This window comes from Actinomadura opuntiae, assembly GCF_030283205.1.
Taxonomy (GTDB): domain Bacteria; phylum Actinomycetota; class Actinomycetes; order Streptosporangiales; family Streptosporangiaceae; genus Spirillospora.
In genome coordinates this window covers 57,672-115,342 of record NZ_JASNWF010000027.1, presented here as the reverse complement: position 1 = coordinate 115,342, position 57,671 = coordinate 57,672, and the positions used below count along the sequence as shown (strand labels likewise).

Here is a 57,671-nt window from a genome sequence, read left to right as displayed (position 1 = left end):
GGCCGCACGACGCGGGCGCTGGTGGGCGCCGCCGCCGGGCTCGTCCTGCTGGGCGGGGCGCTCGGCACCGGGTACACCGTCGGCGCCGACAAGGACCCGGCCCCGGCGCGCGCGGCGAGCGGCGCCGACGGGGCGGCGGCGCTGCTGCGCGACGGGCACCGGACGACCGCCTCCGACGCGGGGACCGGCGCGTCCGGGACCGTCGCGACGCAGGGCACCCCGTGGGGCAGCCGCGTCGCGCTGCAGCTGACCAAGGTGCGCGGGCCGCTGGAGTGCGAGCTGGTCGCGGTGGACGGCGCGGGCCGCGCCCACACGGTCGCCGGCTGGTCCGTCCCGGACAAGGGGTACGGGCTGCCTGGATCACCGCAGCCGCGGCTGACCGTGCAGGGCGGCGCGGCGGTCAAGCCCGCCGACATCAAGCGGTTCGAGGTCCGCACCCTCGGGGCCGGCGCGCGGACGCTGCTGACCGTCCCCGCCTGACGGGGTGACGGGGGTCACGAGGCCGCGTCCCATAGGCTGGTCGGATGAGCAGGACCCGACCGTCCCCCGGCCCCCGGCTGATGCTGCCGGGCCTCCGCGAGGCCTACGCGGCGTTCGTCCGGGAGGCGGACGCGCTGCCCGCGCTGCCCGGCGCGCTGCAGGCCGAGGTGTGGACGTCCGCGCAGCTCGGCACGCTGGAGGCCGCGGCCCCGCACGAGGCCGGCCGGCGCGCCGCGCTCGGCGACCTGATCATGTCGCTGCGGGCCGCCGCGACGCCCGGCGCCCGCGCGTTCCTGCGCGCGCTCGCCGCGATCGGCCCGCAGGTGGGGCGCACCGCCGCAGGCAAGGCCGCCGACGCGCTGCGCGACCGGCCCGCGGCGCCATGGGAGGGCATGCTCGGCCGCGTCGTCCCCGGCCAGGCGTGGCTGATCCAGGAGGGTCCGCTGGACGGCGACCGCCTGGTCTGCGAGTTCCGCTACGAGGACGCGGGCACGGCGGGCATGCACGCGCTGGCGGTGCGGCTGTCCTACGGCGACTCCCCCGCCGAGGTCGTGATCGTCGGTGACGTCCCGGCGCTGATGACGGCGGCGCGGCAGGCGATGCAGGCCGAGCTGTGCGTCGTCCAGCCCTATGACGCGGCCGCCGTGGGCGAGCGGCTCCGCACCGCGCTGAACGGCGCGGAACCGCTGCCCGAGGCGTGCTATCCGGCGCTGGCGCTCGCCCGCCACCGCGCCGGGCTGCTGCCCTAGCGGCCGAGGGCGCGGTAGCGCCGGACGGCCAGCGGGAAGAACACCGCCGTGATCGCCAGCGGCCACGCGACCGCGAGCAGCACGCTGTGCTCGGCGGCCCACGAGCCGCTCGACAGGGCGTCGCGGGACGGGTCGCCGAACAGGCCGCGGCAGGCGGTGACGGTCGCCGACATCGGGTTCCACTCGGCGACCGCGCCGAGCCAGCCCGGCATCGTGCTCGGCGCGGCGAGCGCGCTGGACAGGAACCCGACCGGCCACACCAGCATCTGGATCATGGTGACGGACTCGGGCCCGCGGGCGACCAGGCCGAGGTAGACCCCCACCCAGATCAGCGCGAACCGCAGGAACAGCAGCAGGCCGAGGCCCGCGAGCGCGGCGGCGATCCCGTCGTGGACGCGCCAGCCGATCGCCAGCCCGCACAGCGCCATGACCGCGAGGGACGCGAGCGCCTCCGCCATGTCGGCGGCGCCGCGCCCGACGACCACGGCCGACGGCGCCATCGGCATCGACCGGAACCGGTCGGAGACGCCCCGCGCGGCGTCGACGGCGATCGCGGTGAAGGTGCTCTCCACGCCGAACACCATCGTCATCGCGAACATGCCGGGGATGATGAACGCGCGGTACTCCCCGCCCGGCACGTCCATCTGGCCGCCGAACAGGTAGCCCATCATCAGGACGACGACCACCGGGAACAGCAGGCTGACGGCGAGCTGGTCGGGGCGCTTGACCCGGTGGGCGAGAGCCCGCACGGTGAGCGTCCAGCCGTCGGCGGCGGCCCAGTGCAGCCGCCCGAGCAAGGTCGGCGGGGTGTGCGGTAGCGCGGTCACGCGGGCACCTCCTGGTCGTCGTGCGCGGTCTGGTCGTGCGCGGTGGCGGGGCCGCCGGTGAGGTGCAGGAACACCTCGTCGAGCGTGGGGCGGCGGACGCCGATGTCGGCGACCCGCACGCCCGCCTCGTCCAGTGCCCGGACGGCGCCGGTGAGCGCGCCGACCCGGTCGGGGACGGGCGCGGTGACCGCCAGCGCGTCGGCGTCCACCTCCGGTTCGGCGCCGGCGACGCGGTGCGCGATCTCGGCGGCGGCGGCGAGCGCGCCGGGGTCCTCGACGACGATCCGCAGGTGGTCGCCGCCGAGCCGGGACTTCAGCCGGTCCGGGCTGCCCTCGGCGATGACCCGGCCGCGGTCGATCACCGAGATCGCGTCGGCCAGCCGGTCGGCCTCCTCCAGGTACTGGGTGGTGAGCACGACGGTCGTGCCGCCGCCCGCGAGCGCGCGGACCGCGTCCCACACCTCGATGCGGCTGCGCGGGTCGAGGCCGGTGGTGGGCTCGTCCAGGAACAGCACGGCCGGCGCGAGGATCATCCCGGCGGCCAGGTCGAGGCGGCGCCGCATGCCGCCGGAGTAGCCGCCGGCGGGACGGTCGGCGGCGCCGGCGAGCCGGAACCGCTCCAGCAGCTCGTCCGCCCGCCGCCGCGCCCGGCGCGCGCCGAGGTGGTGGAGGCGGCCGAACATGACGAGGTTCTGCCGGCCGGTGAGCAGCTCGTCGACCGCGGCGTGCTGCCCGACCAGGCCGATCCGGGCCCTGACCCGGTCGGGGGCGCGGACGGCGTCGTGCCCGGCGACGACGGCGCGGCCGCCGTCCGGGCGGGCGAGCGTGGCGAGCACGCGCACGCAGGTGGTCTTGCCCGCGCCGTTGGGGCCGAGCAGGCCGTGCACGGTGCCGGCGGGCACCCGCAGGTCCAGCCCGTCCAGGGCCGCGGTGCGGCCGTAGGTCTTGCGCAGCCCGGCCGCGTCGACCGCGAGGTGTGGCTCTGTCATGGGTCTCCCAAACTCCGTACGCCATACGGATTAAGCGTCCGGGAGACTATAACGTACGTCGTACAGAGTTTCATCCCTGGGAGGATGCACGGGTGACGACCGAGTACAGCGGGGGCGGCGACCCGCGGCGCAGCCTGGAACTCCTGTGGGGCGTGCCCGGACGGCCGAAGCGCGGGCCGAAGCCGAAGCTCACCGCCGAGCGGATCGTCCGCACCGCGATCGCCGTCGCCGACTCCGACGGGCTGGACGCGCTGTCGATGCGGCGCATCGCCGACGAGCTCGGCGTCGCCCCGATGTCGATCTACACCTACGTCCCCGGCAAGGCCGAGCTGATCGACGTCATGCTCGACCGCGCGTTCGCCGAACTCACCCCCGCCGACGGCGTCCCGGGCGGCTGGCGCGCCAAGCTGGAGCACATCGCGCGCGACAACTGGGACCTGTACCACCGCCATCCCTGGCTGCTGCACGTCGCCGCCGTCCGCCCGCCCATGGGCCCCGCCGTGTTCGACAAGTACGAGTTCGAGCTGCGCGCCGTCGACGGCATCGGCCTCACCGACCTGGAGATGGACTCGGTCGTCGCGCTCGTCACCGGCTTCGCCGAGAGCTCGGCGCGCGTGTCGGTCAACGCCGCCGAGGCCGAGCGGCGCAGCGGCATGACCGACGCGCAGTGGTGGGAGGCGCTCGTGCCGCTGCTGCACCAGATCGACACCGGCGGCAAGGACTACCCGCTCAGCTCCCGCGTCGGCGAGGTCGCCGGGCGCGAGCACAACGCCGCCGTCGGCCCCGCGCACGCCTTCGAGTTCGGCCTGGCCCGCATCCTCGACGGCATCCAGGCCCTCGTCGACTCCCGCGCCTGACGCCGTTCACTTGCGGCGAGTCGCGGTTATGGCGCGCCGCATAACGACGACTCGCCGCAACTCGACGGACTAGCGGCGCGGTTTCGTCCTGCGGGTGGGCGCCGCCGTGGTCGGGTCCTCCGGCCACGGGTGCTTGGGGTAGCGGCCCCGCAGCTCGGCCCGGACGGCCTTGTAGCCCTCCCGCCAGAACGTCGCGAGGTCCGCCGTGACGGCCGCCGGACGTCCCGCCGGCGACAGCAGGTGCACCACCAGCGGCACCCGCCCGCCCGCGAGCCGGGGCGCCGCGTCCCAGCCGAACAGCTCCTGCAGCTTCACCGCCAGCACCGGCCGGCCCTGACCGTAGTCGACCCGGATCCGCGACCCCGACGGCACCTCGATCCGCTCCGGCGCGTACTCCTCCAGCCGCGACGCCGCCTCCCACGGCAGCAGCCCCCGCAGCAGGCCCGCGACGTCGACCCGGCCCAGGTCCGAGCGCCGCCGCGCCCCGGCCAGCCACTGCGGCGCCCGCTCCAGCAGCGCCGCGTCGCCGACGTCCGGCCACGGCTCCCCCAGCGCGCCGTGCAGGAACGCCAGCCGCTCGCGCAGCGCTACGGCCCCCGGCGTCCAGTTCAGCAGGCCGAGCCCCTCGGCGCGCAGGCCGTCCAGCAGCGCCGCCCGCACCAGGTCGGGGTCGGGGTCCCGCAAGGGCCGCGCGTCCAGCTCGATCGCCCCGAGCCGCTCGACCCGCCGCGCCACCACGTCACCGTCCCGCCAGGCCACCTCCTCGGCGGTCTGCAGCAGCGGCGCCGCGGCGGCCCGCGCCACGTCCTCGTCGATCACGACGGCCTGCCGCACCCGCGCCGACGCCGACCCGGCCGGACGGTCCGCGGCCGCCACCGCCAGCCACCGCGGCCGCGCGGCCGCCAGCGCCGACCCGTCCGCGAGCACCGCGCCCGTCCCGGACGCCATCAGGTACCCGCCGCCGCCCGCCCGGGCCCGCGCGACCCGCTCCGGGAACGCCAGCGCCACCACGGTCCCCGCCACCAGATCATCGCTCCGGCCGGCCGAGGCCCTGGCCGGGGGCGCGTCGGCGAGGGCCTTGCGGAGGCGGCGGGCCTCGTCGTGCCAGCGGGCGGCGTGGGCGTCGGCCGGACGGGCCCGGCCGCGCAGGGCGCGCCAGGCGGCGGTGAGGTCGTCCCCGGCGGCGCGCGGCGGGGGCTCCGACAGCAGGGCGACGATCTGGGCGGCGTTGCGGGCGCCGACCTCGCGGGCGCCGTCGAGGAGGGCGCGGGCGAGGCGCGGGTGCAGGCCGACGCCCGCCAGCCGCCGGCCGCGCGGGGTCACCTGGCCCTCGCGGACGGCGCCGAGCGCGTGCAGGACGTCGCGGGCGGCGTCCATCGCGGCGGGCGGCGGCGGGTCGGGCAGGGCGAGGCCGCCCGCGCCGGGATCGCCCCAGCAGGCGGCCTGGAGCGCGAAGCCGGTGAGGTCGGCGAGCTCGATCTCCGGTCGGGGGCGCGCGGGCAGCCGGTCGTGCTCGGCCTGCGTCCAGCAGCGGTAGACGGTGCCGGGCGCCTCGCGTCCGGCGCGTCCGGCGCGCTGGTCGGCGGTGGCGCGGGACGCGCGGACGGTGGTGAGCGCGCCGAGCCCGCGGGCGTGGTCGGTGCGGGGCTCGCGGGCCAGCCCGGCGTCCACGACGACGCGCACGCCGGGCACGGTGAGGCTGGACTCGGCGACGGAGGTCGCCAGCACGACGCGCCGGCCGGTGCCGGGCGCAAGCACGGCGTCCTGCACCGCCGGCGGTGCCTGCCCGTGGACCTGGAGGACGTCGGCGGGGACGCCGGCGAGCCGCCCGGCGACGCGGCCGATCTCACCGACGCCGGGCAGGAAGCACAGCACGTCGCCGTCGCGCTCGGCGAGGGCGCGGCGGACGGTGTCGGCGACGTGGGCGAGCAGCGCCGGGTCGACGCGCATGCCGTGCGGCGGCGGGACGGGGCGCGGCGGCGGGGCCCAGACCACCTCGACCGGGTGCAGCGCGGCCTCGGTCTCGACCACGGGCGCGGGGCCGCCGTCGCCGCCGAGGAGCCGGGCCCACGGGCCGGTGTCGGCGGTGGCGGACGCGGCGACCAGCCGCAGGTCGGGACGCAGCGTCGCGCGGACGTCCAGCAGGAACGCCAGCGCGGTGTCGGCGTCCAGGTGCCGTTCGTGGCACTCGTCGAGGATGACCGTGCCGACGCCGGCGAGTTCGGGGTCGTCCTGGAGGCGCTGCAGCAGCACCCCGGTGGTGACGACGTCGACGCGGGAGCCGGGACGCGACTCGCCGCGGACGGTGACGCCGACGCTACCGCCGACGTGCTCGCCGAGCAGCCAGGCCATGCGGCGGGCGGCGGCGCGCGCGGCCAGCCGGCGGGGCTCCAGCACCACGACCCTGCCGCCGGAGTCCGGGGCCGGGGCGCCGTCGGCGAGGGCGAGGCCGGACAGCGCGAGCGGGACGAGGGTGGTCTTGCCGGTGCCGGGCGGCGCGGCGAGGACCGCGGCGCCGCGGGCGGCCAGCGCGGCGCGCAGCCCGGGGACGGCGCGGCGGACGGGCAGGTCCTCGGCGGCGCTGAGGTGCATCCGTCCAGTGTGGCGGCAGTCGAACCTACCGGTGGCCGCGGGTGACCGTCCATGTGAGAAATGCCACCGCGATGAAAGGCCGCGCGCGGGTTACGGTGATAGTTGCATCGCGCATTTCATTACCAGCCCAGAATGGTCTAAAGTTCTCGCCAGGAATCGGCGGCCCAACCCCCGCGAAAGACCAGGTAAGCAATGCTACGGGTTCGCGTGGTTGCTTTGCCGTTTGGTTTCCCTCACCGTGCCACGTGTGGCGACAATCGGCGGGCTATCGCCATAATGAGGTCGTCGTCGCAGGTGCTGGAGGTTGGCTGATGCTCGGCGAGTCCATCTATATCCGCGGCCGCGAGGCGTTCACCGGCGGTTCGCCCCAGGCGGTTTACGAGGAGCTGTGGCAGCGTGGCCGAAAGGCCCGGTTGCGGACGCGCGCATTTCTGGCCGTCGCGACGCTGCTGCTGTGCGGGATGCTGGTGAACCCCGTTTTCGGAGTCGTGATGGCCGTGCTGGTGGCGTCCGCGGACGCGCTGGTGCATTGGCGCCTGTACAACGCCTCCCGGGTGTGGCGGCGCGGCCGGCGCGGCGTCGAGCGGATGGACCGGACGCTGCGGCTGACGCTGGAGCGGCGCGGCCACCGGGTGCTGCACGGCCGGGTCGTGCCCGGGCACGAGGCCGCCGACGAGCTGGTCGTCGGGCCCGGCGGGGTGTGGCTGGTGCACAACGAGGCGTGGGCGCCGGACGCCGAGATCGACCGGCACGGCGGGCGGCTGTTCGTCAACGGCCGCACCCAGTCCAGGCTGGTGGGCGGGCTGACGGCGCGGGCCGACGCGGCCGGCCGGCTGATCTCCGAGCGGTACGGCGCGCCGGTCACGGTGACGCCGGTGCTGGCCGTGCACGGCGGCAAGCTGGCCCGGGCGCCGTTCACCGCCGACGGGATCGTGTTCGCGCCGCCGCTGCGGCTGATCCGCTGGATGCGCCGCAACCCGTCCGCCGACCGCTCCCCCGAGGAGGTCGAGGCGATCGCGCGGGCCGCCGTCCACGCCCTGCCGATCGGGGGCCGCACCATGACCGACCCACCCCCGGCGCCGGCCCCGGTCGTCAAGAAGCCGGCGCCGGTCGCCGAGGAGCCGGCGGCCTCCGCCCCGCTGACGGCCGACCCGTCCCCCGGCCTGATCGCCGAGGAGAGCGGCGCGCGGGAGGCCGAGGCCGGCGAGGGCGGTGCGGTCACCACGGCGGCGTGATGGCGCGCCCCCGAAGACCGATGGTCGTCATGGAGACGGGTGAGCGCCGCGCGCCCGCCGGGACCGGCGCGGGACCGGCGGGCGTGTGGTCAACCCCGTCCGCGCGGGACGGATCAGCCGTCCGCCGGGCGTGCGCGGCGGGCGGTGCGGCGCAGCCACAGCAGCCCGATCACCGGCAGCACCAGCGGGACGAACCCGTACCCTTCGCCGTATCCGGACCAGACCGTGGCGTCCGGGAACGCCGCGCGGTCGACCAGGCTCAGCGTGCCGATCGCCAGGACGCCGGCCAGCTCCACCGAGCAGGCCGCGACGGCGACCCGGAACGAGGTCCGGCCGCCGCGGGCCAGCGCGACCGTCGCCAGGACGTAGACGGCGGCGGCGAACGCCGACAGCGTGTAGGCCAGCGGCGCGTCGGAGAACTTGGTGCCGATCTGCACGCCCGCGCGCGCACCGGCCGCGAGCGCGAAGATCGCGTAGACGGCGACCAGCAGCCGGCCGGGACCGCTGCCGGTCCCCGTGCGGACGCGCTCGCCGCGGCCGGGGCGGCCGGGGCGGGCGGCGGCCGGTTCGCCGGTGACGCCGGTGTCGGGCTCAGGCACTGCCGCTCCACAGCTGGTTCATTCGGACGATCATGACGGCGACGGCGACGCCGGCGACCACGAGCACCGCCGACCCCCAGCGGGTCCGCTCCAGCAGCCCCCAGCCGGCGCCCGCCGGCGGGATCAGCAGGACGGCCAGCAGGTAGCCGATGAACGTGGCGGGGTGCTTCGGCCCCTCGTCGCCCGACAGCTTGACGAACCCGACCACCGCCTGCGCGATCAGCAGCACCTCCAGGACCCCGAGACCGATCAGGTCGGGCAGGCCCATCGCGCGCCCGCGCAGCGCCGTCACCAGCGCGTACCCGGCGATGATCAGCGCCACCACGATGATCGCGGTGGCCAGGGCGGTCGTCACGCACACGAGAGTACTACCGGCTGTAGAGCAACCGCGATCCGGTCGCCCGGGGCCGTCGGGGGGCGGGGCGCGGTCAGGCCGGGGCGCTGGTCGAGAAGTGCCGCCGGTAGCGCTCCGGGGTGGTGGACAGGTGGCGGGAGAAGACCCGGTGCAGCGTCTCGCCGTGCTTGTAGCCGACCATCCTGGCGATGGCGCCGACGGTCAGGTCCGAGGTCTCCAGCAGGCGCCGGGCGGCCTCGACGCGCAGGCCCTCCACGAAGGCGGCGGGCGTGCCGCCGGTCTCCGCGCGGAAGGCGCGGGCGAAGCTCCGCTCGCTCATGCCGGCCCGCCGGGCGAGCTCGGCCACGCTCAGGTCCTCGGTGAGATGGTCGGGCAGCCACTGCTGCACGGCGCGGATAGCCGGGGTCCGCGCGGGCTGGGCGCGCAGCTGCGCGCTGAACTGCGCCTGGCCGCCGCCGCGCCGGGTGAAGACGACGAACCAGCGGGCGATCGTCTGCGCCACCTCGCTGCCGTGGTCGTCCTCGACGAGGGCCAGGGCCAGGTCGATGCCGGCGGTGACCCCGGCCGAGGTCCACCGGTCGCGGTCGCGCACGTAGATGCGGTCGGGTTCGACGAGCACGCGCGGGTAGCGCTCGGCGAGCAGCCGGGTCGCGTCCCAGTGCGTCGTCGCGCGGTGGCCGTCGAGCAGCCCCGCCGCGGCGAGCAGCAGCGAGCCGGCGCAGACCGCGGCCACGCGGCGCGAGCGCCGGGCGAGCGCCGGCAGCTCCCGGACGACCTCGGCGGACACCGCCGGCTCGAAGACCCCCCTGCCGCCGACCACGATCATCGTGTCGATCTCCTCGCCGCCGGACGCGATCTCCCGCAGCGAGTGCCCGACCTGGACGGGCAGGCCCCCGTCGGTGGTGACGACGCCGCCGCGCGGCGACGCCGTCAGCAGGCGGTAGGCGGTGGTCCCGGTCGCGGCGTTGGCCGCGCCGATGACGTCCATGGGACCGGCCAGCTCGATCAGCTGGATGCCGTCGTAGACGACGAGGACGACGGTGCGAGGCGCGGACACGCCTCCATCATGACCGCGACCGGGTGGCGTTCCGACCGTGAAGGGCCCGCTCCGGCGTGCTGCCGGGCCGTTCATCCGGCCTGGCGCAGCGGCCTGCCGGCGTGCTCGCGCAGGAACGGGACGATCAGCTCGGCGACCCGGCCGGCGGACTGCGCGTGCGGGTAGTGCCCGCCGCCGACGACGGCGGCCTCGCCGATGCCGTCAGGCATGGCGGCGGCGACCGCCTCGCCCTCGGCGCGCGGGTCCGCGAAGTCCGGGTCCTCCGCGCCCATGATCACCAGTGCGGGGCACCGCACTCCGGGCAGGTGCGCCTCGGCGTCGGCCGGGGTGGTCGTGCCGGCCTTCATGAACTCCCGCCAGCGGCCGGGCCGCCGCAGCGCCGCCATCAGGGCCTCGATGTGGCGGCGGTCGTCGTCGGTCGCGCCGGGATGGGCGACGTTCAGGTAGCTGCGCCACATCCGCGGGGACCTCAGCACCAGCGTCCCCATCAGCCGCGCCATGCCCCGGCGGTAGAGCCGGACGGTGAAGAGCGCGCCGGCGTCGAGCCGCTGTTTCCTGGTGAAGGGGTTGATCTCGACGACGGCGGCGACCAGCTCCGGTGCCCGTGCGGCGGCGATGGTGGCGGCGCCGCCGGACAGGGAGTGCCCGACGATGACGGCGGGTCCGCCGAAGTGCCGGACGACCCCGAGCAGGTCCTCGGCCACGTCCGTCCGGCTGATGGCCGCTTTGCCGGTGACCGACGGCCAGTCGACGCTGGACTCGCCGTGCCCGCGCATGTCCATGTTCACCACCCGGTAGCCGGCGCCGGCCAGCAACGGCGCGAGGTGGCGGTAGTCGCCGCGTCCGGTGCCCATGCCGTGCGAGAGCACCACCAGCGGTCCCTCACCGATCACGTCGCAGGCGATCCGCCCGCCGTCGAGAGTCACGAATTCCGTCATCTGCGTGCCTTCCGTGCGTTCCGTCCCCGGTCAGGGTCGATTGAACGCCGGACGACCGGCCGCGCGGGGCCGCTAGGCAGGACCGGTCAGACGACCAGCCGATCCGGTCAGAGCCTGACCCGGCCGGCACCGGCGGCGCGGTCCGCGCAGCGGGCGGGCCATGGCAGCATGGCGATCGTGAATTCGCTGCAGTGGCTCAACCTGACCCGGCACGGTGAGAGCACCGGCAACCTCGCCTACCAGGCGGTGCAGGGCACCGACGCCGAGGAGACGGGGATCCGCGAACGCGACGCGGACACCCCGCTGTCGGAGCTCGGCCGGGCCCAGGCGGCGGCGCTGGGCCGCTGGCTGGCCGCCCTGCCCGAGGACGAGCGGCCGACGCTGGTCGCGGTCTCCCCCTACCTGCGGACCCTCGACACCGCCCGCATCGCGCTCGCCCAGACCTCCTACGCCCACCCGCAGGACCCGAACGGGCTGCGGATGAAGGTGGACGAGCGGATCCGCGACCGCGAGCAGGGCATCCTGCAGGGCCTGACCTGGATCGGGGTGCAGCGCCGGTACCCCGACGAGGCCGCCCGGCTGCAGCGCCTCGGCAAGTTCTACTACCGGCCGCCCGGCGGGGAGTCGTGGGCGGACCTGGCGCTGCGGCTGCGCAGCTTCTACCGCGACCTGGAGGCCGACGCCCCCGGCGGCCGCGCCCTGGTGGTGACGCACGACGCGATCGTGGTGATGACCCGCTACCTGGTGGAGGACCTGTCGGAGAAGCAGGTCCTGGAGGTGGAGAAGGAGCCGGTCGCGAACGCGTCGATGACGCGCTGGCGGCACGACGGCGGCGGGCTGCGCGCCGTCTGCTACAACGAGTGCGGGCACCTGATCAACGCCGGCGTCGGCTCCCCCTGACCGGCAGAAGTACTGATCAGGCGTCGCCGTTCAGCAGGCGGGCGCGGCGGGTGGCGACGGCGGGCAGGCGCGGGTCGTCCTGCGGCAGCACGTCGGCGAGCCGTTCCAGCGCCTCCAGGTCGGTGCGGCCCTGCTCGGTCTGGGCGTAGGTCCACAGCGCGTCGGCGCCGCCCCGGTCGAGCGCGGACCGGCGGATCCGCACCGCCAGCTCGTCGCGTTCGGCGCGCACCGCGGGCGCGTCGGAGCGGGGCAGCAGCTCGCCGTCGTAGAGCCGGACGGCGGCGGCGACGTCGCCCTCGTCCAGCAGCCGCCGGACGGTGAGGAAGTCGGCGTCGATCGCGCAGTCCAGCCGGTACGGCTTGGCGCGCACGAGCCCGCCGAGCTGGGCGCGCAGCCGGTGGATCTCGGCGCGGACGGTCACCGGGCTGCCCTCGTCGCCGTACAGGTGCCACGACAGCCGGTCGCCGCTGAGCCCCTCGGGGTGCAGCGCGAGCAGCGCGAGGATCTCCGCGTGCCGCAGCGTCAGCGGCAGGTGCGCGCCGTCGAGCCGCGCGGACGGCTGGTCGGTGCCGAGCAGCGACAGGGTGAGCAGCGGCCGCCCGTCCCCGCCGGACCGCCCGCCGGCGCCGGGTCCCGCCCCGGGCGCGGCGCCCGAGGGCGGGCGCAGCAGGTACACCTCGCCGAGCGGTTCGGCGACCGCGAGGCGGCCGTCGGGCAGCGTGACGGCGCCGCCCTCGGAGGGGACGACGAGCCGCCGGCCGCGCCAGTCCTCGCGTCCGGCGGCCAGGATCCGGCCGGTCGCGGTGACCAGCACCCCGGCGCCGCGCAGGTGCCGCAGGAACCGCTCGCGCAGCCGCTCGTCGCGCCGCCGCATGTCGACCTCCAGCCGGGACTCGGCGAGCCGGGCGGCGGCGGCGACCAGCGCGACGGTCGCGGGGTGCAGCTTCTCCACGGTGGCGCTGACGTCGATGCAGCCGATGACCCGGCCGCTGTCGGGGTCGGTGATCGGCGCGCCGGCGCAGGACCAGCGGTGCAGGACGTGCGCGACGTGCTCGGTGGCGTAGACGTACTCGGCGCGGCCGGTGGCGAGGGCGGTGCCGATGCCGTTGGTGCCGACGGCGCCCTCCGCCCAGCAGAAGCCCTCCATCAGCCCGATCCGCTCGGCCTCGCGGCGGATGGCGGGCGGCCCCTGCGTCCACAGCGCGTGCCCCGCCTCGTCGGTGATCACCATCAGGTGCTCGGTCTCGTCGGCGACGCCGTGCAGCAGGTCGCGCAGCAGCGGCAGGTGCGGGTCGAGCGGATGGGCGCCGCGGGCGTCGGCGACGGTGTCGCGGTCGAACACCAGCGGCGCCGCCGCAACGGCGGCGTCCACCCCGGCGTCGCGGGAGCGGCGCCACGACTCGGCGATCGGCGGGCGTGCGGCGACCGCCGGGTTCTGCACCACCATCAGCGCCTTTCCCCTGGGAGAACAACCTCGACGGCTTTGAGGATCGGCCCATCGGGCGGGCCTTGCAACCGGTTCGCGGGAACCGGGGCGGGCCGCTTCCGGCACGGTGCGTGATCAGCCGGTCGCAACGTGCATGCAACGTCGGGGCGCCTAACGTTCCGAGCGCTGGGAGCCAGGGCCATCCTGTGGGCCCCGCCGTCCCGAGCGCGTCCGGGGGGAATGCGCACGGGACGGCAGGGGCTGGGCCCGTGCGCGCGGCTCCCGCGCATGAGGGGGGAATGGAGACCAATGCTCTGCCTGACGTGTCACCGCGTCCGCCCGGCGCTCGACCGGGCGGACTACACCGCCGACCGCGCCCTGCTCATCGTCCGCCGCGGGCTGTGCGCGTGCGGTGCCCCGCCGGCGCGCGCGGGCCGCCGCCGCCGGCCCGCGAACGCGCCCGGCACCCCGTCCGGCGCTCCACCCGGCAGCGCGTCCGGCAGCGCATCCGGGAGCGCGTCCGGGAGCGCGTCCGGCGCCGCGTCCGCCGCGCCGCCGGGAAAACCGTCCGGTACCGGCCCCGATCCGGCCAACAACCCGGACGGTTCACCACCCGTTTCCCGGCGGTTCGCCTAGAGTTGAGGGGAATCCATTCGACAGCCCCTGGGGGGAGCCATGACCGTGATCCCGGGTCTCGTCCGCCGCGCCGCCGCCGAGGCGGAGCACCGGCTGCGCGCCGGTGCGGGTCTGCTCGTCAGACTGGGCCGGGACCTGGAACGGTCGGCGGAACTGGAACGGTTCCTGCCCTCCTACGGGGAGCGGGTGCGCCGCCTGGAGGACACCGTCCAGGCACAGGACACGGCGCTGCGCACCCGCGACGCGGAGCTGACCGGGCTGCGCGCCGAGCTGGACTCGCTGGTCGCGCAGCTGAACGACCGGCTGCTGCCGCGCATCGACGAGCGGATGGACGACACCGAGCGCGACCTGGCCGCCGTCGCCACCAGCCTGGTCCGCACCGGCCGCGACACCGCCGGGCACCGCTCCCGGCTGGAGGCGGCCGAGCGGCGGATCGGCGACCTGCGCGCCAAGCTCGCGCAGCTGGAGCAGCAGGCGGCCCTGTGGCGGGACCTGCAGGCGACGATGGCGCGGCTCGGCGAGGACGTCGACGCGCTGCGCGCCCGGACGGCGCTGCGCGCGGCGGCCGAGCCGGCCGCCGCCGAACCCGCCGTCGCCCCTGCGGTCGCTCCCGCGGTCGCGCCCGTGACGCCGGTCGTCACCGAACGCATCACCGACCGTCCCGCCTGACCCGGCCGGTCGCCGGGCCGTCCCCGGTGGGCGGGTCGGAAGCGTTCCGGGCCTTCGGGACAATGGGGGCATGACCTTCGCCATTCCCGACCCCAAGCGCGGCTTCGCGAGCGACAACCAGGCCGGCATCCACCCGGAGATCCTCGCGGCGCTCGCCGCGGTGAACGAGGGCCATCAGCCCGCCTACGGAGACGACGCCGTGACGGCGCGGCTGCGCGAGGTCGTCCGGGGGCACTTCGGCGCGGCGGCGGAGGTGTTCCCGGTGTTCAACGGCACGGGCGCGAACGTGGTGTCGCTGCAGGCGATGTCGCAGCCGTGGAGCGCGGTCGTGTGCCCGGAGTCGGCGCACATCAACACCGACGAGTGCGGCGCGGCGGAGAAGATCGCCGGGCTCAAGCTGATCACGGTGCCGGCGCCGGACGGGAAGCTCACGCCCGAGCTGGTCGAGCGGTACGCGACCGGGTTCGGCAACATCCAGCGCCGCCAGCCGTCGGCGGTGTCGATCACGCAGAGCACCGAGCTCGGCACCGTCTACACCCCCGAGGAGGTCGCGGCGGTGGCCGCCGCGGCGCACGAGCGGGGCCTCGGCGTGCACATGGACGGCGCCCGGATCGCCAACGCCGCCGCCGCGCTCGGCGTGCCGATGCGCGCGTTCACCACCGACGCGGGCGTGGACGTCCTGTCGTTCGGCGGCACCAAGAACGGGCTGCTGCTGGGCGAGGCCGTCGTCGTGCTGAACCCGGACGCGGTGAACGGACTGGTGTACCTGCGCAAGTCGAGCATGCAGCTGGCGTCGAAGATGCGGTACGTGTCGGCCCAGCTCGTCGCGCTGCTGGACGGGGACCTGTGGCTGCGCAACGCCGCCCACGCCAACGCGATGGCCCGCCGGCTCGCGGACGCGGCGGGCGCGCTGCCCGGCGTGCGGATCACCCAGGACGTGCAGGCCAACACGGTGTTCGCGATCGTCCCGAAGGACGCGGCGGAGCGGTTGCGCAAGCGGTTCGCCTTCTACACCTGGGACGAGCGGACGGGCGAGGTCCGCTGGGTGTGCTCGTTCGATACGACCGAGCAGGACGTGGACGCGTTCGCCGCGGCTCTCGCCGAGGAGCTGTCCGGCTGACCTGCGGGGCGTACCGCGGGCGGACCGCAGGCGTCCCGATCATCGGGAGCCAAGCGAACGCTTCGTCGGCCGCCGGCGTTATCGTGGATCCGAACAGGATTCGGTATCAGGAGGCGAGCCCGAAGATGACCAATCGCACCTTCGTCGTGGGCGTGGGCATGACCAAGTTCGAGAAGCCGGGCTCCCGCGACTGGGACTACCCCGACATGGCCAAGGAGGCCGTCGGCAACGCGCTGCAGGACGCGGGCGTCTCCTACGACACGATCGAGATGGCCTACGCCGGCTCGATGTACGGGTCGATGGGCCAGCGCGCCCTCTACGAGACCGGCATGACCGGCATCCCGGTGATGACGGTCATGAACGCCTGCGCCACCGGGTCCAGCGCCCTGTTCCTCGCCCGCCAGGCCGTCCGCGGCGGGCTCGCCGACTGCGCGCTCGCGCTCGGCATGGAGAAGATGAAGAAGGGCTCGCTCGGCGCGGGCGTCGGCGAGTCCAAGGTCACCATCATCGACCACCACCTGCGCTCGATGACCGCGGGCCGCGAGTGGGAGCTGGACAAGGCGCCGATGCCGCAGATGTTCGGCAACGCCGGCCGCGAGCACATGGAGAAGTACGGCTCCACCCCCGAGCACTACGCGTGGATCGGCTGGAAGAACCACAAGCACTCGGCGAACAACCCGTACGCGCAGTTCCAGACCGAGTACTCCCTCGACGACGTCAAGAACGCGCCGATGATCTTCGACCCGCTGACGAAGCTGCAGTGCTCCCCGACCTCCGACGGCGCCGCCGCCGCGGTCGTGGTCAGCGAGCGGTTCGTCGACGAGCACGGCCTGTGGGACCAGGCGGTCGAGATCGCCGGCCACCACATCGCCACCGACACCCCCGAGAGCTTCGCCGACAACTCCTCCATCCAGGTCGTCGGCTTCGGCGTCTCCCAGCGCGCGGCGAAGAAGGCGATGGACGAGGCGCAGGTGTCCATCGAGGACGTCGACGTCATCGAGCTGCACGACTGCTTCAGCGCCAACGAGCTGATCACCTACGAGGCGCTCGGCATGGCCGGGGTCGGCGAGGGCCACAAGCTCGTCGACGACCAGGCCACCACCTACGGCGGCAAGTGGGTCGTCAACCCGTCCGGCGGCCTGATCTCCAAGGGCCACCCGCTGGGCGCGACGGGCCTCGCCCAGTGCGCCGAGCTGACCTGGCAGCTGCGCGGCAAGGCCGGCAACCGGCAGGTCGAGGGCGCCCGCGTCGCGCTCCAGCACAACATCGGCCTCGGCAGCGCCTGCGCCGTCGCCGTCTACAAGCCCGCCTCCGCCTGACGCCCCACGTTCGGTTGCGTCGAGTCGTCGTTATGGGAGGTCTCGTAACGACGACTCGACGCGGGGTCAGGCGTCCGGGGCGGTGTGGACGCGGGTCCCGTCCACGTAGGTGAGGTGGACGCGGGTGTCGGCGATGGCCGCGGCGGGACCGGCGAACGGGTCGCGGTCCAGCACGACGAGGTCGGCGCGGTTGCCGGGACGCAGGCAGCCGGTGTCGTCCAGGTGGTTCACGTAGGCGGAGCCGGCGGTGTAGGCGGCCAGCGCGGTGGCCAGGTCGAGGGCCTGCTCCGGCAGGAACGGCTTGCCGTCGCCGCCGGGCAGGACGCGGTTGACGGCGACGTGAATCCCCTCGATCGGGTCGGCGCTGCTGACCGGCCAGTCGCTGCCGGCCGCGAGGGTCGTCCCGGCGCGCAGCAGGTCGCCGAACGGGTACTGCCAGGCGGCGCGCTCCAGGCCGAGGAACGGGATGGTCAGCTCGTCCATCTGCGGTTCGTGCGCGGCCCACAGCGGCTGCATGTTCGCGGTCGCGCCGAGCGCGCGGAACCGTCCGATGTCGTCGGGGTGGACGACCTGGAGGTGCGCCAGGTGCGGCCGGGTGTCGCGCCACCCGTTGGCGGCGCGGGCGGCCTCGACGGCGTCGAGCGCCTCGCGGACGGCGCGGTCGCCGAGGGAGTGGAAGTGGACCTGGAAGCCGTGCGCGTCCAGGGCGGTGACGTATCCGGGCAGCGCCTCGGGGTCGACGAAGCTGAGGCCGCTGTTGGCGGTGGCGCAGCCGCACGCGTCGAGGTAGGGGGCGGTCATCGCGGCGGTGAAGTTCTCCGCGACCCCGTCCTGCATGATCTTCACGCTGGTGCAGCGCAGCCGCCCGCAGGTGAGCCGCTCCCGCTTGTCCAGCAGGTCGGGGATCTGCTCGGCGCCCCGGGCCCGCGACCACCACAGCGCGCCGACCACGGTCGCGGTCAGCGACCCGTCCGCGGCGGCCGCCGCGTAGGCGTCGGAGACGTCGGGGTAGCCGTCGGAGCCGGCCACCAACGCGTCCTGCCAGGCGGTGATGCCGAGGCCGTGCAGCAGTTCCTGGGCGCGCAGCAGCCCGGCGATTCGGTCCTCGCGAGTGCGGGCGGGCAGCAGCCGGCCGACGAGGATCATCGCGCCTTCCTGCAGCATGCCGGTGGGGCGTCCCTCGCCGTCGCGCTCGACGCGCCCGTCGGACGGGTCGGGGGTTTCGGCGGTGACCCCGGCGAGCTCCAGCGCCCGGCTGTTGACCCACGCGCCGTGGTGGTCGCGGTTGACCAGGTAGACGGGACGGTCGGGCACGGCCGCATCGAGCGCCTCGCGCGTGGGCGTGCCGCCCTCGAAGCTCTCCATGGACCAGCCGCCCCCGGTGATCCATTCCCGGTCCGGGTGCGCGTCGGCGTAGGCGCGGACGCGCTGCAGGTACTCCTCCGGGTCCACGGTTCCGGTCAGGTCGCACTCGCCGAGTTCGATCCCGCCCATGACGGCGTGCACGTGCGCGTCCTGGAAGCCGGGCAGCAGGAGCCGGCCGCGCAGGTCCACCACCTCGGTACCGGGCCCGGCGAGGTCCTTCACCTCGTCGTGGCCGACGGCGGTGATCCGGCCTCCGGTGACGGCGAGCGAGGTGGCGCGGCTGCGGGCCGGGTCCATGGTCAGGACCGGTCCGCCGGTGAACAGCAGGTCGGCGGGCTGGCGGGTCATGAAGGCGGTCTCCCTCGGACGAGGCGGATCCGGCGCGACGATGCGGCGGGCGGGGCGGGGCTGCGGGACGGCGGTGGCGACAGGACGGGCATTTGCGGCCCGCGACGGCTAACCCGGTTCGCCCAGGTGGGCGGCCGGTGGTCCCATATGAAATAGCGCGTGCGCTTCTGTGGTCAATGGCGTTGTCATAAGGTGGCGGCCGTCCCGCCCGCGCCTCCAGGAGCCCCATGGACCGCACACCCCGGCAGCCCGAGCGCGTCATCGCGGGCAAGCGCCGCCGCCGTCCCACCAAGTCGGGCGTCGTGCTCTCCCACGAGCTGATCGTCGACACCGCGATCCGGCTGCTCAACCAGGGCGGCGACGACGCGCTGACCGTCCGGCGGCTCGGCACCGCGCTCGGCGCCGACCCGTCCTCGATCTACCGCTACTTCCGCGGCACCGACGACCTGGTGCTCGCCGTCGCCGACGAGCTGATCGGCCGCACCCTCGCCGGCACCCGGCCGGGCGGCGGCTGGCGCGAGCGGCTGCGGCTCATCGGCGAGCACCTGCACGCCACCTACGTCGCGCACCCGCGGGTCGCGCTGCTCGCCGCGTCCCGCGTCACCCGCCGGCCCAACGAGATCCGCGCCGTCGAGCGGGGCCTCGGCATCTTCCGCGAGGCCGGGTTCCCGCCCGACCACGCGGCCCGCCACTACCACCAGTTCGTCGACCTGACCCTCGGCTTCGCGGCCCTGGACGCAGCCGCGAACGCCCTGCCGCCCGAGGCCGCAGCCGCCGACCGCGCCGCGTGGACCGCCACCTACGCCCGGCTGGACCCGCGCACCCACCCGCACATCAGCGCGTGCGCCGGCCCGCTCGCGAAGACGATGGTGACCAGCGCCTATCCCGGTGCGCTCGCCCTGTTCCTGGACGGCCTCGAAGCCCGCCTGGCCGAGGTCACGGCGCCTGGCAGAGATCGATGAACGTCGTGCACAGGTTGAGATTGAAGGTGTCCACGCCCCGGCCCAGCAGCGTGCCCTCCGGCCCGGGGACGCGGATCAGCCCGCCGAGCCCGCGGAACAGCCGGTCCAGCACGTCCATCAGCACGGGCAGGTTCCGGTCCTGCCACGCCACCACCTGCACGACGTTCGCGGTCCCGTCGATCAGGTGGCCGATGTTGGCGCCGTGGGCGCGCAGCGTGCCGCCCACCCGGTCCGACAACTCCCCGGCGGCGGCCAGCAGCTGCGACACCTTGTCGGGACGCTGGTAGATCACCGGTGCGAGCCGGTCGAAGTCGCCGGCCGCGCCCGTGATGGCGCCGCCCCGGGCGGCGAGGATCCCCGACACCCCGGTGACGTCGCCGATCAGCCGGCGGATCTCCGGCTCCCGCGCGTGGACGGCGTCGGTGACCGCCGTCCCGTTGACGATCGTCCGGTGCAGCGCGGCCCCCTCGCCGCCCAGGCCGGCCGACAGCGTCCGGACGATGGTGGCGACGTCGGACGGGTCGATCGCGCGGGTGAGGTCGTAGGCGCTGTCGGTGATGCCGGTCAGCTCGCGCGGATCCGACGTCCGGGTGATCTGCGCCCCGTCGGGCAACGCCGGACCGGTGCCGAGGTCGAGGACCAGGTCCTTCGGCCCGAAGACCGAGACGGGCTCGATCGCCGCCCGCGTCGTGGCGGGCACGGCGACGCCGGCATCCACCCGCAGCCCGACGGCGACCCGGCCGTCCCGCCGCAGCCGGACGGTCTCCACGCGCCCGACCGCGATCCCCCGCACCTTGACGTCCGACCTGCCGGGATCCAGGCCCTCCCCGGCGGTGGAGAACACCGCGGTGAACCGGTGCACGCGCCCCGCCGAGGGGCTCCCCGCCACCACCATGGCGGCCGCCGCGACCGCCAGCGCCGCGAACCCGGCCACCGTGTACAGGAAACGGCTGCGCGCGGACAGGTGCTGATCGCTCATGGCGGGGTCCCTTCGTGAGGCCGCCATTGCACCCGCGCGGGCCCCGGACGGGCTATGCGCCGGGCGACGAAGCTTCGCCGGGCGCCTGTGACCCGGCCCACAAAAGTACGCTCACGGAGTATTTGAACATGCGACAAAACTTGACTCTTGTCTCATCGCGCGTACGCTGGCAGTAAGCGTTCACTGGCAGGAGGTGCGATGCCCGCCGCCCCAGCATCCCGCCCCACCGCCCACACCCCCACTCCCCCGCGTCCCCGCGCCGCCACCACCGCCGCCCCGCTCGGCCCCGGCACCCTGCTCTGGCGGCACGCCGCCGACCTGCGCTCCCTGCTCCCCGGCGCCGCCGCGGGCCTGATGCAGCTCCTGCACCCCGCCATCGGCGCCGGCGTCACCGAGCACTCCGCCTTCTTCGACGCCCCCTTCGACCGCATCCACCGGTCCGTCCCGCAGATCTGGGCGACGATCCTCGCCCCCGACGCCGCCGCCCGCGCCCGCGCCGTCCGCGACCTGCACCGCGGCATCGGCGGCGCCGACGAGCGCGCCCGCCGCTACCACGCCCTCGAACCCGAGACGTTCTGGTGGGCGCACGCCACCTTCACCTGGGAGATCTTCAAGGCCGCCGAGCTGTTCCACCCCGGCGCCCTCACCGCCGAGGACCGCGAGCGCATGTACGCCGAGACCGTCACCTGGTACGCCCGCTACGGCGTCAGCATGCGCCCCGTCCCCGCCGACTACGCCGCCTTCCAGTCCGCGTTCTGGCACGTCTGCGCCGAACGCCTCGAACTCACCCCGGCCGCCGCCCGCGCCCTGGAGATCGCCAGGCACGGCTCCGACACCGTCACGCTGCTGCCGGTCGGCGGCCCCCGCCTCGACCGCGCCGGACGCCGCGTCGCCGAACGCCCGCTGCGCCTGATCACCTTCGGCTGCCTGCCCGCCATCGTCCGCGACCGCTTCGACATCCCCTGGACCGCCCTCGACCAGGCGCAGTTCACCGCGCTCGCCATCGCCAACCGGCAGGGCTACCGGATGGTCCCCACCGGCATCAACCACTGGGCCCTGCGCACCATGCTCCGCTACATCGGCGCCCAGACCCGCGCCGACCGCTACCGGCCCGCCGCCTAGGGAGCGGCGAGCGGCGTCCGGACCTGGTCGCCCAGCTCCGCGCAGGCGCCGAGGACCCGCTCCACGTCGTCGTCGGTGAGCCCGGCGTGCACGGCGAGCCGCAGCAGCGTGCGCGCCGCGGGCGCCGGCGAGAACAGCGCGGCGCTGAAGATGTCCCGGCCGGCCAGCCCGTCGCGCAGCCGCACCGCGTCCGCCTCCGCGGCGGTCTCCACCGCGATGATCTGCGTGTCGGCGTCGACCGCGCCGAACCCGAGCGCCGCGAGCCCGCCGCGCAGCCGGCCGGTCGCCGCGCGCACCCGCTCGCGCCGCCAGCCGTCCGCGCGGACGACCTCCAGCGCCGCCCCGAGCCCCGCCACCTCGTGCGGCGGCAGCGCCGGGCCGGACGCCGCCGCGGACGCCCCGGCGAACGCGGGATGGTCGCCGGCGATCAGGCCGGCGCGCGCGCAGAACGCCCTGCCGAGCCCGGCGGTGCGGAAGGCGACCCGGCCCGCCAGGCCCAGCTCGCCCACCAGCCCCTCGCCGCGCGGCCCCCGCACCCCGATCGCGTGCGACTCGTCGACCACCAGCAGGCAGCCGTGCTCCTCGGCGATCTCCACCAGCCCGTTCAGCGGGCACACCGACCCGTCGGTGCCGTAGACGGCGTCGGCGCAGATCACGCCGGGACCGCCCGCCTCGACCCGGCGGCGCAGGTCCGCCAGGTCGTTGTGGCGGAAGCAGACGGTCTCCGCCCCCGCCGCCCGCGCGCCCTCCCACAGCCACAGGTGCGCCAGCTCGTCCAGGTAGACGGGCGTGCCGGGCCCGGCGGCCAGCTGCAGCACGCCGACCCCGGCGTCCCGCCCGGACGGGCACAGCACGCCGTCGCGCGCCCCCAGATGGCGGGCGAACTCCGCGCCGAGCCGGACCTGCGGGTGGTCGGCGGGAAGGCCGCCGCCGCTGCGGGAGCGCTCCCGCACGGCGCGCAGCCCGCCGACCATCGCCTCGGTGACCCGCGGGTGCTCGCCGATGGCCAGGTAGTCGCCGCAGGTCAGCACGATGGCCCGGGTGCCCGGCGGGATCCGGGCCGCCGCCGCGGGCCGGCGCGCCCGGCGGCCTCCGGCGGCACCGCGCAGATGCCTGATGCGCTCGCCCAGTCGCTGGTGGGCGCTGGTCATGGTCGTCACTCTCCCCGGTAGCGGGACGGTCACACATTGTAGTTCTCCCTAATCATAAGGTGAAAACAATCTCTGCCGTGGACCAATCCGGCGGCGGGACGGGAAAATCCCAGACTGGAACAGATCATTCCGTTCTGCTATACTCGTCTCATGAACGCGACCACGATCTCCGGCTGGAACCTCCTCGACACCGCCCACGAGGCCCTGCGCTCCACCGTCCGCGGCATCTCCGCCGCCGACCTCGACCGCCCCACCCCCTGCTCGGAATGGACCGTCGCCCAGGTCCTCCAGCACGCCACCGGAGACCAGCTCGCCTACGCCGCCGCCATCACGGGCGGACCCGGGCCCGACTTCAACCCCTTCGCCCCGTCCGGCACCCTCGACGGCGAGCCGCTCGCCCTCCTCGAACCGGCACTGACCGCCTGCACCGCCGCATGGGCCACGGTGGACCGCGACGCCGCCGAGGCACCCGTCCCCGTCCCGCCCGGCTCCCTCGCCCCATGGCTCGGCGCCGGCGCCGCGGCCCTCGACGCCGCCGTCCACGCCTGGGACATCGCCGCCGCGACCGGCCAGGACTCCCCGCTCACCCCCGGCCTCGCAGGGGAACTGCACAAGGTCGCCACCGAGATCGTCGAGCCGCTGCGCCAGTTCGGCGCGTTCGCCGCCGCGATCGAGGCGCCCGGCGACGAGGTCGCCGACCTGCTGCACTACCTCGGCCGCGACCCCGCCTGGACGGCCTGACCCGCCGGATGCTGGCCGCACGCTCGCAACGTCCGGCCAGCATTCCCTTGCCGGGCGGACGGCCGTCGTACTGCGGCCAACTCGGTGACCGACAACGGACGGTGTGGAGAGCATCGCCGCCGGCGCCCGGCGCGGACCGTCCGCCGACGCCCTCGCGCTGCGACGTACGCGCCGGACGATCCTCGTCGTCTCACTGATCGTCCTCGCCGCCGCCGCGTTCGCACTCCTGCGGCCCGTACCGCTCCGTCCCCTCGCCACCGCCGTCGCCCACGTGCGCTGGGAGTTCCTGCCGGTGCTGCTGATGCTGGCGCTCCTGCACTACGTGTGCGCGGCGGTGGCGCTGCGCAGCGCGTCCGGTCGCCGCCTTCCCTTGGCCCGGACGACGCTGGCGCAGTTCGCCGCGGCCGCCGCCAACCGGGTCACGCTCGGCGGGCTCGGCGCCGCCGCGGTCAACACCCGCTACCTCGTCCGCCACGGCGTCCCGCTGCCGCGCGCGGCGGTCGGAGTGGCGGTCCTGCACGTCAGCGGGACGCCCACCGATCTGCTGCTGGTCGCCGCGGTGCTCGCGCTCGGCGACGGGGACGAGCGGATGATGGACGCACTGGCCGGTCATGCCGTCCGCGTCCTCGACCTCGTCACCTCACTCCCGCTGCTTCTTCTCGCCGGTGCCATGGTCCCGGTCGCCGTGGTGTGGGGGCGCCGGGCCGTCCGTTCCGCCGCGATGAGACGGGCGGCGGAGGGGTTCACCGATCTGTGCCGCCGCCCCCGCGACCTGGCGGTCATGCTCACCGCATCCGCCGCGACCACGTTCGTCCTCGGCATCGCCTTCACCGTCAGCGCGCTGGCGGTGCCCGGCACGGGCGCGGCGCCCGGCGACGCCGTCGCGCTGGTCACGGCCTACCTGCTCGGGGCCTTCGCCGGCGCGGCGGTCCCGGCGCCCGGAGGCATCGGCTCGACGGAGGCCGCACTGGTCGCCACGCTCACCGCCCTGGGCGTCCCCGGCGGCCCGGCGTTGCAGACCGTGCTGGTGTTCCGCGCGACGACCTTCTGGGCGCCGGTTCCGGTCGGACTACTCGCCTGCCGGACGCTGTGCAGGTGAGCGCCTTTACATTGTAGATTTCTCGACGACCGGATCATCCGTCGCGGCGGCCGGACGGTGCTGGTAGCCTCGCGTCCATGTCCGGCCCGGAGGCGAACAGACGCTGACCCCCGGCGCGCCCGGCCCCTCGACGGCCGCCGCGCCGCGGTGCGGGCCGCCCTCCGACGCGATCGCGTCGCCGTGAGGGCCTCCTTTCTCTGCCGCTGCCGTCGTTGACGGCCCTGTCCGCGGCACTGCCCCCACCGATTCAGCGCACCCCTGTTCGCCGTCTCGGGAGTTCCGCCTTGCCTCTCGCCGTCTACGTCCTCGGGCTCGCCGTCTTCGCCCAGGGCACCTCCGAGTTCATGCTGTCGGGCCTGCTGCCCGGCATCGCCGCCGGCCTGCACGTGTCCGTGCCCGCCGCCGGGCTGCTCACCTCCGCCTTCGCCGTGGGCATGGCGGCGGGCGCGCCGTCCATGGCGCTGCTCGCGCGCCGGTGGCCGCGACGCCACGCGCTGCTGGGCTTCCTGTGCGCCTTCGTCGCCGCCCACGTGGTCGGCGCCGTCACCACCAGCTACGCCGTCCTGCTCGCGACCCGCGTCGCCGCGGCCCTCGCCAACGCCGGGTTCTGGGCGGTCGCGCTCGCCGCCGCCGTCGCGCTCGCCCCGCCGGAGGCCCGGGCCCGCGCGACGTCCGTCGTGGTCGGCGGCGTCACCGTCGCCTGCGTCGCAGGCGTCCCCGCCGGCGCGCTGCTCGGCGAGCACTTCGGCTGGCGCTCGGCGTTCTGGGCGGTGGCGCTGGTGTCGCTGCCCGCGGTCGCCGCCATCGCCCGGACGATCCCGGACGACCGCTCCCCCGCGACGAGCGCCGCGGGCGAACTGCGCGTCCTGGCCTCCCGGCCGCTCCTGCTCACCCTGGCGATGAACGCGCTGTTCCAGGGCGCGACGTTCTGCACCTTCACCTATCTCGCGCCGCTGGCGACGCACGTCACCGGTCTCGGCACAGCCTGGGTGCCCGCGCTGCTGGCGCTGTTCGGGCTCGGCTCCTTCGCCGGGGTCACGCTCGGAGGCCGGATCGCCGACGCCCACCCGCGCGTCCTGACCATCGCCGGGATGGCCGCCCTGGGCGCCGGCTGGACGGCCCTCGCGCTCACCGCCGGATCCCCCGCCGCCGCGGTGCCGCTGGTGTTCGTCCAGGGCATGCTCGCGTTCGGCACCGGCCCCGCGCTGATCGCCCGCGTCCTGCACCTGGCCGCGGACGCGCCGACGCTCGCCGGCGGCCTCACCACCGCCGCGTTCAACGTCGGCGCCACGGTCGGCCCGTGGCTCGGCGGCCTGGCGATCGGCGCGGACCTCGGCTACCGCTCCCCCGCCTGGGTGAGCGCCCTGCTCATGGCGGCCGCACTCGCCACCGCGGCGTTCGCGCTGCGGGTCAGGTCTGGGCCTGCAGCGACGCCTTCGCCGACCCGGTGAGCGCGGGCAGGTAGCCCAGCCGGTGCCCCCTGGCGGTCGGGTGGTAGCTGGAGCCGATCGGGATCGTCACCGCGTGCAGCCAGTCGTCGCCGGAGCACAGCTCGTGCCCGGCGAACTCGTCGCGGACGTCCGACCAGGCGAACCCGGCCTGCCCGGCCGCCGCCTTCACGGTGCCGTCGAGGACGTCGGCGGCACCGTTCAGGGCCGTCCGCTTGGCGTTGCTCAGCCCCACGCACACGTTGACGATCTTGTAGAGGTGCGGGTACCCGAGCACCACCACCCTTGCCCCCGGCGCCTTGGCCCGCACCTTGGCGTACAGCGCGTCCAACCGTCCCGGCAGCGTGTTCTTCATGAAGCTCTCCGCGGACGCCACCGCGCTCTGGCACGTCGACGCCGAGTGCAGCACGCACGTCTGCATCACGTCGCTGAACCCCGCGTCGTTCCCCCCGACCGTCATGCTGACCAGCGTCGTCGACGAACTCAACGCGCCGAGCTGCCCCGACGCCACCGTCGCGGTCGTCGCCCCGGAACACGCGGCGAACTTGAACGAGCTCGTCTCATGGGCCGCGGCCCACAGTTCGGGATAGGCGTTCCTGCTGCGGTTGCACGCTCCGCTGGCGGGGTCGTAGTCACCCGCCCCCGTGCCGGACGAGTAGGAATCGCCGAGCGCGACGTAGTTCGCTCCGGCCGCGGACGCGGTACCGGTCCAGGTGATCGTGCCGGCGGCGAAGGCCACCGCACCGAAAGCGGCCAGACAGGGGCGGAAGAGACGCATCTGCCCTCCGGGGGCGCCGAACCGAATTGTGTCCCCCACCACATACCCGCCCACCCATTCCCCCAAGCCCCGACCTGATCAACTTTCTTTTGGCAGAATCCGCCCTTGAAAAGCCAGAGCGACACCATTCGCCCACCCTCACAAAACCGACCCTCGAACCATCGAATCCCACGACTCCCAGACGTCACATCAAACCCACAAGTCTCCATCTGACGCCGTTCCCTGAGATACCGCATATCGGCGGCCATCAAGGCGGAGACCCCCTCCCCCCGGCCACACACCCCTCGCCTGTCAGCCGAACCGAGACAACATCGCCGAACCGAAGCCGCCCGGCCGTACGCTGACTCGAATGACGAGCATCGACCACCTGGCGAAGCGCCTCCGAGCGTTCGCGACCGAACGCGAATGGGGCAGGTTCCACACGCCCAAGAACCTGGCGATGGCACTGGCGGGAGAGGCCGGGGAGCTACTGGCCGAGTTCCAGTGGCTGACCCCCGAGGAGTCTTCGAGGGTCATGGACGACCGCGACACAGGCGCGCGGGTGCGCTCCGAGCTCGCGGACGTCTTCCTCTACACGATCCAGCTGGCCGACAGCCTCGGCGTCGACCTGGTCCAGGCGGCTCACGACAAGATGGAGGAGAACGAGAGCCGCTACGACGTCACCACTTACCGAGGATCTGCCCGAAAAGCGCCTCCACTCCCGTGAATCCCTCACCCCGCGGACACTAGTCGGCCGTTGCGGCGACAGATCAGTCGCATGTCGACGGTATCGAGCACAGATCTGCCACATCCCGGCCCCCACCTCCTGCCCGCGACAGCAGTCCGGAGATTCACGTTTTCGGCAACATATCCGGCGTTATATCGACATCCCGACAGAGAATCTGACATCCTCTCATTCGCGCAGACGACACTGCCGCACGTACTGCTGAAGACGCGGGGAGATCCGTGACGTCACCACTGGAACCGGCATACCGTTCATCCGCCGACAGCCTGTTCAAGGCTCTCAACAACCCGGAATCGGCAGCCGGCAAGGCGTTCGATGACCGCCTCGCGACAGCCCTCCTCAGGGGGCCGGGGCGCAAGGCCACCCCGGCGCAGAAACGTGCGTGGCGCAACAGCCTGAGCGCTCTGGCCGGAGACGTCGTCGATGCCGGGCTCGGTCAAGTCGAGATGCTGGTCGAATACCCCATGCCGCACAAGCCCAGTTCCCAGGCGGACGTCGTCCTGGCCGGCGTCGACAGATATACCGGCGGCGACCTCTTCATCGTCGTCGAACTCAAGCAGTGGAGCCGGGTCGACTTCTTCGAGAACAACGAGAACCGGGTCGTGTGGGACCCTAAATACAAGCCGAAGGAGCACCCCGCTCTGCAGGTGAGCGGCTATTGCGACCAGATCGCGGCCTTCTGCTCGGCGGTCAAGGACCACCCGGACTCGGTTCGCGGAATCGTCTACCTCCACAACATGCCCGGACACGAGGCCGACAAGCTGATCGGGCTCGCGGACGAGAAGAAGATCGGCATCTTCACCCAGTCGGACCGCGGCGACCTGCTCCGCTTCCTCCGGGGCCGCTTCGAGGCCGCATCGGGGGCGAAGGCCGCCGACCGCCTCCTCACCAGCCGCATCGAACCCCGCCGCGACCTGCTCGAGCAGGCGCGCGAGGCGCTGAAGGGCCGCACCGGCTTCAACCTCCTCGACCGTCAGATCGACGCCTACCGGACCGTCCTGCACGCCGTCGACACGGCCTTCCGCGCGAACTCCAAGCGGGTCGTCGTCATCTCGGGCGGCCCCGGAAGCGGCAAGAGCGCCATCGCCCTGGAACTGCTCGCGACGCTGATCCGCCAGGGCCGCCGGGTACGGCACGCGACGGGATCGAGCGCCTTCACCCACACGCTCCGCGCCCACGTCGCCAAGGGGCGCGACCAGGCGAAGCTCTTCACCTTCACCCTCGACTACGCGCAGGCGGCGCAGAACGACATCGACGTGCTGATCGTCGACGAGGCGCACCGGTCGCGCAGCAAGTCCTTCAGCCGCTACGACCCGCGGAAGCGGAGCGACAGGCCGCAGATCGAATCGATGATCAACGCCGCGCGCGTCCCCGTCTTCCTCCTGGACGAGAACCAGACCGTCGCCCCCGAGGAACTCGGGACCCTGACCGCGATCAAGTCGATCGCCCAGGGACTCTCGGTCCCGTTCCAGCACGTCACCCTGAGCGGCCAGTGGCGCTGCGGCGGAAGCGACGAGTACGACCGGTGGGTCCGCGGGCTCCTCGGGCTCGGAGACGAGGAGGGCGAGTGGAACAAGGACGAACTCCCCGAGCCCTGGCCCGGCGACCCGAGCTTCGCCGTCCACCTGGCGGACTCCCCCATGGAAATGGAGGACTTCCTCCGAGCGAGAATGGCGGAGGGCTGGTCGGCGAGGATGACCGCCGGTTTCTGCTGGCCGTGGAGCGAGGCGCAGAGCGACAAGACCCTCGTCCCCGACGTCCGCATCGGGGACTGGGCACGCCCGTGGAATGCGAAATCAACGGCCCGCGTCGGAGAAGCGCCTCCCAAGCAATTGTGGGGCACCGCGAAGGGCGGCTTCGGCCAGATCGGCTGCATCTACACTGCGCAGGGGCTGGAGTTCGACTGGGCAGGCGTCATCATCGGTCCCGATCTCGTGGCGAGGAATGGCAGGTTCGTCACCGAACGGTCCGGCAACCAGGACCCCGCACTCGGCAAGGCGTCGCCCAGAACCCTCACTGACGACAAGTTCGACCAACTCGTCCGCAACATCTACAAGGTGCTTCTCACCCGCGGCCTCCACGGAATCGTCCTCTACGCGGTGGACGCGGAGACCCGGGAGTTCCTCAGGAAACTGATCCCCACCCCCTGAGCGGAGCCGCTCCCCGGTAGGCCGGCGGCGCACGAAGATCACACCAGGGTGGAAAACCGGTGGGGCTCGGTGAGCGCGAGCGCGGCATGCTCAAGGTCGGCGAGCCGTTCGGAGAGGGTTGCTTCTGCGAGGTGGCGGGGCAGCGCAGCAGAGAACTTCAGCCCGTGCAGCGCACGGTCGTCGACCTCGGGGAGCACAAGGTGGTCCGCGAGTGAGGCGGCGACCTTGCGCCAACTCTCGGGGCGCAGGTCGTCGCGCAACCGCAGGTGGCTCTCGCCGACCCGCTGGGTGGGGTCGGCGAGCTCTCCGAGGGTCGCCTTCAGAGTCGCGTTGGCGCGGTCGCCGGCCCATGTCCACCAGCGCAGATCCCCGGACGGGCTGCGGCAGATGACCGTGCCGCCGGGGTGGACGGCGAAGTCCAGCTCATCGCGAACGCGTCCCAGCGCGGCTCGGGCGCGGCGGGTCAGGGCGACGGGCGGGTCTTCTCCGAGCAGGACGTCCCGGGCGGCGCGAGCGAGTTCGAAGGAGACGGTCCCGGTACCGGTCCCGATCCAGCCCGCCTTGCCGCCGCCTTCGGCGGGTTCGACGTGACAGCGGCGCCGTTTCCAGTCGATCCAGGTGACGCGCCAGCTGTAGCCGCCGAGGAGGAGCAGCCGGGGACCGGTGACACGCTCGGTCAGCAGCATGGGATCGGTCCGGCCGACTTCGGTGCGGCCGCTCAGCACCGTGAACTGCGGGGCGGCGGTGAAGACGGCGGTGAGGTCGCGGAAATGGATGCGGCCGAACCGTTTCTCGGCCTCCGGGCCGATGAACAGCATGCCGTTGTCGGAGTCGAGGTATCCCTCCTCTACGAGATGGCGTGCGATCGGAGCGGCCGCTCCGAAGGGCGCGAGGTCGCCCCACCATTCGCTCCACAATTTCTCGCCGACCTGGTTCTCCTGCAGGCAGAGAGCGAGGAGTTGCTGGGCGACGATGTGGCGCGGTTCGGGCGGGGCGATGACAGGTTCGACGAAGCCCCGGCTCCACTGGAGGAGCAGTGCGGCGGTGGCGAGGACGTCCTCGCGGCCGATCGCGAGGAACAGGCAGTTGCGGCTCGCCCCGGCGCGCCGTCCGGTGCGGCCGAGGCGCTGCAGGAACGAGGCGACGGTGGGCGGCGCGTTGACCTGGATGACACGGTCGAGGTCGCCCACGTCGACACCGAGTTCGAGAGTTGACGTGGCAACGATGACGCAGTCCCGCGCGTCGGCGAACGCCTCTTCGGCGCGGCGGCGCTCGTCCAGGGACAGGGACGCATGGGACAGGAACGTGGTGACGCCTAGGGCGCGCAGCGCGGCGCCGAGCTGTTCGACCAGGCGCCGCGAATCGCAGAAGACCAGGCGCTTCTCGCCCCGATGCAGCGCGGAGATCACCTTGGCCGCGTTCTCGACGGAGCCGACGTGGTCGAGTTCGACGAACGGCTCGGCGGACATCCCGGCTTCCGGCGCGACGACCGATCCCGCGCGCCGCCCGGCCGCCGCCCCTTGGAGCCAGGTCAGCAGGTCGCGGGGGTTGCCGACGGTGGCGGACAGGCCGATCCGCTGGATGGGCCGTCCGGCGACGCGGGTGAGGCGTTCGAGGACGCAGAGCAGGTGCCAGCCGCGGTCGTCGCCGGCGAAGGCGTGGATCTCGTCGACCACGACGGCGCGGAGCCCGCGGAACAGGTTCGCGTGGTCGACCTTGACGCTGACGAGCATCGACTCGAGCGACTCGGGGGTGGTCAGCAGGATGTCCGGGGGGTCGGCGAGGATCCGCTGCCGTCGCGGCTGGGAGACGTCGCCGTGCCACAGCGCCACCCGACGCCCGAGCCATGCGGCGTAGGTCTCCAGGCGCGGCAGGAGATTGTTGAGCAGCGCCTTCAACGGGCAGACGTACAGGATCGACAGGCCTGTCCAGTCCTTCTCGGCCATCGCCGACAGGAGCGGGAACATCGCCGCTTCGGTCTTTCCTCCGGCGGTGGGGGCGAGCAGCAGCGCGTCCGAACCGTCGAGAACCGGCCCGACCGCCGATTCCTGGAGGGGGCGCAGCGACGTCCAGCCCAACACGTTCACGATGTGGTGCCGCAGGGACGGATGCAGGCCGTCCATCACAGGTCGAGCTCCACCTCGTCGGCGGTGGCGGCCCGCACGGTGGAGGCGGCGGCGTTGCGTTCGACCTCGCTCAGCTCTGACGAGGTCAGTGTGAGGTGGTAGTCGCGCCGGGGGTCGAAGCCTTCGACGTAGTCGACGCGGTCGAGCACGTCGGCGACCAGCTTGCGCAGGAAGACGCGCGGGGCGACGCCCACCTGGCCGCCGAGCCCGCCGCTGACGGCCTTGGCGAGGTCGGTGACGTAGCCGTCGTCGACGAGCGCGGCGACCCGGTCGGGGCGCCGCGCGCCGGCTCGGAAGAGCTCACGGACGCTGGTCCCGAGTTCGACGAGTTTGGGGAGGTCGAAGCCCATGAGCCGGAGCTGGATGGCGCGCGGTGAGTCGAAGCGCGGGTCGGTGGAGAAGTCGGTGGCCAGCCGCTGCGCCAGCGGCGGCAGCCGCTGGGCGCCCTGCTGGCCGTCGAAGAAGGCGGGTGTGCCGGTGATGACGAGGAACAGGCCGGGAAAGCGGCCGTTGTCGATCTCGTCGATGAGCTGGCGCAGCGCGTTGAGCGCCTTCTCCCGGACGTCGGAGCGGACCCGCTGCAGGGTCTCGATCTCGTCAAGGACGACAAGCAGCCCTGGATGGCCGCAGTCGCGCAGCACGGTGAGCAGGCCCTGCAGGAATCCGAGCGCGCCGAAGTGGTCGAGGTCGCCGCGGATTCCGGCGGCGCGCTTGGCGCTCGCCGCGACGTTCGGCTGGCCGCCCACCCAGGCGAGCAGCGCTTCGGCGGTGGCGTGGTCGTCCGCGAGCCGCGCCCGCCGGTATCCGCGCAGGGCGGCGGCGAAGGCGGGGGTGGTGCGGGCGACGTCGGCGAGGCGCCGTTCCATCAGTTCGTCGACGCCTTCGGCGAGCACGTCCAGGTCGGGCTGACCGTCGGGGCCGAGAGGCACGGTCCCTGCCGCGAGGACCTCCTCCTCCAGCGTGAAGAACCAGGCTTCCACGACGTCGCGGAGCGCGCTGGGCTGGTAGGACGCGGTGGAGAGGCGTTCGACGAGCCGCCGGTAGACGGTCTCCAGCCGGTGCAAGGGGGTCTCGGTCTCGGAGATCTGGATCTCGGTGGCGGCCATACCGCGCCGTTTGGCGCGTTCGGCCAGCCAGCGGGCGAAGAAGGTCTTGCCCGAGCCGTACTCGCCGCGGATCGCCTTGAACACGGCGCCGCCGGAGACGACCGAGGCCAGTTCGTCGTCGATCGCGGTCTCGAACCGGCCGAGGCCGACGGCGAACAGGTCGAGACCCGCCTGCGGGACGGTTCCGCGACGCAACGCGTCCACGACCTCGCGGCGGCGGGCCGCGCTGACCGGCGCCGCCATCAGCCGCCCCCGAGGAACTGCTCGCGCAGCAGCGGAACGTCGAGGGCGACGGTGCGGCCGCCGTCGGTGACGGCGAGCACCTGGTAGCCGTCGACGTTGAGGAGCCGGACCACTGTGGAAACGTACCCGTGCATGCGTGCGGGGAGCTGGCCGGCGCGCTGGGCGGCGACCGCGATCGGCAGCTTTCCGCCACTCGCGACCAGTGCGTCGATCAGCGCGATGAGCCCGCGGTCGTCGATGGAGGTGCGGGCGAGATCGCGCTGCGCCGCGAACAACTCGGAGGCGACGACTCGGGCGCCGATGCCGCCGGCCTGTTCCCGGCCCGGCGCCGAATCCGGCGCGGGAACGTCGAAGAGAGGTTCCTCGGCGCGCGGCCTGACCGTTCTGGGCGCTGCGACCTTGCGCGATTCCGGGTCCGGTGCGGGAGCGGAGAACGGCGTCCACCAGACCGGCTCGTGCATGGCCTGGCTGTATTTCTCCCAGCCGTCCGGCATGAGGTGGTCCGACGGGACGAGCACCACGATCGGGACGACCATCTCCGCCAGGGAGACCCCGCCGTGGTAGCCCTCCTTGCGCGCGTTGTACCGGATGCGCTCGTTCCACGGAACCACGACGGTGCCTTCAGAGGCCAGCACGCGCGGCCCCGAGATCTCGACCTCGCCCTCCCCCGGCCGGCCGGTCCGGTAGCGCGCGGCCTCGGCCTTGACGGTGCTGACGGCTTCGCCGCGGTCGAGGACGTGACCGTGGTCGGAGGTGATGACGACCGGGCGCCCCGCGTTCCACGCCTCGCGCATGAGCCGCGGGAGCCCGGCGATTCCGCTCGCGTGCCAGTCGGCGCCGCCGTCAGCGCGCCCCTTGTCGAGGCTGTCGTCGACGGCGTTGAGGACCACGGCGACGACGGTGGCCCGGTCGGCGATCGCCGCCGTGACGTCGTCGCTGAGCCCGTCCCTGACGTCGGCCTTGTGGAAGAGCGCGGACCGGCGGGTCGTCCAGAAGTCGCGGAAGCCGCGCTGTTCGTCGGCCTGCTGCCCGGCTGCGAGGTCGCCGCACAGCAGGCTCGTGCGGGAGAAGGCGGTGATGGACGGGACGGTGGCGAGCGCGCCTTCGCGGCCCTGCGCGTGCCGGCCGATCTCGGTCCACCGGCCGCCGGCGGCGAGTTCGGCGGCGACTTCGCCGGCGATCGCGGCGGTCATCCCGTCCACGATGACGATCAGCGGCGCGATCTCGGCGGTCACCGGCCGGGCGATCGCGGCCAGCAGGCTCTCCACGAGGACGAGTTCGCCTGCGGTGCCGGCGACGCTGCTCCAGGCGGCCAGCCGTTCGGCGAACGCCTTGTCGAAGACGTCACGCCGCGCGCGGACGGCATCGAGGAGTTTCCGGTAGCCGTCGTGGCCGCCATAGCGGATGCGGGTCACGGCACGGTCGGCCCAGGCCAGTTCCCGGACATGCCGGTCGACGTGCTCGCGCAGGGACCCGGATGGTTCCGGGTCCTGGGCCAGCCACCGGACGAGCCGTGCCGCCATGACGGCCATTCCCGTCTCGGGACGGACGTCGTGCAGGTGGTGAGCGGTGAGTTGGGCCAGCGCCTCGTCGACCGCCGCCACGTCGGACGGCCGCGGGACGGGGACGGCGTCGTCGACCGCGGCGACCAGGGTGCGCAGGCGCAGGAGGTAGCCGGCCTCCAGGATTCTGCTGGTATCGGCCAGGTCACCGACCTGGAGTTCGTCCAGGAGCCGCTGCGCCCGTTCGAGGATCGGCTCGGCCCGTGCGCCGTCGGCTTCGATGCGGCGCAGGAGCAAGGACTCCGACGCCTCGGCGAACGCCGTCAGCGCCGGGATCTCCGGAAGGGCTCCGCCGAAGAGCCGCTCCGCGCGGACCCGCGCGGCGAGGACCGTATGCCGCCGTTCCTTCGTCCCGGTGCCGAACAGGATTCCGACGATCAGCCCGACGGCGACGGCGTCCGCGGCGTGGCCGGCCCTGACGAGCCGGAACAGGACGTGAGCGACGGGCCCCATGCTGCGGCCGAGCCATTCGGCGATGCCCTGCTGCTCCTGCTCCGCGAGCGCGGTGAAGCGGGCGACGGCGGTGAGCTCCTCGGACCACTCCAGCAACCCGGCCGCGTCGCCCGTGCCGTCGAGGCCGAGCCGGGCGGAGGCGACCTCGCCGAGCGCGGTGTCGAGGTCGAGGAGCGCGCCCTTGATCTTGGGCCAGCCGCCGTCCGGTTGCGCCTCCAGCAGCGCGTCCGACAGCCAGGCGTTCTGCGGGGCGGTGAGCCGCGCGTCGAGCTGCTTGGCGCCGAACGCGTGCCGCACCAGGTCCCAGCGGTTGACGGCGATGATGTCGTGCCCGATCGCGTGTGCGAGCAGGGTGTCGCCGAGTTCGCGCCGCTCGAAGGGCGACAGCACCACCAGGTAGTCCGTCGTCCGGGTGGACACCGCGTCGAGGATGGCGAGCAGCGTGGCGCACGGTGCCACCTGGGCGCTGGCACCGTCGATGTGCAGGACGCCGGGCCCGCGCCATTCCGGGGCGGCGCGCAGGAAGAGCGTTCCGCCGCCGGGCGAGCGGCGCAGGGCGCGCCTGACCTCGGCGCTGACGATTCCCGGGGTGGCGACCGGCGCGGCGCGGCGGGCCGGTGTGACGGTCACGGGAGGCTCCGCCAGGTGATCTCGAACTCCGCGCCCGGGCGCTCGGCCATGGCGGTGCGGATCTGCTCGACGACCCCGTCGAGTCCTTCGGCGAGCACCTGCGCCTGTCCCGTGACCCGGGCCGGGTCCGGCGGCGGGGGCGGCGGTACCGGGTCGGGGCCGGGGTCCACGATGATGAGATCGAGGGTGCTCTGCCGCGCCTCGGCGAGCGCGGAGGCGAGGGGCGCCGCCTGCTCGTCGCGACGGGCCACCGCGCGCAGCCGGTCCATGATGAGAGCGGCCCGCTCGGCCTTGTCTCCTCCGCCCTCGACCAGCGTGGTGAGCCGGTCCAGCACCTGCCAGTCGGCCTTGGCCAGCGCCTCGGACACGGAGCGGGCCTCGCGCAGGGTGACGCCGAGCGCGGTCGGCTGGACGTCACCGAGGGCGAAGCCGGCGAGCGAGCGCAGCAGCGGCGTGTCCTCCTTGCCGACGAGGTCCTCGATGAGCCGCTGGGCCGTGCGGGCGGCGGTCGTGCGGTCGTCGTCGCCCAGGCCGAGGAGTTCGGCGTGCCGGTCGAGTTCAATGACGAGGGCCTCGGTGTCCGGGAGCAGCGGCCCGGCGGCGCGGCGCAGATGGTCGGCGAGTGCGTGCACCGAGCGGGGGCTGCGCACCTGCTGCCGGCCCACCTGGAACAGCTCGTGGGCGCGCCGGTCGGCCACCTCGAACTCCTCGGCTGACGGCAGCTCCTGGGGCCGCAGCACGTAGTCGCCAGGGATGTTCTTCACATCCGGCTGCGGGACGACACGGCCGCCGCGCACCCACGCGCGTGCGCGCATCAGCGCGTACGCGCAGACCACCACGTTCGCCACGTCGGCCGGCAGGCCGGGCTGTTCTTCCTCGATCCAGCCGCGCACCTGGGCGACGGTAACGTCTCCGGCCCCCGCTCCCGCCGCAGCGGCGCGCCGGTCGAGCGCCATCGGCCAGTTGTCGTTGAGGACGAGCGCGGCCTCGCCCATCGCGCCGAGGTCGAGCGGGTTGACGATGCGCCGGATGGTCGGGATGTCGGCGGTCGGCGGCTCGTACCGGCGGACGTCGTTCTCCATCGCCTGCTCGATGGCGGCGAGCGCGGTCTGCAGGTCCTTCAGCCGGTACGGGGTCTGCTTGCCGGTCGGCGCGAAGTTCGGGTGCTTGGGGTAGCGGTGGTCGAGGAGCTTGCCGCAGATGTGCTCCAGCGCCGCGTCGAAGCCGAGGGCGGCGGGCGGGCGGATGTCGACGGCGGCGTCCATGCCCATGATGTGCTGGTCGATCTGCTGGCCGATGTCGGCGTCGTCGTGGGCGGCCAGCCCGTACGCCTTCTTCAGGACGTCCCGGAGCCTGGTGTCGAGCGCGTTGCAGCGGCTCTCCAGCTGGGTCCGGGCGTGGTAGCGGTCCTCCTCGGTCAGCAGCGGGGTCTGCTCGCGCAGCCTGTCGCGTTCGAGGATGTGCTTGATGACGACCAGCTCGCCGAGGTCGGAGAGGCGGTCGGCGGACAGGAACGACGGCAGCCAGCACAGCGTGGTCAGGTTGGCGCGGCGCGGGTCGGCCCGCAGTTCCTCGACGCGGTTGCGGTCCTCCGCGGGACCGTAGACGTCGTCGAACGGGTAGTCGACGATGACCCGCAGCGCGCCCGGCTCCTCGGCCGCGAACACCTCGGCGGACGTCCGGGGGTCGGCGACGTTGGCGAAGACCAGCTCGACGACGCGGGAGGTGCCTCGCCAGGTGACGGTACGGCGGCTGGCGAACGGATCGATGTCGCCGGCCTTCAGCTCCTCCCAGAGGATCTCTTTGAGCAGGCGCCGCTTGGCAGCGTCGTCGTCGACGTTGCGGACCTGCTCCAGGATGCTCTTGGTGTCGACGCCGATCAGCGCGACGTCCACGGTGGGGTTGCCCTCGCCGTGCAGCCGGATCTCGCCGAACTCGCTGGCGAGGTCGCGCAGCGTCTTGTGGACGACCTCGCCCTGCCGGCCGGGCAGCATCGAGGGGATCCAGCCGTGGTTGAGCGCGGCGAGCCGGCCGGGGTTGAGGGTCTTCAGCGCCGGGACGTTCGGCACCAGCGCCTTGAGCATCAGCGTCTTGACGACCAGGTCGTCGCCGCGGAAGGCGTGCGCGGGCGGCAGCGCGGCGGCCTTCTCCTCGTCCAGCCGGTGCCGGGCCAGCAGCCAGGGCCGCAGCCGCTCCAGGTAGAAGTTCTTCGCCTGGTCGAACTCCGACCGGAGCTTGTCGCTGAACGGGTCGACGCCGCCGGTCAGCAGCACGTCGAAGATCGCGCCGAGCGGGACGAGCTGCCCGGCGGGCAGCGTGTCGCGGTGGTCGACGAGCAGCTGCAGCATCAGCTTCAGGGCGGTGCGCTCGCGCTGCAGCGCGCTGGAGATGTCGACCATCGTGTGCAGGAACGCCGGGCTGAACGGGTAGACCGACCGGAACGCGGCCTGGTCGGTGCCGCCGCCCTGGGAGTCCAGCAGCGCCTCCCAGACCTGCGCCTGCGCACGGGTGATCCGTTCGAACCCGGCCTCGATCTCGGCCTTGGCCGCCTGGTCCTTCGGCTTCAGCAGCCGCTGCCGGACGATCTCGGGCAGGTTCGCGTCGGCGAGCTTGATGAAGTCGAAGCGCCCGTCCCAGTGCTTGAGCGTGTCGAACAGCGAGGTCTGCTGCGCTCCGGCGACGTCGCGCCCGACGAGTTCGCGCAGGTCGCGCTGCCGGGGCACGAAGCTGATGATCGGCGCGGGCCGCCGCCAGTCCGCCGCCTCGACGAGCTTGGCGACCATGCTGGCCTGCTCGGCGACGAAGTCGGGCTTGGCGAGGTGGGTGTTGAGCCACAGCACCAGCTCGTCCAGCAGCAGGATGAGGGCGTCGTAGCCGAGGACCTCCTTGGCGTGCCGGCTGATGATCGCCAAGCCCTCGTCGAGCGGGACGAAGGCGCCCGCGTCCCCGGCGACGGCCTGCCGGTAGGCCCGCAGGTGCGTGGCGAGCAGATCGGCGACGAGGTTCTGGCGCTTCGGGTCGCCGTGCGGCGCGTCCATCGCGGCGTCGAGCGTGTCGGCGGTCCAGCCCTTCGAGGTGCCCCACTTGTCGTCCTGCTTGGACGGCAGGCCGGCCAGGAACGCCTCGTCTCCCATCGACGCCCGCAACTGCTTGGCGTTCTCCAGAAGCAGGTCGTCGCGGTACACCGGTGCGGGCGAGGCGTCCGGATGCAGTTCCGCGACGTGCTTGACGTAGTCGCCGAGTACGGCCGAGGCGAGGGTCGCCGAGCCGCTCAGGTGGTAGGGCACCAGGAGGATCTTGCGGCCGGTCAGCCAGGTGTCGTGCTTGTCGACGACCGGGCGCAGCAGTTCCTTGCTGCGCGCGTCCGGGTCGTGCTTGACCAGCGCGTGCAGCATCGCCATGAAGTGGCTCTTACCGGAGCCGAACGATCCGTCGATGTACGCGGCGTGCGACGTGCCGGTCTCCACGGCCGACTGCACGATGCCCAGCGCCCGGTCGAACGACTCTGCGAGCTGCGGCGTCACGACGTACTCCGTCACCGTATGGTGATCGGCGATCCCGGCGGTCAGCTTCAGCACCAGGTCCCCGGAGTGCACCCGCTCGGGGATGTCGATCAGATCGCGTAGCAGCTTCGTCATCGGCTCTCTCAACTCGCGAAACGTTCGCCCAAGTATCCCGCCTGCCACCCGGTGCGCGAAACCTGGATCTCCGGACTCCGCGTCATATCCCGGACGGCGGCCAGGGGCGGCGCGGGAGGGCGTCGGCGAGGGTCTCGAAATAGGGCAGGTCCCGCCACTGGTCGTGGTCTCCGATCACGAACAGCCGGCGTTTGGCCCTGCTGACGGCGACGTTCAACAGGTTGGGGGTCTCCGCGGCCCATTTCCGGGCTCCGCCGCCGCGGCGCGCATGGGTGCCGAGCACCAGGAACACCACGTCCGCCTCCTTCCCCTGCATGGTGTGGACGGTACCGATGCACTTGTCGATGAACTCGCCGGTCTGCGCGCGGTAGTCGACCGCACCGGGCGGTGGGACGTGGGTCCAGTCCAGGTCTCGCACGGTCCGGCGGCAGCCGGCGACCACGTTGCGGAAGGGGCTCAGCACGCGGATGCGGTCGAGGTCGACGCCGGCCTCGCGGTGGAGTTTGGTCAGCATCCGCGCCAGGGCCAACCCCTCGGCGGGCACCCAGTTGCCCTCGGCGTCGTCGCTCGTCACGTCCACCCAGCAACTGCCCGGGTAGGGGTCTTGGTCCTCGCCGGGGAACGGGGCCTCATGCGTCCCGTACACCATCAGCCCGCCATAGGCGATCCCGTTGCTGACGGAGAACATGGGCTTCTCGCAACGGCGGTGGACCCGCAGCGGCGCGCCGACCCAGACCGGTGCCGGCTCCCCGTCCGGTCGGCGGGTGGGGACGTTCGTCCCCCAGCGGTTGACCCGGTCGGCGAGGGCTTGGGCGGAGCCGCGTGCCGGAAGCCATTCGGGTGCCACCTCGTAGCAGACGCGCAGCAGTTCCTGGACTGCCTCGGGCACCTGGATGACCGGCTCCAACTGGAGGGGATCGCCGACCACCACCGCCCGGCGTGCTCGCCACAGCGCTCCGGCGGCCGCCTGCGGGGTCGCCTGGCCCGCTTCGTCGATGAGCACCCAGCCCAGCGTCTCGGATCCGAGCGACTCCAGCAGCCGCCCGCATGAGGCGAACGTGGTGGAGACGACCGGCATGACGAGGAAGAGGGTCTGCCAGGCGGCCAGTTCCGCGTCCGGCGGCGGGGCGCCGGGTTCGCGTTTCAGCGTCCTCGTCAGGTGCAGGAGGTTGCGGCGGATCGTGCCGGCTGCCCCGGCCGTGAACGCACGGTGCAGGTCGAGGGCGGCGAGGAACACTCGGGTTCTGGCGCGCATCCAGTCCGGGTCCGCCCACGGCGCCGACTTCTCGCGGTCCTCCTCGCTCCGCTCGGCCCATTCGTCCAGGTCACCGGGGAACCAGTCGGACCATTGCTCCCGCGCGTACGCCACCCAGTCCCGTGCGCCCTCCTCTTCTTCCTTCAGTCTCTGCGCTTCCCGCCGGGCCCTTTCAGCGGCCGCCCTGGCCGCTGAGACGCGCGCCGCGGCGTCCTGGGCGGCGTTGTAGGCCCCGCGCCACTCGGCATGCCGCTGGGAGTAGTCGCCCCTGAGCCGCTGCTCAACCTCGTCCCACATCTGCCGGGCGCTGCCGAACCGGGCGCGCAGCCCGCCCGGTCGTACCTGTGCGTGTGCTGCCAGCGCCGCCTCTACCTGCTGCATCGCCGCTGCGGCCGTACCGGTGAGCATGTCCGCATGCTGGTACTGCCGCTGTTCCCGGAGCCACTGCTGTTCGAGCCGGTCGGCCTCGGCGGCGGTCTCCTGCCATGGTGAGGCGGCAAGGACGGTAAGGGCGTGGAACGCTTCCTGGCGGTCCCGCCTCAGTTCGGCTTCGTGTTCCAGTGCCGCCTGGAAGCGGCGGACCGCGTCCTGCCAACCGGTCGGTGTGGGGGCGGTGCCAGGCGGTACGGGTGCGGGAGCGTCGCCGGTGTGGCCCTCGGGGAACCGTTCGGCGGCGGGAGGATCGTGGAGTGCGCCGTCCTGCTCCAGGTTCTGCAGTAGCCGCTGCATGCCGGTACCGGATCTGCCTCCCCACCAGAACCGCTGTGCGAACTCGTTGCGTTTTGCCTGGTTCCCGAGCGGGGCGGCGACCGCTCCCCAGGCGGGTGCGCCTCCGAGGAGCGCGGATGCCTGGTCGACGAAGTAGGAGGCTTCCGGCCGCCACTCCTCGCCGATGGCGTCCAGCGATGGCAGTTCGGCGGTGATGTTCTCCACCGCACCGTTGTTGGAGGACGCCACCACGATCTCGAAGCCGGTCACGGCGGGCACCGGCAGGTGGACGGTGTGGATACGGCCGTCGACCGCCCAGGTGCGCGTGCCGCGGAATGCCGCCTGCGGCCGCGGAAGCCTCGCCAGCTCGGTCGCGCGCTCGACGACGATCGCGGCGATGAGGTCGCGCAGCAGCGTGGACTTCCCCGTGCCAGGCGGCCCGTTCACCGAGAAGATGCCGGAGCCGTCCATCAGCTCGGTGACGATCGTGTTCACCGCGAACTGCTGGCTGAGCGCCAGCGGATGCTCGACGGGCGCGGGCCACCTGCCCGCGGGCGTAGAGAGGGGCTCGGTGCCGACGAGCGCGATGGCCGGATCGGTGCGCACGTCACATCGATCCCGCGCGTCGATCAGCGCGGGATCGCGCAGGTAAGCGGCCAGCGCAGACCCGTACCCGGCACTGTCCGAGGCGACCCTCTCCAGATCCGGAGGGAAGAGGCTGTTGAGGAACGCCGGTTCGGGTTCCGGCAGTGACCCGTCCTTCTTGCGCGCGACAGGCCTGCTCTCCACCCGGATCTTGAGCCGATCGACCCCGACCAGGTCCGGCACCCCGCACACGTGCGCCACGTGCGCGGCGAACGCCACCAGGTCGGGCAACTGGACGGGGCGCGCGTCGCCGGGCGCGTCCTCGTCGGATGCGCCATCGGACTCGGCGGGCGGTCCGTCCGCCGGTCGTTCCGGGTCTGGTCCGCCGGCGTGTTCCGCGTCCTCGGACTCAGCCGCCCGCCTTCCGTCCCCGCCGGCGTCGGGAGGATTGAGCCTGCGCAGGAGCGGTTTGACGGCGCCGCCGGCCAGCCCGGCGCCGACCGCGCCAAGCGGTCCGGCGGCGAGCCCGCCGATCAGGGCGAGCACCGCGCCCTCGGCGCTGGATCCGAGGATCTCCCTGACCACTCTGCGCCAGCCGGCCGTGCTCCGGCCGGTTGGATCCTGCCCCGCCGCGGCCGCGCTCCCGGCGGACGGCGGAAGCGGAAGCGTGTAGGGGATGTGACGGCGGGTGAGAAGGTCCACCGCCTGCTCGCAGTCCAAGCCGACCTTCTCGAATCCGTCCAGCCAGCCTGGCGCGCCGGGGCCGGGATCGAAGATCCGGCCGGTGGCCCAGGCGCACGCGTTGAGGACCACGGTGCCTTCCAACAGGCAGCCGCGCTCGTCCACGGTGAACGCGAACAGCGCCGTGTCGCCGGACTTTCGCCGTCCACCATAGTCCTGTTCCTCTGAGCCGCTGCCGAAGCGTTCGGCGAGCGCATCATGGACGGCGGAGACGGGGAACACACCTCCGAAGACGGTGTGCCGCCAGGACGCTCCGTACCTGCCGGACTCCGGCGGCTCACCGTGGATCGGGTGGCCGGGCTCCCAGGGCAACGGCGACAGCGGCCTTCCGGGGACGGCCTCGATCTCCTGTACCAGTTCCCGGCCGGATTTCCGGCGCGCACCGGGACGGGTCACGCGCGGGATGGTCTGCGGGTCGAAGAGCTCGATCGCCCGCCAGTACCGCAGCACATCGGCCATTCGCTTCTGCTCGCGCCGCAAGGGCCTCCCCGCTCTTCTCGCCGGCAACGGTCAAGGATCCTGACACCGGGTGTGCGATGACGGCCGGAACGCTACCGGATCACGAAGAGGGCCGTCTCCGCAATGTGCGGCGCCCGAACCGGGCCGGCACCGATGGGTACGGAGAAGTGCCTGGTGGGTCGCTTTTGGAATGGGAGATTGCGGATTCGCCGAACGTCATAACGTGCCGTTCTTGTAGGCGCGGTATTGGGAGGCGAGGGTGGCGGTGTCGTAGGCGGGCCACAGGACCAGGGCGCCGGTGTCACGATCGACGATGAGGACGCGGTCGGGGACGCCGGGCGGCGGGGTGGCGGGGCGGGCGATGAAGCCTCGGTCGAAGGGTTCGATGAACAGCAGGACGGGATGGCCGGCGGCCTCGGTGTACCAGGCGTCGGCCCGGCGCCAAGCTTCCGGGCGGTCGACCGGTTGCACCTGGAGGCCGTAGGCGGCCAGGACGTCGGAGACGGCGTGGACCGTCCGGCAGCGGTCGGCACCGCAGGCCAGGCAGACCACCCGGTCGTGGGGGTCGTGTCCGTGCCGGTGCGCGGCGATGACGGTGGTGAGCGCCGCGGACGTCGCGAGCGTCAGCGTCCGCGCGGACCGCAGGAACGACAGGCTGTACGGATCGAGGCCGCCGGCGTTCCTTGCGGCGAGTGCGTCGATGGCGTGCGGATCGGCGCGCATGGCGGCGGTCATCGCGGCCCGCACCCGGGAGATCGTCCACTGGCGCAGGTCCTGGGCGTTCACGCGGCCTCGCACAGGGAGTCGGCGGCGGGCGCGAAGAGCGCCGCGACGGTGCGGGAGCGGTCGTTGCCGAACCAGCCCCAGCCGGTGGCGATCAGCGACACGGTGCGCAGGCCGCGCCCGGATTCGGCGTCGTCGGCGGCCTCGGTGACGGTCGGTTCGCATGCCGCGCCCTCGTCGGTGACGGCGACGGTGACCGCGCCGTCCCAGTGAGCGATCTCCACTGTGAAGGCGCCGCCGGGCCGCCCGGACTTGGTGTGGCGCAGCGCGTTGACGACCAGCTCGTCGACGGTGAGCAGGATGTCGTCGAGCACTGGGCAGCCTGCCAGGAGCATGCTGGTGAAGCGGCGGACGGCCGCGGCCTGGTCGGGCGTGCCGGGGAACGGCCGCCGCCAGCGCTGCACGTCGGGCGCCGTGGGGAAGAGGGGAATGGCGGGGAACATCGTGCACCTCACTGGAAGTGTTCACCGGTTGTACGGCGTTCATCGTCACAGCAGGTGGCGAGGCGTGCACGCGTTATCGGCGCCCGTCCGCGCATTTGCACGCCCAGGCCGTGAACGTTCAGATCCCGCACGCACGGGAGCACGATTCACGGGAATGGAACGTGCGGGAGTTCCGATGGCATCGCGCCACTAATATCGGCCTGTAACCCCCGATTTCAGACGCGGTGTTCGGCACCGACGACCAGGAATGGGCTTTGATCTCGTGAAGACGACGATCCCGCCGGGCGCGTGGCGCCTCCGGGGCGGGGCGCACCGGCTGCTCGCCGGCGTGTGGAAGCGGTTGGGCGGCCGCGCGCAGTGGCGGCTCACCCGGCTGCGGCACCAGACCTTCCTGGTTTACGCGGCGGGGGTCGTCCGGGATGAGGAGGGCCGGATCCTGCTGCTGCGGCACCGGCTCTGGCCGGAGTACCGTGCGTGGGGGCTGCCGGGCGGGTACGTGAACGCGGGCGAGCGGCTGGAGGACGGCGTGGCCCGCGAGATCCGGGAGGAGACCTCGCTGGAGGTGCGGGTCGACGGGCCTCCGCTCCGGCTCGCCAGTGGTTTCAGGCACCGTGTGGAGGCGTACTACGAAGCCCGCGTCACGGGCGGGCGGATCGAACTCGATCCGGCGGAGATCCTCGAGGCGCGCTGGTGCGGGCCCGGCGAGATACCGGCCGAGATGTCGGTCCGGCTCCGCCCTCTCGTTGCTTCGTTGTTCCCGTCGTGACGGCCCGCCGCCCGCGCCGGCACCGCACCGATGCGGTCACGACGGGCGGCTGAGTTCCGCAAGCGCGCTCTTGGCTGCATCGACAACGCGGCTCCAGCCCGGGTCCCGCAACACCTCGATATCGGTGGCGCCGGGAGGGCTCGCGTCCAGGACGGCGTCCAGGGCCGAGAGGAGGTTCGCCACCTCGGCCTTCTCGCGTTGATTGCGGAAGACGTCCGAGACAGGCGATGCCAACTCCGCCTCCAACCGCGGCCCCAGCGGCACCAGTGTCTCCGTCAGGTCGCCGACTCTCCCGTCCGCGATCTTCTGCACGCTGTCGACGAGCTCACCGCGCGGATCGCCGACGCTCCTTCGATGTGCCGTCTCGACGTCGGCGAGGGCGTCTTCGACGTAGGGCGCGATCTCAGCGTCCGCCAGTCGCTCTCGCAGGGCGGCGACGATGTCGTCGATCGGCATGTCCGGATGAAGGCGGACCAGGTTGCCCATGCCTCGGGCCGCGGCCCCGCGGACCTCCGGCGCCGCGTGTCCGATGCATCGCATCAGCAGATCCAGCACCGATTCCCGGTCCTGTTCCGAGTTCGACAGGTAATCGATGCCCGCGACGATGGTGCGGACATCGCCTTCTCTCAATGCAGACTCGACCGCTTCGCGCTCAATCGGCTCAAGGCTCTCGTAGCGCACCTATTGCCTCCCAATGTATTTGCCGCGGCGGTTGAACATACCCGATTTGACGAGTGCGTTGCGCATGGCCTGGTCGAGCCCCTCCCACGACCTGACATGGCCATGGAATACCCCATCGCTGGTCTGATCCAGCACCACTATCTCTCCGCTTTCCTCATCGTATCCGACCCTGCGCGGAGAGGTGTCTTTGACTTGCACGGAATCGTCCAGCGCGGATTGGCCGTCCTCAGGCTCCTTCGAGTTCTCGCCGCCGCGGCGCGCCCTGGTGTTCGTGGGCTTGTGCTTTCCGCTGGGTTCGTAGACGCCGTTCGGGTGCTCCGTCTCGGCTTCGAGGATCCGCAGGTTCGGGGCGTTGGCGGCACCCGTGGTGACCGAAGTGACGAGGTGTTCGGCGAGAGCCCCGGTGGCGATCACGGAGACGCTCTGGAGGAGCCTGCCCGCAGCCGCCGCCATGGCCGCGCGGATCGTGGCGGTCTCGACGAGTGCCGCGACGGGGTTCGGTGCGGCGTCGTTCAGCTGCACCTGGGCGGCTTGGACGGCGCCGGCGTACTTGTCGCAAGCCCGCGCCATACCCGCACAGAGTTGGGGCAGGGCCTCGAGCAGGGAGGCCGGACGGCCGTCCAGCCGCTTCCAGTAGTCGCCGAACGCCGCTATGTCGGGCGCGTCGCTGTGTCCGGCGACCTTCTCGACCTCGGCCGCGAGCGGGCCCTGCGCTCCGCTGAGCGTGTTGTGAGCGGTCTGCCAGGCGCGGGCGGCCACCTCGAGAGCGAAGGGATCCGCCGTGGGCCAGAACTCGGAGATGTCGAAAGGGTCGAAGCTGATGCCGGTGAGGCTCTCCAGCAGCGATTTGGGCGGTGACTTGCCGGGGCCGGCCGCCGGCGGAGGCGGCGCCACGTTCAGCGGGCCGGAGACCTTACCGTGCAGCATCTGGTCCAGAAAGGATCCTTGCTGCTGGGGAACCATGGAGAAACGGCCGTTGATGACGGAGCTGCGATCGGCCTTGATGTGGTTGCGGGCCGTCTGGGTCAGCCCGCGCGACATGTCACCGACGGATCGGTGCAGGGCGGCGAATCCGCGCCATGCGGCCTCGACCGCGGGCTTGTAGGCGGCGACGAACCTGGCGGCCGCTCGATCCTTGCCCGGGTTGCCCGCCATGCCATGCGTGGTCGCCAGCGCCCCGCCGAGGTTCTCCCAGACGACTCCGATCCCGTTCTGCGAGGCGGCGACGCGTCCGGCCGCCTCCTGGACCAGGGCCGTGTCGATCAGGACCTTGCTCAAGCCGACCACATCCGCACGTTGGTGCTGCTGGAACTGCGGAAGTTCCGATGTGCCCGCACAATGGCGCCATGCAGTCGCGTCAGCTCTTCATGCATTTCGCGAGCGCCCCGTTCCCACCGCTCGTGCGCCGCGTTGTAGGTGCTCCTGGCGTCGCCATCCCATTCGGCGAGGGACTTTGTCAAGTCAGCGCTGAGAGTTTGCAGGATCCGCTCGTACTGGCGCAGCGCTTCGCGGAAGGCGCGTTCAGCATCAGTGAACGTCGCGAACTCCGCCTTGATCACAGACATGGACAGCTCCACCCGGCCCGTCAACCTACTCCAGAACGACAATGGCAACGATAGCGTTGTCCGGCCCAGGGGTAAGACGAGCTGTCCAAGACGGTCAACCATTATGTCGAGAGCGCCAGGGAAGGGGCCTCCTCCGCGAGCATCGTATGCCGGACGGGCAGGAGCCCGCCGCGCGCGGAGCCGCTCGCCTACCGGCCGGTTACGCCGAGACGTCCGAGGCGCCTCGTTCGTTCCGCAGGTTCCTGACATCGGCACGGTCCGGCCAGTCAGCGAATTTCGGTTGCGGTGGGACGGGTGTGAACGGTGAGGTTCATGGGTGCGGATCCAACGGGTGGCGATCAAGAACTATCGGTGTCTGCGGGACGTGGACATCCGCTTCGACGGCATCACGACGTTCATCGGGCCGAACGGCGTGGGCAAGTCGGCGGTCCTGCGGGCGCTGGACTGGTTCTTCAACGGGACGGCGCAGACGCTCACGGAGGAGGACGTGTGGGCGGGAGCCGAGGACAGGCAGATCAGCGTGGAGGTCGAGTTCGGCGACCTCACCGACCTGGACCGGGCCCACCTGGGCAAGTACGCGGCCGGCAGTGCCGAGACCGTCCGGCTCTGGCGACGCTGGGAGGACGGGACCGACAAGCTGTCGGGACATGCCTTGGCGTACCCGCCGTTCGATGAGATCCGGCGGGCCACGGGCGCCATGGAGCAGCGCAGGAGGTACAAGGCTCTGTGCGAGGCGCGTCCCGAACTCGGCCTTCCGGCCGCCGGAAGCGCCAAGGCCGTCGAGGAGGCGTTGTCCGCGTGGGAGGACGACCACCGGGACGAACTCGAAGCGACGGAGCTTCCCGCCGACACCCATTTCTTCGGCTTCGCCGGTCAGGCGAAGATGACCGGGCTGTTCGACTACGTCTTCGTCAGCGCGGACCTGCGGGCGGTCGAGGAGGGCCGCGACGCGAAGGGGTCGATCATCGGCCGGATCATGGACCAGGCCGTCGACCGCACCCAGGCCGAGCGGGATCTGCTCGATCTCCAGGCGGTGTTCAACGACGATCGCGGCAAGATCCACGCCGAGCACTTCGAGGCGCAGCTGGACGAGCTCTCGGACGAGCTGACCCGCGAGGTGGAGCAGTTCACCCGGGGCCGCAGGCTGCGCGTCAGCTCGCACATCCCGGAACTGCGGGTGCCGCAGCCCCTGTTCCAGGTCTCGGTCGAGGACGGCACGGCCAGCACCCGTGTCGACCAGCAGGGCCATGGTTTCCAGCGCGCGGTGCTCATCACGGCGCTGCGGGTACTGGCGGAGCGGAAGGCGGCCGAGGCGAGCCGGACGGTGTTCCTGGCGATCGAGGAGCCGGAGCTGTTCCAGCATCCCGTCCAGGCCAGGACGTTCGCGTCGGTGCTCCGGAGGCTCGCCGCCGAGCAGGAGCGCGGCATCCAGATCTCGTATGCCACGCACAGCCCGTACTTCCTGGAGACGGACGGCTTTCACCAGATCCGCCGCATGACCCGTACGCAGGAGGACGGCGCCCCGTCCGTCCGCGTCCACTCCACCACGCAGCAGGCCGTCAAGGACGTGCTCGGGATGCGGATCAGCGACGCGGACCTCGCTCGCCAGATCGCTCGGGCCTACCTGACGGACATGCCGGAGGCCATGTTCGCCCGCGCGGTCGTCCTGGTGGAGGGCGTCACGGACAAGGGCGTTCTCGAAGGCTGCGGCTTCCGTGAAGACCCGCTGAACACCAACGGGATCATGGTGGTGAGCGGGGAGGGAAAACAGAACCTCCGGCTGCCGTACGCGATCCTCACCACGCTCGGCATCCCGACCTACGTGGTCTTCGACGGCGACAGGCACAACGCGGAGAGCCAGGCCGACGACACCGAGGACAAGCGCGCCAACCGGGTCGTCAACGGAACGCGCCTCAACCGCAAACTCCTGTCCTTGCTCGGCGGGGACGAGGAGGACTGGCCCGAGACGACGGTCGCGGCCAGGTACGCCGTATTCCGCGACAGGCTCGAGGACTTCCTCAAGAACGAGTGGCAGGACTGGGAGACCACGAAGAAGCAGCTCATCGCGGACGGCCATGGCACGGACGGCAAGAGCGAGCACACCTACTTCCAGGCGACCCGGCGGACGGAGACGCCTCCGCCGGCCAAGTTGAAGGAGATCATCGCCCGCGTGCAACTCATGGCCAAGGAGAACTGAGAGGCGTGGTGCCGGCGGTACCCGCCCGACCGGGCTACGCGTAGTCCGCGAAGGTTCCGATCACCTGGCAGGTCTGGCTGTTCAAGTAGACCTCGACGATGACGCGGCTGTGCGGGTCGTGCTCGTCGTTCGTCCACACGTTGGTCGTGGGTCCTTCGGGCAGGCTGCGCCCGAGGTCGCCGGCCACCGTCTGGAGATTGCGCACTTCGAGCGTGACACTCTGTTTCCAGCGGAGGCGCTGCAGGTCGTTGTCGGCGACGAACTTCGCGACGCCCGAGCGGGGAATGGCGAGGGCAAAATGCAGGAAGTAGGGGTTGGAGTCGATCCTGGTCATGTACCGCACCCGGGGCATGGACGCAGGGAGGTGCAGTTGCAGGTCGCCGGCGGCCCGCTCGGAGGGTGAGGCGCGGGTCGGAGCCCTTAACGGCGTGGGGGCGGCCGTTGCTTTCGGCGAGCGGCCCGTCCAGCGTTTGACGGCATCCCGTACGCCATCGTCCCGGCGGTCGCGAGCCCCACAGCAACGGCGACAGCCGAGACCCGGAAAAGTAGGGAGCGCTCTCCCACCACCGGCGATCTCAATCGGCGTCTTCGATCTCCGGAACGCACGGCGAGAGGAACGGGTCCGAGTTCTGGGAAACAGTGCCGCGCTTCATGACGAGGACCTGGAACTCGTTGGCCTTCCCGTCACGGTCCTCGTCGTCACGGAAGTAGAGGAGGCCGTACGAGCCGGGGGCGAGCTTGCCGATGCGCCCGAACAGCTCGATTATTTCTTGGCCCTCGCCCGCGCGATGGTTCGCGAACCCGCTGACGCGCAACTGACTCATGCCGTTCACCATGCGCAACTCGACGGATCCGGTTCCGAGGCCCGACTCCCGCACCACCGCGCTGACCGTGTTGTGAGCACCGACGACGTCTTCGTCGTCCTCGTCTCCGGCGGAACTCTGTATGGTCACCCATCCGTGATATTCGAACACCTGACCTCCGTCAGTAGGGATTCGTGTCCACTGTCAATTCAACACCGTACCGCGTGGCATACTCATTCAGCTTCTCAAGGACACCCGGTCGCGGAGGGCCATCGAAGTGATAGTACACTTCGCGCCCGGTCCCCTTAGCGGCCTCGAAGGTGGCCTTCGCCTGATTTCGAAAGTTCTTGTTGACCTGAAAATCGGCAGGCTTGTCCTGAGCGATGTACTTGTTGCTGACCGCGTCGAATTCTCGGCCCGCAGGATCGTTTTCGAACCTGACGCGCGATTCGCCACCGATGCGTTCGGCCAGCCGGTCCGCGTTCGGATCGGGTTTACTGACCTTGAGCATCCTACCGCTGTACGGGGTGTCCGCCTCGGCTGCCAGCTCCCCTTCAACGGCCTCCTGGAGTTCGCTCGTCTCCGCCTCGACCGACTCGATGGTGGGGGTCTCCGCGGCGGTCGTCTCCACCACGTCCACCAGTTCTTCCGAGATCGATGTGGCAACGTCGCTTGTCGCGGCGGCCGTCTCGGCCTCGATCGGACCGAGGATCGCTTCGGCTTCGGCTGCGTCGAGGACGGCGCCCCCGGCATCGGAGGCTCCGCCGGTGAAGATCGTGAGCCCACCGGCAATGAGGCTGGTCAGCCCTATGACGATGCCGGCTTCGGCCAGCTTCCGTTCGACGTTGGAATGAGCGTGATCGATGACCTGCGCGAAGTTGTCGCAGGCGCTGCCCAATATGCGACACAGCTCCGACAAGCCCGCGAGAACGGTCCGGTCGTTGCAGGGAGCGTAGACCTTCGCCCAATAGTCGGATATCGCCTTCGAGTCCTTGGTCCCCGTGTCGGTGATGTTGTAGATGGTCGACCCCAGCCTGCGGGCGAGACTCTCGATCTCATCAGCTGCCACGCGCCAGGCGCGAGCGGCGCCATGAAGCTTGTCCTGGTGGCCGTTGGGCCAGTATTTGGCCAGGAACCCGGGAAGCAGCGAATCCCCCGCTCCGAGCGCCGGAGCAGGGGACGCCATCGACATGGTGGAGGCTATGCGGGGCAGGGAGTAGTGGTGCGGCATGCCCTTGCGCTGCATGGCCGAATGATGGTCCGCCTTGAGGTAGTTGTTCACCGAGCGGTTGAGGCCGACTGCGACGCCGCCCAGGACCGTGACGGCCGTACCGAAAGAATTCCAGGCTGCTTTGAGGCCCGGGTCGTACTTGCCAGTAAACGTATGCGCCGGCTTGTCGTTCCCGGCCATGCCACCGCATGAGTTGAGCGCGAGATACAGCTTCATCCAGATGTCGCCGAGATCGGTCTGGCCCTTGGCGAAGGTCTGGGCTGCGGCCGCAGCCTCCGCGGGGGACACATCTATCTTCGTCATGACGCGTGCCACATCCGTAGGTGCGCCTCATGCGCGGCCCGGAAGTTGCGATGCGCACGCTGGAGCGCCCTGTGGAAGTCAGCTATCGCACGGGACATGAGCTTGGCGCTCCTTGCCCACTCCTGGTGCGCGGCGTTGTACGTGGTACGCGCGTCCCCGGCCCACTCCGCCAGCGATCCGCGAAGGTCGTGGTCCAGGCGCTCAAGGATCTCCTCATACGCTTCGAGCGCCTTCTTGAACTGCGCTTCGGCAAGCTCGAACGCTTCAAGGTCGGCGACAATATGCGTCATGTTCCGTCCAAGACATCTGGGAGGCGTGAAAACATTACACCATCGCCCGCGCTCTAGTCAGGGTGTAGTTGCTTTTTCTCCATAACCCCACAGTAGCCGCTTACAGGCGGAAGTACTGTCGCAGACGACATCACTCACCGTCACCTTGATGAGTAATTCTAGTTTGAATACGCACGTCAGGGACCGACGGTGCCCGAGCGACGGGATCTCCGCCATCGAACGGGATTCACGACAGGCGCCCTCACCCGCACCCAGCCCACTGTCTCGGCGCATCTTGTCTGCCACTCCCCTGACCTCGAGTCAGGGCGTAGGCACACCACCACCCGATTTCCTCGATGTCCTGCCGGCCCCGCCATCCCAGCCGTCACCCATGAGATCTTCAACCGAGCCATGAGCTTCCATGGACGGACCGGTATGTGCAGCCTCGGATAGCTTGGACGAAGTCTCGAACGCCCATAGAGTCGCGTTCGGTAGGAAAGTGTTGCCTTGGTCGACCTCCGACACGAGTCCGTTCGGCAACGAATCGGCTCCGCCATCCTGTACATAGAGTAGCTGAGCTGTCACGATCCTGCCCCCGGAGGTCGCCATGGTCAGCCCCTTCGTCCGACGCCGGCGTCTCGCGGCCGAACTCCGCGCCCTACGAGAGGAACGCGAGATGACGGCGGACGAACTCGCCAAGCGCATCCACTACTCCCGCATGAAGGTCAGCCGCCTGGAGAACGCTCACGGCCGCCCGGATGTCGGCGACGTCATCACGATCCTCAACACGCTCGGCGTCTCGGACAAGAAGTGGAAGGAGATCATCACTCTTGCCCACGAGGCTGCCGCAAAAGGCTGGTGGGACTCCTACGGCGAGGCCATGGGGACCCGTCAGCGGCTCTACGCCGACGTCGAGTCGGGTGCATCAACCATCCGCGGCTACAGCCCGAGTTCGATCCCCGGGGTCCTGCAAACTCCTGAGATGATCGCCGCCATGGTCAACCTCGCCGAAGCCGAGGGCTCGACCGACTTCATGCCCGCCAAGATGACCAAGGCGCGACTCCGGCGGCAGGAAGAGATACTCCGGCCTGATGGCCCCGCGTACGACTTCATCCTCGACGAGGTCGTCTTGCACCGTGTCATCGTCCCGGAGGAAGTCTTGGCTGCTCAGGTGCGACATATCGTCAGGGCAGTGACAGAGGTGGATCACCTCAACGTACGACTACTACCGGTGGACGTCCGCACGCCGGGGTACCCGCTCCCCACCGTCCCATTCTTTCTATACACGTTCCCGGAACCGGAAGACCCGCCGATGACCCTTGTGGACACGGTCACTACGGACATCGTTCACACTGATCCGCAGGACGTTGAGCGGTATACACGGAGGTACGACCACCTCAGTCGTGCCGCGCTCTCCCCAGAGGCCAGCCTCTCGCTGCTGGACGAAGTGGCGGACCGACTGACCGAAGAGACAGGACCCCGTGCATGAGGGAGAAGTACCCCCGCTGGCGCAAGGCACGTCGCAGCGAAGCAGGTAGCGAGTGCGTCGAAGTCTCGTTGGCCACCGACCGGAAAACCATCGGCGTCCGCGACTCCAAGGAGCAGGGCAACGGCCCAGTACTGGAGTTCACTCGCACTGACTGGGCTGCGCTCCTCAACTCGCTCCGTTGAGTTGATTAGACGTCTTTAGCCGCATGACCTCAGTTAACTAAACATCCCGTGGCCCGAGCGCAGCATCGCTACGGAGGAAGCGCTACGTAGCGTGCTGCGTCTCTTCGGTAAGAGCAGGCATCGCCTTCACCTAGGCGCCGGCCGATGCACACGACCCGTGATTCCTCTTCACACGGACGCCGGGCACGTTTCCAACAACAGCCACGCCGCTGCCAGATAATGCTTGCAGAAGACGTCGGCTTCTGATGCGTCGCTTTTTATGAGGATGCCGTGGGGGCGACATCATCACAGGTCAATCAGGTAGCTGTCACTGACCGGACTTACGTCGCGGAAGCGCGCTGGGAGGAACATGTGGAGGGGCGATCCGGGGGCTCTTCTTCCTGCGACTGCCACGTTTGGGCTTCTAGGGACGCCAATTCTTGAGGTCGCCGTCCGAGATTCCATACTCGCGCTGCTTACTCTCCAAGTACATGGTGTACGCATCGGCCGGACTCTGCCCGAACGCCGGATCAACCTCACCGTGCCACTGCCGCACCCACGGCAGTACCTCCGCGAGTCCAGCGAGCAGCGGCGTCAGCCGAGCAACATCCCACCCGTCCTGAGTGGCCCGCTCCTCGATCAACATCATGAGCGCCTGCGCCTGCTCCCGGTGATCCCAACCGGCCCACCCGAGCAGTATGGACGAGTCCCCGTCCGGCCCGCTCTTGGGATACGAGATGAACCGCTCCTTCGGCACGTCCAGCTTTCCACGATTCCGCCAGTACGACGACTTCAGGAAGTCAGCCGACGTGTACTTGGGAGGCACCGGAATGTCGAGCCGCTTGCCCGTCCGGTCCTCCTCGCGCTGCTGCTCCCACACGCCTTCCCACTGCGCCCGCTTACGCAGCCCAGACGGGTCCTTGTATCGAAGCGCCGTCAGATGCGGAACATGCTCGTCCCGCGTGATCTCCGCGATCACCTTGCTCAGATCCAAATCATCACCCGCATACAACCGGGCAATAGACACGAAGTCTTCATCCCGCCGGAGCTGGTCAGCAAGCTGGCTGACCGTCATTACACGCGGCTGCTCGGTGCCGTACTCATCGTCAGCAATCCACAGCGAACGCTCCTCGCACCGGTTCAGCAACCAAGACCGGAGCGCAATCTTCTCCTGTTCATTCCACGCTGTTCCTGCCCATCGCCGCTTATATTCTGGACGCTCAATAAGAGCGATATCCTTCCGTGCCTCGATTATCTCGATGCGCCTTTCGACGATTTTTTTATAATCCTCAGGCCAATGCCCGGGGATTTCGACTATTGGAGTTGCGTCATGACGCTCGAACCACTTGGTCTCAACTTCGCTCTCTTGAAGCTTGCGCGCCAGTACTATCTCAAAAGCGCGCTCTCCAAACTTCACATTCGGAACGCTTTCCAGCGCACAGGTGACTTCATCGTCAAGGATGTTAAACTGGCAATAGACTTTCCAGTCCAACTCCTCTTGCAGAGCTATAGCTCTTTCGCGAACTTTCCGGTTCCGGTCATGCAGTTCTTGAAGGTTGGCCCGAGTCGGAACATCTTCTTCACTGATCCGTGATGCGCTTGAATGCTCAAATTCTCTGGCAAGAGCATCCATTTTGATGCCCAACTCCACAGGCAATTGCTCGGGCAACGGAAAACGATCCACCTTTGTGGCACTGAACTGAAAGTTCCAAGACCACGGCTGATCGGCTATGCCGCTCGATGCCGTGGCATTAGCCTTAGTTTGACAGACTTGCTTCAACCAAAAGCACGCCACAGAGCTATTCAAAATCGCTAGGATTGCAGTATGAACACTGACGTCATCAGCGCTCTTGAGTTTGATTACCGGCGCGGTCTGATTATAGACACGCCCTCCTCGATCAAATGCGAAATGATTATGGCTTGCAATTTCAGCATAGGTCAAACTCAAGGGTGTCTCGTAGCGTTCTGGTATCCAGCGATACCAGGTCCACCATTGATCTTCACTGCTCAGTTGTTGCTCGCGACCGTCGAATCCTACCGTCGATTGAAGTATCCTCCTCATGGTCCAAAGGTGGCGCCCCCAGGCCGACGAAGGGGCATACCGCACCGGGTTTTGATCGTTTCCGTATGGCACCAGTGCGACATCTCTGGGAAGAATGCTCCAGTCACGAACAACGGCACCTGAGATGAGGGGTCGGGCCATAGGAAATTCGCAGGCGTTTCTTTTGGCCCATGCTTCTCCCAAAAAGAAGACAGCATCTTGCCCGGGAAAGCTACCAAATCCTGTTCGCCGAGCCAGGTGATCCTCGAGGCGGCGCGTGCCCGACTCAATCATTTCAAGCACCAAATTTGCCCCACCTCCGCTCAGAGTCCAAGGGTGTTTAGCGAAAAACTCCCTGCCGAGATCAACCACGCTGACCCATTCGCTCTCACTTCCAACTTCTTCAAGCTGAGCAGTTATGGCCTGCCAAACGGGGCCGCCCGGAGGATCGTCTTCACTACGTTGCATTCCCCGCAGTCCCAGCACGCTCCGTATCTTCGCCGTAGACTTGGGCCACCTCCGTCGCATAAAAAAGATGACAGAGGGAGTGCTGTTGCCGGGTATATCCGCCCCAGAAGCATCAATTACATGAGTCAGGTCTATTTTCGGCAAGAACTCTTCAATCAGCTTCTTGCCAAAAATTCTTTTCATGAAGGAGTTGGCTGTAATCTTCCCTACATATCCAGCTTCCGCCGAACGCTCGCTACCAAGCTTCGCTAGTTGCACGAACCGTTCCATAAACGGTACAGCTAGCGAGTACCGCCCTGAACATGCTTGATAGGCGCGGCGATAATTTCCACTTTCTTGAGGATCATCTACGCTAATGTAGGGTGGATTTCCGACCACGACGTGGTAGCTACCAGCCCCAAGGAGATCGATCGCGCCCTCACGCGCCTCGTCCTCGCTACTGACGTAGTCATAGATGTCTTCCGTGATGTAGGTATGTGTTTCAGCGGAAGAAAAAAGGTCTTCCTGGATGCCGGAGGCGCCGCGTCCGTGGAGGAGCGAGTCACCGGTGGCGACGATGATGGGGAAATCGGGGACGCGGGTGAGGGTGGTGACTCCCCCGGCCTTCATTGCGGCGGCGAGCATGCGGAAGCGGGCGATGTTGGTGGCGAAAGGATTCTTGTCGACACCGTGGACCGAGAGGAGCGTCCGGCGGATGAGTTCCCAGATGTCTGTGGCAGGCTCAGCGGTCCGCCACTTGTTGAGGATGCGGTGGAAGGCTCCGAGGAGGAAGTGGCCGGAGCCGCAGGTGGGGTCGATCAGGCGCAGGCCGTCCAGGCCGAATTCGTCCACGGCCGGCTCGAGGGTGTAGTCGAGGATGAACTCCTCGACAAAGTCAGGGGTCTGGAGCAGCGCGTACGTCTTCTTCGCGTGCTCGGAGAGGTCCTGGTAGAGGTCACCGAGGAAGCGGGTATCCCAGTCCGGGTCGGTGAAGTCGTGGACGATCTCGCCGTCCTCACCGCGGCGGCGCCAGAAGGCGAGCAGGGCCTTGGCGGTGGGGTGCGGGATCTCGATCTGCCACATGGGGTTGTGGGCTCGGTCGAAGAGCCCTGCGGCGACGGAGGAGCGGGACATCTCCTTGAAGCCCGCGAGGATCCAGTCGCGGTCGGTGTCGTGCGGGTTCTGGCGAATGTAGTCCGCCTGGCGTTCCTGGGCGAGGTCGAGCTTGTCGCCGGGGCCGGCGAGGAAGGGCATCTCGATCAGGCCGTTGTCCTCGCAGAAGCGGAGGAACACCGTCCCGAGAACCCAGGCGACTGCGGCCTGGGTCACGCGGTCGTCCAGCCACGTCTCGTAGGTGGCTGCGATGCGGCT

At 71.4% G+C, this 57,671-nt stretch carries 47 protein-coding genes (2 of these 47 cut by a window edge); 20 read left to right on the top strand and 27 right to left on the bottom strand.

Annotation, left to right across the window (positions count from 1 at the left end):
• Positions 1–480, top strand: partial view of an anti-sigma factor family protein gene (locus QP089_RS41785; RefSeq protein WP_285919955.1) — the 3' portion only. 246 nt of this gene lie to the left of the window's left edge; only the last 480 of its 726 coding nucleotides appear in the window; the start codon falls outside the window, past its left edge; it ends in the stop codon at positions 478–480.
• A 44-nt stretch (positions 481–524) separates the two neighbouring features.
• A complete protein-coding gene (locus QP089_RS41780; protein WP_285919953.1) occupies positions 525–1,229 on the top strand; it encodes a hypothetical protein in 705 nt (234 codons plus the stop codon).
• On the opposite strand, the gene QP089_RS41775 is transcribed toward QP089_RS41780, so the two are convergent.
• Positions 1,226–2,056 carry an ABC transporter permease gene (locus tag QP089_RS41775; RefSeq protein WP_285919951.1) on the bottom strand — a complete coding sequence of 277 codons (831 nt, stop codon included), beginning with the start codon at positions 2,054–2,056 and terminating at the stop codon, positions 1,226–1,228. The two genes, QP089_RS41780 and QP089_RS41775, sit on opposite strands and share 4 nt — an antisense overlap.
• Positions 2,053–3,045, bottom strand: coding sequence for an ATP-binding cassette domain-containing protein (locus tag QP089_RS41770; protein ID WP_285919949.1), 993 nt, complete (start codon positions 3,043–3,045; stop codon positions 2,053–2,055). Before QP089_RS41770 ends, QP089_RS41775 begins: the two co-directional genes overlap by 4 nt.
• A gap of 92 nt (positions 3,046–3,137) precedes the next feature.
• Between QP089_RS41770 and QP089_RS41765 the strand changes: the two genes are divergently transcribed.
• Complete coding sequence (locus QP089_RS41765) at positions 3,138–3,902, top strand: TetR/AcrR family transcriptional regulator (protein WP_285919947.1); 765 nt, start codon at positions 3,138–3,140, stop codon at positions 3,900–3,902.
• 69 nt (positions 3,903–3,971) lie between these two features.
• Here the strand turns inward: QP089_RS41765 and hrpB are convergent, their stop codons facing one another.
• Entirely contained in the window at positions 3,972–6,494 is a 2,523-nt protein-coding gene (hrpB, locus tag QP089_RS41760) for an ATP-dependent helicase HrpB (RefSeq protein ID WP_285919945.1), read from the bottom strand.
• 311 nt (positions 6,495–6,805) lie between these two features.
• Between hrpB and QP089_RS41755 the strand changes: the two genes are divergently transcribed.
• Positions 6,806–7,729: an NERD domain-containing protein gene (locus tag QP089_RS41755; protein WP_285919943.1), complete on the top strand. Its 924-nt coding sequence runs from the start codon at positions 6,806–6,808 to the stop codon at positions 7,727–7,729.
• A gap of 113 nt (positions 7,730–7,842) precedes the next feature.
• On the opposite strand, the gene QP089_RS41750 is transcribed toward QP089_RS41755, so the two are convergent.
• From QP089_RS41750 to QP089_RS41735, 4 genes are all read right to left on the bottom strand, one after another.
• Entirely contained in the window at positions 7,843–8,220 is a 378-nt protein-coding gene (locus tag QP089_RS41750) for a hypothetical protein (RefSeq protein WP_285919961.1), read from the bottom strand.
• A 100-nt stretch (positions 8,221–8,320) separates the two neighbouring features.
• Complete coding sequence (locus tag QP089_RS41745) at positions 8,321–8,683, bottom strand: hypothetical protein (RefSeq protein ID WP_285919941.1); 363 nt, start codon at positions 8,681–8,683, stop codon at positions 8,321–8,323.
• A 73-nt stretch (positions 8,684–8,756) separates the two neighbouring features.
• A complete protein-coding gene (locus QP089_RS41740) occupies positions 8,757–9,740 on the bottom strand; it encodes a GlxA family transcriptional regulator (RefSeq protein WP_285919939.1) in 984 nt (327 codons plus the stop codon).
• A gap of 71 nt (positions 9,741–9,811) precedes the next feature.
• Positions 9,812–10,678, bottom strand: coding sequence for an alpha/beta fold hydrolase (locus tag QP089_RS41735; protein WP_285919938.1), 867 nt, complete (start codon positions 10,676–10,678; stop codon positions 9,812–9,814).
• Positions 10,679–10,846: 168 nt separating this feature from the next.
• Here QP089_RS41735 and QP089_RS41730 point away from each other — a divergent pair, with 168 nt between their 5' ends.
• A complete protein-coding gene (locus QP089_RS41730; protein WP_285919937.1) occupies positions 10,847–11,578 on the top strand; it encodes a histidine phosphatase family protein in 732 nt (243 codons plus the stop codon).
• 16 nt (positions 11,579–11,594) lie between these two features.
• On the opposite strand, the gene QP089_RS41725 is transcribed toward QP089_RS41730, so the two are convergent.
• On the bottom strand, positions 11,595–13,025 hold the full coding sequence (locus QP089_RS41725) for a GAF domain-containing protein (RefSeq protein ID WP_285919935.1): 1,431 nt from the start codon (positions 13,023–13,025) through the stop codon (positions 11,595–11,597).
• A 288-nt stretch (positions 13,026–13,313) separates the two neighbouring features.
• Here QP089_RS41725 and QP089_RS41720 point away from each other — a divergent pair, with 288 nt between their 5' ends.
• The 4 genes from QP089_RS41720 (at position 13,314) to QP089_RS41705 (ending at position 16,748) form a co-directional block, all read left to right on the top strand.
• Positions 13,314–13,640 (top strand): hypothetical protein, encoded by a 327-nt coding sequence (locus QP089_RS41720; protein WP_285919933.1) that lies wholly within the window; start codon positions 13,314–13,316, stop codon positions 13,638–13,640.
• Positions 13,641–13,679: 39 nt separating this feature from the next.
• A complete protein-coding gene (locus tag QP089_RS41715; protein WP_285919931.1) occupies positions 13,680–14,309 on the top strand; it encodes a hypothetical protein in 630 nt (209 codons plus the stop codon).
• A 70-nt stretch (positions 14,310–14,379) separates the two neighbouring features.
• A complete protein-coding gene (locus QP089_RS41710) occupies positions 14,380–15,429 on the top strand; it encodes a threonine aldolase family protein (RefSeq protein ID WP_285919929.1) in 1,050 nt (349 codons plus the stop codon).
• A gap of 125 nt (positions 15,430–15,554) precedes the next feature.
• A complete protein-coding gene (locus QP089_RS41705; RefSeq protein WP_285919927.1) occupies positions 15,555–16,748 on the top strand; it encodes a lipid-transfer protein in 1,194 nt (397 codons plus the stop codon).
• A 66-nt stretch (positions 16,749–16,814) separates the two neighbouring features.
• On the opposite strand, the gene QP089_RS41700 is transcribed toward QP089_RS41705, so the two are convergent.
• The gene (locus tag QP089_RS41700; protein WP_285919925.1) at positions 16,815–18,461 is read right to left on the bottom strand and encodes an amidohydrolase; all 1,647 of its coding nucleotides are present in this window, start codon (positions 18,459–18,461) and stop codon (positions 16,815–16,817) included.
• Positions 18,462–18,688: 227 nt separating this feature from the next.
• Between QP089_RS41700 and QP089_RS41695 the strand changes: the two genes are divergently transcribed.
• Positions 18,689–19,423 (top strand): TetR/AcrR family transcriptional regulator, encoded by a 735-nt coding sequence (locus QP089_RS41695; RefSeq protein ID WP_285919924.1) that lies wholly within the window; start codon positions 18,689–18,691, stop codon positions 19,421–19,423.
• Here the strand turns inward: QP089_RS41695 and QP089_RS41690 are convergent.
• Positions 19,398–20,402 (bottom strand): MCE family protein, encoded by a 1,005-nt coding sequence (locus QP089_RS41690; RefSeq protein ID WP_285919922.1) that lies wholly within the window; start codon positions 20,400–20,402, stop codon positions 19,398–19,400. The two genes, QP089_RS41695 and QP089_RS41690, sit on opposite strands and share 26 nt — an antisense overlap.
• A gap of 198 nt (positions 20,403–20,600) precedes the next feature.
• On the opposite strand from QP089_RS41690, the gene QP089_RS41685 reads away from it, so the two are divergent.
• Positions 20,601–21,524, top strand: coding sequence for an oxygenase MpaB family protein (locus QP089_RS41685; protein ID WP_285919920.1), 924 nt, complete (start codon positions 20,601–20,603; stop codon positions 21,522–21,524).
• Here the strand turns inward: QP089_RS41685 and QP089_RS41680 are convergent.
• Positions 21,521–22,675 (bottom strand): aminotransferase class I/II-fold pyridoxal phosphate-dependent enzyme, encoded by a 1,155-nt coding sequence (locus QP089_RS41680; protein WP_285919918.1) that lies wholly within the window; start codon positions 22,673–22,675, stop codon positions 21,521–21,523. The two genes, QP089_RS41685 and QP089_RS41680, sit on opposite strands and share 4 nt — an antisense overlap.
• Positions 22,676–22,825: 150 nt before the next feature.
• On the opposite strand from QP089_RS41680, the gene QP089_RS41675 reads away from it, so the two are divergent.
• From QP089_RS41675 to QP089_RS41665, 3 genes are all read left to right on the top strand, one after another.
• Positions 22,826–23,416, top strand: a complete 591-nt coding sequence (locus QP089_RS41675; protein WP_285919917.1) for a TIGR03086 family metal-binding protein — start codon at positions 22,826–22,828, stop codon at positions 23,414–23,416.
• A 103-nt stretch (positions 23,417–23,519) separates the two neighbouring features.
• Positions 23,520–24,515 (top strand): lysylphosphatidylglycerol synthase transmembrane domain-containing protein, encoded by a 996-nt coding sequence (locus QP089_RS41670; RefSeq protein ID WP_285919915.1) that lies wholly within the window; start codon positions 23,520–23,522, stop codon positions 24,513–24,515.
• 284 nt (positions 24,516–24,799) lie between these two features.
• Positions 24,800–25,966: a Cmx/CmrA family chloramphenicol efflux MFS transporter gene (locus QP089_RS41665; protein WP_285919912.1), complete on the top strand. Its 1,167-nt coding sequence runs from the start codon at positions 24,800–24,802 to the stop codon at positions 25,964–25,966.
• On the opposite strand, the gene QP089_RS41660 is transcribed toward QP089_RS41665, so the two are convergent.
• Positions 25,926–26,741: an SGNH/GDSL hydrolase family protein gene (locus tag QP089_RS41660; protein WP_285919910.1), complete on the bottom strand. Its 816-nt coding sequence runs from the start codon at positions 26,739–26,741 to the stop codon at positions 25,926–25,928. The two genes, QP089_RS41665 and QP089_RS41660, sit on opposite strands and share 41 nt — an antisense overlap.
• Before the next feature lie 349 nt (positions 26,742–27,090).
• On the opposite strand from QP089_RS41660, the gene QP089_RS41655 reads away from it, so the two are divergent.
• Both QP089_RS41655 and QP089_RS41650 read left to right on the top strand, forming a co-directional pair.
• Entirely contained in the window at positions 27,091–27,447 is a 357-nt protein-coding gene (locus QP089_RS41655; RefSeq protein WP_285919908.1) for a nucleotide pyrophosphohydrolase, read from the top strand.
• Positions 27,448–27,686: 239 nt separating this feature from the next.
• Positions 27,687–29,615 carry a DNA/RNA helicase domain-containing protein gene (locus QP089_RS41650; protein ID WP_285919906.1) on the top strand — a complete coding sequence of 643 codons (1,929 nt, stop codon included), beginning with the start codon at positions 27,687–27,689 and terminating at the stop codon, positions 29,613–29,615.
• 38 nt (positions 29,616–29,653) lie between these two features.
• On the opposite strand, the gene QP089_RS41645 is transcribed toward QP089_RS41650, so the two are convergent.
• From QP089_RS41645 to QP089_RS41615, 7 genes are all read right to left on the bottom strand, one after another.
• Positions 29,654–31,738: a DEAD/DEAH box helicase gene (locus tag QP089_RS41645; protein WP_285919904.1), complete on the bottom strand. Its 2,085-nt coding sequence runs from the start codon at positions 31,736–31,738 to the stop codon at positions 29,654–29,656.
• On the bottom strand, positions 31,738–33,090 hold the full coding sequence (brxD, locus tag QP089_RS41640) for a BREX system ATP-binding protein BrxD (protein ID WP_285919903.1): 1,353 nt from the start codon (positions 33,088–33,090) through the stop codon (positions 31,738–31,740). Before brxD ends, QP089_RS41645 begins: the two co-directional genes overlap by 1 nt.
• A complete protein-coding gene (pglZ, locus tag QP089_RS41635) occupies positions 33,090–35,735 on the bottom strand; it encodes a BREX-2 system phosphatase PglZ (RefSeq protein ID WP_285919901.1) in 2,646 nt (881 codons plus the stop codon). Before pglZ ends, brxD begins: the two co-directional genes overlap by 1 nt.
• The gene (locus tag QP089_RS41630; protein WP_285919899.1) at positions 35,732–39,373 is read right to left on the bottom strand and encodes a DUF6079 family protein; all 3,642 of its coding nucleotides are present in this window, start codon (positions 39,371–39,373) and stop codon (positions 35,732–35,734) included. Before QP089_RS41630 ends, pglZ begins: the two co-directional genes overlap by 4 nt.
• A gap of 82 nt (positions 39,374–39,455) precedes the next feature.
• Positions 39,456–43,121 (bottom strand): DEAD/DEAH box helicase, encoded by a 3,666-nt coding sequence (locus QP089_RS41625; protein ID WP_285919897.1) that lies wholly within the window; start codon positions 43,119–43,121, stop codon positions 39,456–39,458.
• A gap of 216 nt (positions 43,122–43,337) precedes the next feature.
• A complete protein-coding gene (locus QP089_RS41620) occupies positions 43,338–43,907 on the bottom strand; it encodes an SUKH-4 family immunity protein (protein WP_285919895.1) in 570 nt (189 codons plus the stop codon).
• Positions 43,904–44,347, bottom strand: coding sequence for an ATP-binding protein (locus QP089_RS41615; protein ID WP_285919893.1), 444 nt, complete (start codon positions 44,345–44,347; stop codon positions 43,904–43,906). Before QP089_RS41615 ends, QP089_RS41620 begins: the two co-directional genes overlap by 4 nt.
• 262 nt (positions 44,348–44,609) lie before the next feature.
• Here QP089_RS41615 and QP089_RS41610 point away from each other — a divergent pair, with 262 nt between their 5' ends.
• The gene (locus QP089_RS41610) at positions 44,610–45,113 is read left to right on the top strand and encodes an NUDIX hydrolase (protein WP_285919891.1); all 504 of its coding nucleotides are present in this window, start codon (positions 44,610–44,612) and stop codon (positions 45,111–45,113) included.
• Between the two features lie 36 nt (positions 45,114–45,149).
• Here the strand turns inward: QP089_RS41610 and QP089_RS41605 are convergent, their stop codons facing one another.
• From QP089_RS41605 to QP089_RS41595, 3 genes are read right to left on the bottom strand one after another with little or no spacing between them, the layout of a single operon-like run.
• Positions 45,150–45,794, bottom strand: a complete 645-nt coding sequence (locus QP089_RS41605; protein ID WP_285919889.1) for an SCO4402 family protein — start codon at positions 45,792–45,794, stop codon at positions 45,150–45,152.
• Positions 45,795–47,072 (bottom strand): WXG100-like domain-containing protein, encoded by a 1,278-nt coding sequence (locus QP089_RS41600; RefSeq protein WP_285919887.1) that lies wholly within the window; start codon positions 47,070–47,072, stop codon positions 45,795–45,797.
• On the bottom strand, positions 47,069–47,359 hold the full coding sequence (locus tag QP089_RS41595) for a WXG100 family type VII secretion target (protein ID WP_285919886.1): 291 nt from the start codon (positions 47,357–47,359) through the stop codon (positions 47,069–47,071). The genes QP089_RS41600 and QP089_RS41595 overlap by 4 nt, the downstream gene beginning before the upstream one ends.
• 316 nt (positions 47,360–47,675) lie before the next feature.
• Here QP089_RS41595 and QP089_RS41590 point away from each other — a divergent pair, with 316 nt between their 5' ends.
• Positions 47,676–49,556: an AAA family ATPase gene (locus QP089_RS41590; protein WP_285919883.1), complete on the top strand. Its 1,881-nt coding sequence runs from the start codon at positions 47,676–47,678 to the stop codon at positions 49,554–49,556.
• Positions 49,557–49,590: 34 nt separating this feature from the next.
• On the opposite strand, the gene QP089_RS41585 is transcribed toward QP089_RS41590, so the two are convergent.
• The 4 genes from QP089_RS41585 to QP089_RS41570 all read right to left on the bottom strand — a co-directional run bounded on the left by QP089_RS41585 (position 49,591) and on the right by QP089_RS41570 (position 52,183).
• Positions 49,591–49,890 (bottom strand): hypothetical protein, encoded by a 300-nt coding sequence (locus QP089_RS41585; RefSeq protein ID WP_285919881.1) that lies wholly within the window; start codon positions 49,888–49,890, stop codon positions 49,591–49,593.
• Between the two features lie 241 nt (positions 49,891–50,131).
• Positions 50,132–50,530 (bottom strand): Imm7 family immunity protein, encoded by a 399-nt coding sequence (locus QP089_RS41580; RefSeq protein ID WP_285919879.1) that lies wholly within the window; start codon positions 50,528–50,530, stop codon positions 50,132–50,134.
• A 10-nt stretch (positions 50,531–50,540) separates the two neighbouring features.
• Complete coding sequence (locus QP089_RS41575; RefSeq protein ID WP_285919878.1) at positions 50,541–51,893, bottom strand: restriction endonuclease fold toxin; 1,353 nt, start codon at positions 51,891–51,893, stop codon at positions 50,541–50,543.
• Positions 51,890–52,183, bottom strand: coding sequence for a WXG100 family type VII secretion target (locus QP089_RS41570; RefSeq protein ID WP_285919876.1), 294 nt, complete (start codon positions 52,181–52,183; stop codon positions 51,890–51,892). The genes QP089_RS41575 and QP089_RS41570 overlap by 4 nt, the downstream gene beginning before the upstream one ends.
• A 586-nt stretch (positions 52,184–52,769) precedes the next feature.
• Here QP089_RS41570 and QP089_RS41565 point away from each other — a divergent pair.
• Positions 52,770–53,651: a helix-turn-helix domain-containing protein gene (locus QP089_RS41565; RefSeq protein WP_285919874.1), complete on the top strand. Its 882-nt coding sequence runs from the start codon at positions 52,770–52,772 to the stop codon at positions 53,649–53,651.
• Positions 53,648–53,833, top strand: a complete 186-nt coding sequence (locus QP089_RS41560) for a DUF397 domain-containing protein (protein WP_285919872.1) — start codon at positions 53,648–53,650, stop codon at positions 53,831–53,833. The genes QP089_RS41565 and QP089_RS41560 overlap by 4 nt, the downstream gene beginning before the upstream one ends.
• A gap of 403 nt (positions 53,834–54,236) precedes the next feature.
• Here QP089_RS41560 and pglX read toward each other — a convergent pair whose 3' ends face one another.
• Positions 54,237–57,671 carry the 3' portion of a BREX-2 system adenine-specific DNA-methyltransferase PglX gene (pglX, locus tag QP089_RS41555; RefSeq protein ID WP_285919870.1) on the bottom strand. 138 nt of this gene lie beyond the right edge of the window, so 3,435 of the gene's 3,573 nt are visible here — the last part of the coding sequence; its start codon lies off the right edge, out of view — the gene reads right to left on this strand; its stop codon occupies positions 54,237–54,239.

What these genes read in the sequence shown, in the direction of transcription:
- QP089_RS41780 (WP_285919953.1), top strand. Translation starts at nt 525, where the DNA reads ATGAGCAGGACCCGACCGTCCCCCGGCCCCCGGCTGATGCTGCCGGGC.
- QP089_RS41770 (WP_285919949.1), bottom strand. Translation starts at nt 3,045, where the DNA reads ATGACAGAGCCACACCTCGCGGTCGACGCGGCCGGGCTGCGCAAGACC.
- hrpB (WP_285919945.1), bottom strand. Translation starts at nt 6,494, where the DNA reads ATGCACCTCAGCGCCGCCGAGGACCTGCCCGTCCGCCGCGCCGTCCCC.
- QP089_RS41755 (WP_285919943.1), top strand. Translation starts at nt 6,806, where the DNA reads ATGCTCGGCGAGTCCATCTATATCCGCGGCCGCGAGGCGTTCACCGGC.
- QP089_RS41735 (WP_285919938.1), bottom strand. Translation starts at nt 10,678, where the DNA reads ATGACGGAATTCGTGACTCTCGACGGCGGGCGGATCGCCTGCGACGTG.
- QP089_RS41730 (WP_285919937.1), top strand. Translation starts at nt 10,847, where the DNA reads ATGGCGATCGTGAATTCGCTGCAGTGGCTCAACCTGACCCGGCACGGT.
- QP089_RS41725 (WP_285919935.1), bottom strand. Translation starts at nt 13,025, where the DNA reads ATGGTGGTGCAGAACCCGGCGGTCGCCGCACGCCCGCCGATCGCCGAG.
- QP089_RS41720 (WP_285919933.1), top strand. Translation starts at nt 13,314, where the DNA reads ATGCTCTGCCTGACGTGTCACCGCGTCCGCCCGGCGCTCGACCGGGCG.
- QP089_RS41715 (WP_285919931.1), top strand. Translation starts at nt 13,680, where the DNA reads ATGACCGTGATCCCGGGTCTCGTCCGCCGCGCCGCCGCCGAGGCGGAG.
- QP089_RS41710 (WP_285919929.1), top strand. Translation starts at nt 14,380, where the DNA reads ATGACCTTCGCCATTCCCGACCCCAAGCGCGGCTTCGCGAGCGACAAC.
- QP089_RS41705 (WP_285919927.1), top strand. Translation starts at nt 15,555, where the DNA reads ATGACCAATCGCACCTTCGTCGTGGGCGTGGGCATGACCAAGTTCGAG.
- QP089_RS41700 (WP_285919925.1), bottom strand. Translation starts at nt 18,461, where the DNA reads ATGACCCGCCAGCCCGCCGACCTGCTGTTCACCGGCGGACCGGTCCTG.
- QP089_RS41695 (WP_285919924.1), top strand. Translation starts at nt 18,689, where the DNA reads ATGGACCGCACACCCCGGCAGCCCGAGCGCGTCATCGCGGGCAAGCGC.
- QP089_RS41690 (WP_285919922.1), bottom strand. Translation starts at nt 20,402, where the DNA reads ATGAGCGATCAGCACCTGTCCGCGCGCAGCCGTTTCCTGTACACGGTG.
- QP089_RS41685 (WP_285919920.1), top strand. Translation starts at nt 20,601, where the DNA reads ATGCCCGCCGCCCCAGCATCCCGCCCCACCGCCCACACCCCCACTCCC.
- QP089_RS41680 (WP_285919918.1), bottom strand. Translation starts at nt 22,675, where the DNA reads ATGACCAGCGCCCACCAGCGACTGGGCGAGCGCATCAGGCATCTGCGC.
- QP089_RS41675 (WP_285919917.1), top strand. Translation starts at nt 22,826, where the DNA reads ATGAACGCGACCACGATCTCCGGCTGGAACCTCCTCGACACCGCCCAC.
- QP089_RS41660 (WP_285919910.1), bottom strand. Translation starts at nt 26,741, where the DNA reads ATGCGTCTCTTCCGCCCCTGTCTGGCCGCTTTCGGTGCGGTGGCCTTC.
- QP089_RS41655 (WP_285919908.1), top strand. Translation starts at nt 27,091, where the DNA reads ATGACGAGCATCGACCACCTGGCGAAGCGCCTCCGAGCGTTCGCGACC.
- QP089_RS41645 (WP_285919904.1), bottom strand. Translation starts at nt 31,738, where the DNA reads ATGGACGGCCTGCATCCGTCCCTGCGGCACCACATCGTGAACGTGTTG.
- brxD (WP_285919903.1), bottom strand. Translation starts at nt 33,090, where the DNA reads ATGGCGGCGCCGGTCAGCGCGGCCCGCCGCCGCGAGGTCGTGGACGCG.
- QP089_RS41630 (WP_285919899.1), bottom strand. Translation starts at nt 39,373, where the DNA reads ATGACGAAGCTGCTACGCGATCTGATCGACATCCCCGAGCGGGTGCAC.
- QP089_RS41625 (WP_285919897.1), bottom strand. Translation starts at nt 43,121, where the DNA reads ATGGCCGATGTGCTGCGGTACTGGCGGGCGATCGAGCTCTTCGACCCG.
- QP089_RS41615 (WP_285919893.1), bottom strand. Translation starts at nt 44,347, where the DNA reads ATGTTCCCCGCCATTCCCCTCTTCCCCACGGCGCCCGACGTGCAGCGC.
- QP089_RS41595 (WP_285919886.1), bottom strand. Translation starts at nt 47,359, where the DNA reads ATGTCTGTGATCAAGGCGGAGTTCGCGACGTTCACTGATGCTGAACGC.
- QP089_RS41585 (WP_285919881.1), bottom strand. Translation starts at nt 49,890, where the DNA reads ATGACCAGGATCGACTCCAACCCCTACTTCCTGCATTTTGCCCTCGCC.
- QP089_RS41575 (WP_285919878.1), bottom strand. Translation starts at nt 51,893, where the DNA reads ATGACGAAGATAGATGTGTCCCCCGCGGAGGCTGCGGCCGCAGCCCAG.
- QP089_RS41570 (WP_285919876.1), bottom strand. Translation starts at nt 52,183, where the DNA reads ATGACGCATATTGTCGCCGACCTTGAAGCGTTCGAGCTTGCCGAAGCG.
- QP089_RS41565 (WP_285919874.1), top strand. Translation starts at nt 52,770, where the DNA reads ATGGTCAGCCCCTTCGTCCGACGCCGGCGTCTCGCGGCCGAACTCCGC.
- QP089_RS41560 (WP_285919872.1), top strand. Translation starts at nt 53,648, where the DNA reads ATGAGGGAGAAGTACCCCCGCTGGCGCAAGGCACGTCGCAGCGAAGCA.